Annotated in this window: 47 protein-coding genes and 1 pseudogene (2 of these 48 cut by a window edge); 11 read left to right on the top strand and 37 right to left on the bottom strand. The window is 59.8% G+C overall.

Annotated features, from left to right (window positions below; translation table 11 throughout):
- A protein-coding gene (gene ppc / locus BLR16_RS11735) for a phosphoenolpyruvate carboxylase (RefSeq protein WP_074805517.1) crosses the window boundary here: on the bottom strand, window positions 1-427 show its beginning. 2,210 nt of this gene lie to the left of the window's left edge; the window shows 427 of its 2,637 coding nt (coding positions 1-427); the start codon lies at window positions 425-427; the stop codon falls past the left edge of the window.
- A 380-nt stretch (window positions 428-807) separates the two neighbouring features.
- Between ppc and BLR16_RS11730 the strand changes: the two genes are divergently transcribed.
- Window positions 808-1,221, top strand: coding sequence for a DUF4398 domain-containing protein (locus tag BLR16_RS11730; RefSeq protein ID WP_003409265.1), 414 nt, complete (start codon window positions 808-810; stop codon window positions 1,219-1,221).
- 59 nt (window positions 1,222-1,280) lie between these two features.
- On the top strand, window positions 1,281-2,063 hold the full coding sequence (locus BLR16_RS11725) for a lipotoxin F family OmpA-related lipoprotein LptF (protein WP_003364910.1): 783 nt from the start codon (window positions 1,281-1,283) through the stop codon (window positions 2,061-2,063).
- 80 nt (window positions 2,064-2,143) lie between these two features.
- Here the strand turns inward: BLR16_RS11725 and BLR16_RS11720 are convergent, their stop codons facing one another.
- From BLR16_RS11720 to BLR16_RS11655, 13 genes are all read right to left on the bottom strand, one after another.
- Entirely contained in the window at window positions 2,144-2,464 is a 321-nt protein-coding gene (locus BLR16_RS11720; RefSeq protein ID WP_003364912.1) for a PA3694 family proteiin, read from the bottom strand.
- Window positions 2,461-3,357, bottom strand: a complete 897-nt coding sequence (locus BLR16_RS11715) for an alpha/beta hydrolase (RefSeq protein WP_058416019.1) — start codon at window positions 3,355-3,357, stop codon at window positions 2,461-2,463. The genes BLR16_RS11720 and BLR16_RS11715 overlap by 4 nt, the downstream gene beginning before the upstream one ends.
- Window positions 3,358-3,577: 220 nt before the next feature.
- A complete protein-coding gene (locus tag BLR16_RS11705; RefSeq protein ID WP_003433414.1) occupies window positions 3,578-4,855 on the bottom strand; it encodes a flavohemoglobin expression-modulating QEGLA motif protein in 1,278 nt (425 codons plus the stop codon).
- Window positions 4,856-4,989: 134 nt separating this feature from the next.
- On the bottom strand, window positions 4,990-5,715 hold the full coding sequence (locus BLR16_RS11700; RefSeq protein ID WP_003364919.1) for a TetR/AcrR family transcriptional regulator: 726 nt from the start codon (window positions 5,713-5,715) through the stop codon (window positions 4,990-4,992).
- 92 nt (window positions 5,716-5,807) lie between these two features.
- Window positions 5,808-7,310 carry a lysine--tRNA ligase gene (lysS, locus tag BLR16_RS11695; RefSeq protein ID WP_003364921.1) on the bottom strand — a complete coding sequence of 501 codons (1,503 nt, stop codon included), beginning with the start codon at window positions 7,308-7,310 and terminating at the stop codon, window positions 5,808-5,810.
- A gap of 69 nt (window positions 7,311-7,379) precedes the next feature.
- Window positions 7,380-8,475 (bottom strand): peptide chain release factor 2 gene (gene prfB / locus BLR16_RS11690; protein ID WP_096102164.1). Its coding sequence is split into 2 segments (ribosomal slippage): window positions 7,380-8,402 and window positions 8,404-8,475, totalling 1,095 coding nucleotides; the frame shifts between segments, so codons are not numbered across the junction.
- A gap of 116 nt (window positions 8,476-8,591) precedes the next feature.
- Window positions 8,592-9,596 carry a response regulator gene (locus tag BLR16_RS11685; protein WP_003364923.1) on the bottom strand — a complete coding sequence of 335 codons (1,005 nt, stop codon included), beginning with the start codon at window positions 9,594-9,596 and terminating at the stop codon, window positions 8,592-8,594.
- A 45-nt stretch (window positions 9,597-9,641) separates the two neighbouring features.
- A complete protein-coding gene (locus BLR16_RS11680) occupies window positions 9,642-10,652 on the bottom strand; it encodes a chemotaxis response regulator protein-glutamate methylesterase (RefSeq protein ID WP_003433416.1) in 1,011 nt (336 codons plus the stop codon).
- Window positions 10,649-13,024, bottom strand: a complete 2,376-nt coding sequence (locus tag BLR16_RS11675; protein WP_046719801.1) for a hybrid sensor histidine kinase/response regulator — start codon at window positions 13,022-13,024, stop codon at window positions 10,649-10,651. The genes BLR16_RS11680 and BLR16_RS11675 overlap by 4 nt, the downstream gene beginning before the upstream one ends.
- Window positions 13,021-13,710: a chemotaxis protein CheW gene (locus BLR16_RS11670; protein ID WP_003433418.1), complete on the bottom strand. Its 690-nt coding sequence runs from the start codon at window positions 13,708-13,710 to the stop codon at window positions 13,021-13,023. The genes BLR16_RS11675 and BLR16_RS11670 overlap by 4 nt, the downstream gene beginning before the upstream one ends.
- Entirely contained in the window at window positions 13,710-14,978 is a 1,269-nt protein-coding gene (locus BLR16_RS11665; RefSeq protein ID WP_003364932.1) for a CheR family methyltransferase, read from the bottom strand. Before BLR16_RS11665 ends, BLR16_RS11670 begins: the two co-directional genes overlap by 1 nt.
- Window positions 14,975-15,511 (bottom strand): chemotaxis protein CheW, encoded by a 537-nt coding sequence (locus tag BLR16_RS11660; RefSeq protein WP_003364934.1) that lies wholly within the window; start codon window positions 15,509-15,511, stop codon window positions 14,975-14,977. The genes BLR16_RS11665 and BLR16_RS11660 overlap by 4 nt, the downstream gene beginning before the upstream one ends.
- 7 nt (window positions 15,512-15,518) lie before the next feature.
- Window positions 15,519-17,141, bottom strand: a complete 1,623-nt coding sequence (locus BLR16_RS11655; RefSeq protein WP_074805519.1) for a methyl-accepting chemotaxis protein — start codon at window positions 17,139-17,141, stop codon at window positions 15,519-15,521.
- A gap of 295 nt (window positions 17,142-17,436) precedes the next feature.
- Between BLR16_RS11655 and BLR16_RS11650 the strand changes: the two genes are divergently transcribed.
- Window positions 17,437-23,409 (top strand): NEL domain-containing protein, encoded by a 5,973-nt coding sequence (locus BLR16_RS11650; RefSeq protein ID WP_092194283.1) that lies wholly within the window; start codon window positions 17,437-17,439, stop codon window positions 23,407-23,409.
- 59 nt (window positions 23,410-23,468) lie between these two features.
- Here the strand turns inward: BLR16_RS11650 and BLR16_RS11645 are convergent, their stop codons facing one another.
- A complete protein-coding gene (locus tag BLR16_RS11645) occupies window positions 23,469-24,215 on the bottom strand; it encodes a tellurite resistance TerB family protein (RefSeq protein ID WP_054080746.1) in 747 nt (248 codons plus the stop codon).
- 299 nt (window positions 24,216-24,514) lie between these two features.
- On the opposite strand from BLR16_RS11645, the gene BLR16_RS11640 reads away from it, so the two are divergent.
- Entirely contained in the window at window positions 24,515-26,602 is a 2,088-nt protein-coding gene (locus BLR16_RS11640) for a response regulator (protein ID WP_074805912.1), read from the top strand.
- A gap of 61 nt (window positions 26,603-26,663) precedes the next feature.
- Here BLR16_RS11640 and BLR16_RS11635 read toward each other — a convergent pair whose 3' ends face one another.
- The 3 genes from BLR16_RS11635 to BLR16_RS11625 all read right to left on the bottom strand — a co-directional run bounded on the left by BLR16_RS11635 (window position 26,664) and on the right by BLR16_RS11625 (window position 30,203).
- The gene (locus BLR16_RS11635; protein ID WP_003391177.1) at window positions 26,664-27,770 is read right to left on the bottom strand and encodes an NADH:flavin oxidoreductase/NADH oxidase; all 1,107 of its coding nucleotides are present in this window, start codon (window positions 27,768-27,770) and stop codon (window positions 26,664-26,666) included.
- Between the two features lie 112 nt (window positions 27,771-27,882).
- On the bottom strand, window positions 27,883-29,598 hold the full coding sequence (recJ, locus tag BLR16_RS11630; RefSeq protein ID WP_074805915.1) for a single-stranded-DNA-specific exonuclease RecJ: 1,716 nt from the start codon (window positions 29,596-29,598) through the stop codon (window positions 27,883-27,885).
- Window positions 29,599-29,660: 62 nt separating this feature from the next.
- Window positions 29,661-30,203 carry a YaeQ family protein gene (locus BLR16_RS11625; protein ID WP_003314240.1) on the bottom strand — a complete coding sequence of 181 codons (543 nt, stop codon included), beginning with the start codon at window positions 30,201-30,203 and terminating at the stop codon, window positions 29,661-29,663.
- A gap of 325 nt (window positions 30,204-30,528) precedes the next feature.
- Here BLR16_RS11625 and BLR16_RS11620 point away from each other — a divergent pair, with 325 nt between their 5' ends.
- Window positions 30,529-31,368, top strand: coding sequence for a TIGR02285 family protein (locus tag BLR16_RS11620; RefSeq protein ID WP_003364958.1), 840 nt, complete (start codon window positions 30,529-30,531; stop codon window positions 31,366-31,368).
- A gap of 171 nt (window positions 31,369-31,539) precedes the next feature.
- Here the strand turns inward: BLR16_RS11620 and BLR16_RS11615 are convergent, their stop codons facing one another.
- Window positions 31,540-31,836 carry a DUF3509 domain-containing protein gene (locus BLR16_RS11615; RefSeq protein WP_003433423.1) on the bottom strand — a complete coding sequence of 99 codons (297 nt, stop codon included), beginning with the start codon at window positions 31,834-31,836 and terminating at the stop codon, window positions 31,540-31,542.
- A 289-nt stretch (window positions 31,837-32,125) separates the two neighbouring features.
- On the opposite strand from BLR16_RS11615, the gene BLR16_RS11610 reads away from it, so the two are divergent.
- Window positions 32,126-32,788: a response regulator gene (locus tag BLR16_RS11610; RefSeq protein WP_003364962.1), complete on the top strand. Its 663-nt coding sequence runs from the start codon at window positions 32,126-32,128 to the stop codon at window positions 32,786-32,788.
- Here BLR16_RS11610 and BLR16_RS11605 read toward each other — a convergent pair.
- The 11 genes from BLR16_RS11605 to ffh form a co-directional block, all read right to left on the bottom strand.
- On the bottom strand, window positions 32,761-34,047 hold the full coding sequence (locus tag BLR16_RS11605; protein ID WP_058398139.1) for an EAL domain-containing response regulator: 1,287 nt from the start codon (window positions 34,045-34,047) through the stop codon (window positions 32,761-32,763). The two genes, BLR16_RS11610 and BLR16_RS11605, sit on opposite strands and share 28 nt — an antisense overlap.
- Before the next feature lie 107 nt (window positions 34,048-34,154).
- Entirely contained in the window at window positions 34,155-37,784 is a 3,630-nt protein-coding gene (locus tag BLR16_RS11600) for an ATP-binding protein (protein ID WP_074805529.1), read from the bottom strand.
- A 120-nt stretch (window positions 37,785-37,904) separates the two neighbouring features.
- Window positions 37,905-39,314 carry a threonine synthase gene (gene thrC / locus BLR16_RS11595; RefSeq protein WP_003433427.1) on the bottom strand — a complete coding sequence of 470 codons (1,410 nt, stop codon included), beginning with the start codon at window positions 39,312-39,314 and terminating at the stop codon, window positions 37,905-37,907.
- 98 nt (window positions 39,315-39,412) lie between these two features.
- Window positions 39,413-40,717: a homoserine dehydrogenase gene (locus tag BLR16_RS11590; protein ID WP_054080742.1), complete on the bottom strand. Its 1,305-nt coding sequence runs from the start codon at window positions 40,715-40,717 to the stop codon at window positions 39,413-39,415.
- Between the two features lie 136 nt (window positions 40,718-40,853).
- On the bottom strand, window positions 40,854-41,594 hold the full coding sequence (dsbC, locus tag BLR16_RS11585) for a bifunctional protein-disulfide isomerase/oxidoreductase DsbC (RefSeq protein ID WP_003364987.1): 741 nt from the start codon (window positions 41,592-41,594) through the stop codon (window positions 40,854-40,856).
- 145 nt (window positions 41,595-41,739) lie between these two features.
- Window positions 41,740-42,636, bottom strand: coding sequence for a site-specific tyrosine recombinase XerD (gene xerD, locus BLR16_RS11580; protein WP_074805532.1), 897 nt, complete (start codon window positions 42,634-42,636; stop codon window positions 41,740-41,742).
- Between the two features lie 103 nt (window positions 42,637-42,739).
- Window positions 42,740-43,090, bottom strand: a complete 351-nt coding sequence (rplS, locus tag BLR16_RS11575; protein ID WP_002552524.1) for a 50S ribosomal protein L19 — start codon at window positions 43,088-43,090, stop codon at window positions 42,740-42,742.
- A 44-nt stretch (window positions 43,091-43,134) separates the two neighbouring features.
- Window positions 43,135-43,887 (bottom strand): tRNA (guanosine(37)-N1)-methyltransferase TrmD, encoded by a 753-nt coding sequence (gene trmD, locus BLR16_RS11570; RefSeq protein ID WP_074805535.1) that lies wholly within the window; start codon window positions 43,885-43,887, stop codon window positions 43,135-43,137.
- A gap of 5 nt (window positions 43,888-43,892) precedes the next feature.
- Window positions 43,893-44,432 carry a ribosome maturation factor RimM gene (rimM, locus tag BLR16_RS11565; protein ID WP_003433429.1) on the bottom strand — a complete coding sequence of 180 codons (540 nt, stop codon included), beginning with the start codon at window positions 44,430-44,432 and terminating at the stop codon, window positions 43,893-43,895.
- A gap of 5 nt (window positions 44,433-44,437) precedes the next feature.
- On the bottom strand, window positions 44,438-44,695 hold the full coding sequence (gene rpsP, locus BLR16_RS11560; protein WP_002552521.1) for a 30S ribosomal protein S16: 258 nt from the start codon (window positions 44,693-44,695) through the stop codon (window positions 44,438-44,440).
- Window positions 44,696-44,942: 247 nt separating this feature from the next.
- Window positions 44,943-46,319 carry a signal recognition particle protein gene (ffh, locus tag BLR16_RS11555; protein WP_004406399.1) on the bottom strand — a complete coding sequence of 459 codons (1,377 nt, stop codon included), beginning with the start codon at window positions 46,317-46,319 and terminating at the stop codon, window positions 44,943-44,945.
- A 213-nt stretch (window positions 46,320-46,532) separates the two neighbouring features.
- Between ffh and BLR16_RS11550 the strand changes: the two genes are divergently transcribed.
- The 3 genes from BLR16_RS11550 (at window position 46,533) to BLR16_RS11540 (ending at window position 50,062) form a co-directional block, all read left to right on the top strand.
- Window positions 46,533-47,345: a cytochrome C assembly family protein gene (locus tag BLR16_RS11550; RefSeq protein ID WP_003314223.1), complete on the top strand. Its 813-nt coding sequence runs from the start codon at window positions 46,533-46,535 to the stop codon at window positions 47,343-47,345.
- Between the two features lie 12 nt (window positions 47,346-47,357).
- Complete coding sequence (locus BLR16_RS11545; protein WP_044309230.1) at window positions 47,358-48,605, top strand: transporter associated domain-containing protein; 1,248 nt, start codon at window positions 47,358-47,360, stop codon at window positions 48,603-48,605.
- A gap of 146 nt (window positions 48,606-48,751) precedes the next feature.
- Window positions 48,752-50,062 (top strand): MFS transporter, encoded by a 1,311-nt coding sequence (locus tag BLR16_RS11540; RefSeq protein WP_074805538.1) that lies wholly within the window; start codon window positions 48,752-48,754, stop codon window positions 50,060-50,062.
- A 70-nt stretch (window positions 50,063-50,132) separates the two neighbouring features.
- Here the strand turns inward: BLR16_RS11540 and purT are convergent, their stop codons facing one another.
- From purT to BLR16_RS11515, 5 genes are all read right to left on the bottom strand, one after another.
- A complete protein-coding gene (purT, locus tag BLR16_RS11535; protein ID WP_072365650.1) occupies window positions 50,133-51,314 on the bottom strand; it encodes a formate-dependent phosphoribosylglycinamide formyltransferase in 1,182 nt (393 codons plus the stop codon).
- A 103-nt stretch (window positions 51,315-51,417) separates the two neighbouring features.
- Window positions 51,418-51,885, bottom strand: coding sequence for a hypothetical protein (locus BLR16_RS11530; protein ID WP_003365000.1), 468 nt, complete (start codon window positions 51,883-51,885; stop codon window positions 51,418-51,420).
- A 202-nt stretch (window positions 51,886-52,087) separates the two neighbouring features.
- Window positions 52,088-52,306: a DUF1289 domain-containing protein gene (locus BLR16_RS11525; RefSeq protein WP_003365002.1), complete on the bottom strand. Its 219-nt coding sequence runs from the start codon at window positions 52,304-52,306 to the stop codon at window positions 52,088-52,090.
- Window positions 52,306-52,830: a gamma carbonic anhydrase family protein gene (locus tag BLR16_RS11520; RefSeq protein ID WP_003433434.1), complete on the bottom strand. Its 525-nt coding sequence runs from the start codon at window positions 52,828-52,830 to the stop codon at window positions 52,306-52,308. The genes BLR16_RS11525 and BLR16_RS11520 overlap by 1 nt, the downstream gene beginning before the upstream one ends.
- Window positions 52,831-52,899: 69 nt before the next feature.
- A complete protein-coding gene (locus BLR16_RS11515; protein ID WP_003365012.1) occupies window positions 52,900-53,496 on the bottom strand; it encodes a CoA pyrophosphatase in 597 nt (198 codons plus the stop codon).
- Between the two features lie 150 nt (window positions 53,497-53,646).
- Here BLR16_RS11515 and BLR16_RS11510 point away from each other — a divergent pair, with 150 nt between their 5' ends.
- Entirely contained in the window at window positions 53,647-54,198 is a 552-nt protein-coding gene (locus tag BLR16_RS11510; protein ID WP_010428262.1) for an NUDIX hydrolase, read from the top strand.
- 202 nt (window positions 54,199-54,400) lie between these two features.
- Window positions 54,401-54,823 (top strand): annotated as a pseudogene (locus BLR16_RS11505) (murein L,D-transpeptidase family protein); the annotation flags it as partial.
- Window positions 54,824-54,938: 115 nt separating this feature from the next.
- Here the strand turns inward: BLR16_RS11505 and BLR16_RS11500 are convergent.
- Complete coding sequence (locus BLR16_RS11500; RefSeq protein WP_058398145.1) at window positions 54,939-55,250, bottom strand: YqfO family protein; 312 nt, start codon at window positions 55,248-55,250, stop codon at window positions 54,939-54,941.
- Window positions 55,251-55,255: 5 nt separating this feature from the next.
- On the bottom strand, window positions 55,256-57,671 hold the 3' portion of the coding sequence (gene purL, locus BLR16_RS11495; protein ID WP_072365644.1) for a phosphoribosylformylglycinamidine synthase. 1,481 nt of this gene lie beyond the right edge of the window; 2,416 of the gene's 3,897 nt are visible here — the last part of the coding sequence; its start codon lies beyond the right edge, outside the window — the gene reads right to left on this strand; it ends in the stop codon at window positions 55,256-55,258.

Raw genomic sequence — 57,671 nt, 5'->3', positions numbered from 1 at the left:
CGGTGGGGTGCGCAGTCAGCACCAGCTCGATTTCCAGTTTGCTCAGCTGACGTGCCAGGGCAGCAGGTGAATGGCCTTCGGCCTTCAGGCGATCAAGCAGCTCGGGCAGTACTCGCGACTCGAACGGCAGCGGCTGTTTATCGTCGCGGCGGTGCATGAGCTGATATTGCTCGGCAATATTGGCCAGGTTGAGAAACTGGTTGAACGCACGTGCAACCGGCAGAAGCTCGTCATCACCCAGCCCGTCGACGCTGGAACTGAGTTGCTCGGCCCCTTCTGCGGAACCGCGCCTGCCCGCTTTGGCACCTTTGCGAATACGCTCGATCTTGTCGAGAAATTCAGCGCCTCGCTGCTCACGAATCGTATTCCCCAACAGCTCACCCAACAGGTGAACGTCTTCGCGCAGACGCGCATCGATATCGGCCATCGTTCCTCTCCCGTTTTTTATCTGGGCTCAGTTGCGTACCCGCTCGGCAGCACGGGCATACGTGAATTCAAATCCGCTGTGCCAACAGTGCACCAAAAGCCTGCAATTGGACAAATGCTTCAGCAAAAACCTGAACGCCATCAGGGTTATTGATCGTGGCTTCACGCCTCTTCATATGATGGACAACATATTGGCAATCGTCTGAAGGCCTCTGAAAAATCCTGACCGCTCAGTAGATATTTATCTGAACTATTCAAAAACCGCGCAGGTCGGAACGATTAACCATTACAGGAAAGCCCGAAAGGCAGTAGGCGGTTGTACAACCTGATGCCCGGACTTGATGCAACGACTGTCATGGATAACCACGTTGGAGTCAGACATTGGAGTTGATCAACATGAACACCCTAACTGCCAAAACCAAGTTCAAAGGCCTGCGCGGTCTCAAGCTGGCTGCGCTGGCACTCGGTAGCACCTTTATCCTGGCCGGTTGTGCCGGTAACCCGCCCTCCGAGCAGTACGCGGTTTCGCAATCGGCCGTCAACAGCGCTGTCAGCGCTGGCGGTACCGAGTTCGCGGCGGTAGAAATGAAGTCGGCTCAGGACAAGCTCAAAGCTGCTGATCTGGCCATGCAGGATCACAAATACGATGAAGCACGCCGTCTGGCTGAACAAGCCGAGTGGGACGCTCGCGTAGCAGAACGTAAATCTCAGGCCGCCAAAGCTGCCAAGGCCGTGCAGGACGCTCGTCAAGGCGTCAACGAACTCCGTGAAGAAGGCCTGCGCCAGGTGCAGTGATTGCCCTGCGCCCCCTTCTGTTTTCATGAATTCGTAACTGATTAAAGGACGACCCTATTATGCGTAAACAATTGATGATCCCTGCTCTGCTGGCCATGAGCGTTGCCTTGGCAGCCTGTGCAACCAAGCCGAACCCTAACCTGGAACAGGCTCGCAGCAACTTCACCGCGCTGCAGACCAACCCTCAGGCCACTCAAGTCGCAGCCCTGGAAACCAAGGACGCCAGCGAATGGCTGACCAAGGCAGAACAGGCCTTCCGTAACGATGAAGACGTACAGAAAGTCGATCAACTGTCGTACTTGACCAACCAGCGTATCGAGCTGGCCAAGCAGACCATCGCTCTGCGTACCTCTGAAGCAGCTCTGCAAAACGCTTCTGCCGACCGCGCCAAGGCCCGTCTGGAAGCGCGTGACGCGCAGATCGCTGCACTGAAAAACAGCCTGAACGCCAAGCAGACCGAACGCGGTACGCTGGTGACTTTCGGTGACGTACTGTTCGACTACAACAAGGCCGAACTGAAGCCAACCGCCCAGGGCGACATTGGCAAGCTGGCTGGCTTCCTGCAGGAAAACCCGGACCGTAAAGTGATTGTCGAAGGCTATACCGACAGCACCGGTTCGGCTTCCTACAACCAGTCGCTGTCCGAGCGTCGCGCCAACTCGGTGCGCATGGCTCTGGTACGCATGGGTGTAGACCCAGCGCGCGTTGTGACCATGGGTTATGGCAAGGAATACCCGGTTGCTGACAACTCCAGCAACTCGGGCCGCGCCATGAACCGTCGTGTGGAAGTCACCATCTCCAACGACAACCAGCCTGTTGCACCACGCTCTTCGATGAAATAAGCGACTGAGCTGCTGCACCGAAGCCCCGCCTGCGCATACAGGCGGGGCTTTTTCATGGGCGAGGGTTTTTACCGCTGTCTTTATTGCCGAGGCGTTTGCTGACCCAGGCAGCGTACTGCCTGCCTGCGATCATCGATCAATACGCCCGACAGACCTTTTCGTGATGTATCGAACAACACCAGTACGCCATCAACGCACTGCGCCACCTCGGCGGCGGGCGTGGCAGCGACTTTGTAATCCTCGCCGGGTACGGTTTTTAGCAGTGTGAATTCACCGAGCAGCAGCGCATCTTCTGGCTTTGCGAAGTGCAGGTAACCGTAAAACCACAGGCAGCCCACCGTGCCGATGACTGCACCGACAGCGCTGAGGATCATGCCATTGAGGTTACGGTCGCCACTCATGGCGCTGGAGGTGTGGCGGGGGTCGGGTAGTTGGGCACTTCCGCAAGGCGGCGCAGGCCGTTGAAATGCGTCGGATCGTCCAGATAGCGCAGCATCACCTGACGCCAGAGAGGGTCTGCGAATGTCTGTACGTGCTCGCCCCGGGTCAATTGCAATACGCGCGGTGGCGGCGCGGCCTTGTACAGCTCGATGCCGTTGGCGAGTGGCACCAGTGTGTCGTCCATGCTGTGAAAGATCAGCATCGGTGTGCCGGCCAATCGTGGCAGGCCGTTGACGGCACTGTCTGCCTCCGGGATCAGCCAGGACAAGGGCGTTTTCAATGGCCAGGTCAGCCACGATTTACTCAGCGAGTTTCGCGCGACGCTGCGGTAGCTGGCCGGCACGCTGTCCAGCACCAATGCCTTGAGCCGCGAGCGCTCCTGCGGGTGTTCGGACAGGTAATGCACTGCCAGTGCTCCACCAATACTTTGTCCCAGAACCACAAGGGGTTTGCCTTGCACTTGCGGTGCAGTGTTCAACCAGTCGAAAGCGGCTTGAACATCCTTATAGACCGCAGGCAGGCTCGGCTCGCCCTGCGACTCGCCATAGCCGCGGTAATCCAGCATCAGCACCTGATAACCCTGCTCGGGCAACCACCAGACGCCACCAAGGTGCCAGGACAGGTTGCCACCGTTGCCATGCAGATGCAGCACCGTACCCTTCACCGGCACGCCTTCCCTGGCGGGCAGCCACCAGCCATGCAGGCGTGTACCGTCGGCCGCAGTGAGGTTCACGTCCTGATACTGCAGGCGCGCCTTGTCGGGCGTGAACGGAACACCTGGTTCGGGGTAGAACAACATCGAACTGCAACCGGTGAGCGCAAGGATCAGGGTGAAGATGCCGAGCAGTTTCAAATGAGGTTTCCTTGTTGTTTTCATCGCCACATCACTGCCGTGCTGGCGCAGAGCAATGGCACGATAGTTACAAGATTATCGTTCCTCACGCTCCAGCGTGGGAATGCCGTTCTGGACGCTCTGCGTCCGATCCTGACTGTGCAGCGCGGCGCAGATTTGTGACGCCGAGCGTCACCCACTGCGTGCCAACGCGGAGCATTGGCACGATAGTCAGTTCGGCCTACAAAATATTCGAGTAGTCCGCTTCGATGCGGTCCAGGCTCAGGTGGTTGAGGAAGTTGGAGAAGCACATCCAGGCCGACAGGGCGTTCATGTCCCGGAACTGCTCGGGCAGGTACTTGGGTGCAACCACCAGCCCTTCGTCCACCAGTTGGCGCAGGGTACGCATGTCTTCCAGCGTGGTCTTGCCGCAGAACAGCAGCGGCACCTGTTCAAGCTTGCCCTTGCGCACGGCGAGCTGAATGTAGTTGTAGACCATGATGAAGCCTTTCAGATAGGACAGGTCCTTGGTGAACGGCAAGCCGTTGGGCACCGAGCCGCGGAAGACGCGACTGGCATTGCCGTAGCTCTCCGACATGCCAAAACCCTGCTCGCGATAGAACTCGAACACCTGCAGAAAATCAGCGCCCTGCTCGGCCATGTGAATGGCGCGCGTGCGGTTGGTCAGCTTGCGCAGGCGGCTGGGATAGGATGCAAAGGCGATGACTTCCATGAGAATCGCCAGGCCTTCCTGCGTCACCGTCGACGACGGCGGCCCCTTTGACAGGAACGTACAGATCGGCTGGTTTTGCCCGTTCAGCGTGGTACCCACGTGCACCAGCCCTTCGTGCACTTCCAGCGCACGGACGTCGCGCTCGTTGAACATGGCGTCGGTGCGGATCTTGATGTAGTCGGCACCGGCAGCCGCATCAGCGACGATCCCGTCGGATTCGAAAACCCGGATGGTCTCCTCGGCCTCACCGAACACGCGGTTCAAACGCGATTGCAGCAGCGAAACGGCGTCCTTGGCGGTGAGCGTTTTCGGCTCGTCCTTCAGGTCGCCGCGCCCGGCAATGTTGTTCAGGTAATCCGAAAGCATCAAGCCAAGATCGGCCAGCGTCGGGTCACCCGCATGAAAGGCGTCGGATGCCGCGCCGTACAGTTCCTGAGAAATCAGGCCGAAGTCGGACGTACCGCGGGCCTCGAGCATACGCACCACCATGCGGTACTCACGGCACATACGGCGCATGATCTGACCGACCGGATTGAACTGCCCCAGTTGGCGCGTGACGTCGCGCTCGATGTTCTGAAACTCCTGCTTCAAGGCGGAAGAGTCGAAACCCAGCGGACGGTTTTCATAGTAGGCGCGGTCCACGGCAGGAAGCGCCTTGCCCTTGGCGGCCAGAAACTCCTTGCGGACGTTCTCATCCCATTTAACTGCATCCAGAATGCGAATCGGCGTCTGTGCAACGACGATCCGATCCGATAAAGCACGAATAGTCTGTTGATACTCGTCCACCGGTACTCCTTGGCTGGCTGTCACGCTACTGCATGGCGGCGCCGAACAACACGCCACCTCTGGAAAATATCGAAACCGGCAGGATCGTCAAGCCATCTGAACAGCCGATCCCAGGCACTCGCGCAGCAGTATAGTCACCCTCGAAGCGGCTGCGGGGTCCCCAGGACCAGACGCATCTGCCGCGTCAGGATACAGAGCATTTCTTCGTCCGCCTGACGCTGTGGCCCATGCAGCAGACCTTGATACTCAATGCGACGAATAAGCCCCGTCAACACCTGAGCATCCTGATAGGGCTGCAGGGAACCGATCACCTGAAAGAACTGACAACTGCCTTGCAGAAGAATTTCCTGATGGGCCATGACCAGCGGCGTCAGGCGCGGGTTGATCAATGCTTCGTGGTAGAACGCCTGCTCGGCGATCAGATAGTCACGCCGGGTCAGCAATTGATGGCGAATATGCTCCGTCACCATACGCGCAATGTCGTCCGCCAGACGAAACCGGTCAGTCGGGCTCCCGGAACTGCGGCTCATCATCTCGCGCAGAATGCCTTCAGTGTTTTGCCACAGCCGCGCCAGATAGTCGGCACTGCGCTGTACATACTGGGCGAAGGCATCGGTCAGCAGATCATCGATGTCCTTGAAGTAATAGGTGGTTGCCGACAGCGGTACGCTGGCTTCGGCGGCCACTGCACGATGGCGTACGGCGCGTACGCCGTCACGCACCACGATACGCATGGCGGCATCGAGAATGACCTGCCTGCGTTGCTCACTGCCCTCACGCGCAGCCTTGCGCCCCTGATACTTGACACTTTTGGCCACCGCGCTCGCTACTCCGGCGGCCCCTTCTCTGGCAATCGTCACGACAGCTTCCTTATAAGTCGCTCTGAAATGAGTCGATCTGAAAAAACACTTAAAAAAAAGCCGCCCAATGAAGGCGGCTGTTTTTCCACTGATTACGCTTGCGGGCGCATGTGCGGGAAGAGGATCACATCACGGATCGATGGCGAGTCGGTGAGCAGCATCACCAACCGGTCGATACCGATCCCCTCGCCTGCCGTCGGCGGCATGCCGTACTCCAGCGCGCGGACGAAGTCGGCGTCGTAGTGCATGGCTTCGTCGTCACCGGCATCCTTGTCGGCCACCTGAGCCTGGAAGCGTTCGGCCTGATCTTCGGCGTCGTTGAGCTCGGAGTAGGCATTGGCGATTTCGCGACCGCCGATGAACAACTCGAAACGGTCGGTAACATTCGGGTTTTCGTCATTGCGGCGCGCCAGCGGCGACACTTCGAACGGGTACTGGGTAATGAAGTGAGGCTGTTCCAGCTTGTGCTCGACCAGCTCTTCGAAAATCATCACCTGCAATTTACCCAGACCTTCGAAGCCCAGCACCTTGGCACCGGCCTTTTTCGCGATGGCGCGGGCCTTGTCGATGTCCTGCAGGTCGGCAGCGGTCAGCTCGGGGTTGTACTTGAGGATCGAGTCGAACACCGACAGGCGCACGAACGGTTCGCCGAAGTGGAACACCTTGTCGCCGTAAGGCACGTCGGTGGTACCCAGAACCAGTTGCGCCAGTTCGCGGAACAGTTCCTCGGTGAGGTCCATGTTGTCTTCGTAATCGGCGTAGGCCTGGTAGAACTCGAGCATGGTGAACTCGGGGTTGTGCCGGGTCGAAACACCTTCGTTACGGAAGTTGCGATTGATCTCGAAGACCTTCTCGAAACCACCGACCACCAATCGCTTGAGGTACAGCTCCGGGGCGATACGCAGGAACATTTCCATGTCCAGCGCATTGTGATGGGTTTCGAACGGCTTGGCCGCCGCGCCACCGGGAATGGTCTGCAGCATCGGCGTTTCGACTTCGAGGAAGTCGCGCTTCATCAGGAAGCTGCGGATGTGAGCGATAACCTGCGAGCGCACGCGGAAGGTCTCGCGCACGTCTTCGTTGACGATCAGGTCGACGTAACGCTGACGGTAGCGCTGTTCGGTATCGGTCAGGCCATGGTGCTTGTCGGGCAGCGGACGCAAAGATTTGGTCAGCAGACGAACGCTGGTCATCTCGACGTACAGGTCGCCCTTGCCGGAGCGTGCCAGAGTACCTTCGGCAGCGATAATGTCGCCCAGGTCCCAGGTTTTCACCTCGGCCAGGGTTTCTTCAGGCAGGGTCTTGCGGTTGACATAGACCTGGATGCGCCCGGTCATGTCCTGGATCACCATGAACGAGCCACGGTTGAGCATGATGCGACCGGCAACCTTGACCGGAATCGCTGCCTCTGCCAGTTCTTCCTTGGTCTTGTCGACGTACTGTTTCTGCAGGTCATTGCAGTAGCTGTCGCGGCGGAAGTCGTTGGGGAAGGCCTGACCCTTGGCACGGCCTGCTGCAAGCTTTTCCTTGCGCAAGGCGATCAGGGTGTTTTCTTCCTGTTGCAGGGCTTGCGGGTCGAGTTGTTGGTCGCTCATGTCTTTAAAGATTCCATCACAGGTTCGCCCTCGACTTGCGACGAGGGACTTGAGGTGTCGGCTGACGGTTTACAGCCCTTGCTTGAGGCTCGCGATCAGGTATTCGTCGATATCGCCATCAAGCACCTTGTCGCAGTCGCTGCGTTCGATGTTGGTCCGCAGGTCCTTGATACGCGAGGCGTCCAGTACGTAGGAGCGAATCTGATGACCCCAGCCGATATCGGACTTGGTGTCTTCGAGTGCCTGGGACGCTGCATTGCGCTTCTGCACTTCCTGCTCATACAAACGGGCCCGCAGCATTTTCATGGCGGTGTCCTTGTTCGCATGCTGGGAACGCTCGTTCTGGCAGCTGACCACGGTATTGGTCGGAACGTGGGTGATCCGCACCGCCGAGTCAGTGGTGTTTACGTGCTGACCACCGGCCCCGGAAGAACGGTAGGTGTCGATGCGCAGATCCGCCGGATTGATGTCGATTTCGATGTTGTCATCGATTTCCGGCGAAACGAATACGGCCGAGAACGAGGTGTGGCGACGGTTGCCGGAGTCGAACGGGCTCTTGCGCACCAGACGGTGAACGCCGATCTCGGTACGCAACCAGCCGAAGGCGTATTCGCCCTTGATATGCACGGTAGCGCCCTTGATACCGGCGACCTCACCGGCAGACAGTTCCATGATGGTAGCGTCGAAACCGCGCTTGTCAGCCCAGCGCAGGTACATGCGCAGCAGGATGTTCGCCCAGTCCTGCGCTTCGGTGCCACCGGAGCCGGCCTGGATGTCCAGATAAGCGTTGTTGGGGTCCATGTCGCCGCTGAACATGCGGCGGAACTCGAGCTTTTCCAGCGATTCGCGCAGGCGCTCGACTTCGGCGGCGACGTCATCGACGGCAGCCTGGTCTTCTTCTTCGGCAGACATCAGCAACAGGTCTTTGGCATCGGCCAGACCCGAGGACATTTCGTCCAGGGTTTCTACGATCTGCGCCAGCAGGGAGCGCTCGCGCCCCAGTTCCTGGGCGTAGGCCGGGTTGTTCCAGACGTTTGGATCTTCGAGCTCGCGGTTGACTTCGGTCAGACGATCATGTTTGTGATCGTAGTCAAAGATACCCCCGAATGGTTTCGGAGCGCTCGGACAAATCCTTGATGCTGTTTAGGATCGGGTTGATTTCCATGGTAGGCAGCACTCGCAGGCGAAATTTTCAAAGCCGACGAGTATACCCCAGGCAAGGCCACGAAAGCAGCCCGTCGAGCGGGCGTTGTGAGGCCTATTTACCGGTCGCTGCCGGCGTCAGCCCGCCGCGACCTGATTGCGCCCGTTATTCTTGGCCTGATAAAGCCCCTTGTCGGCATCCAGAATCAGCTGACGGCTGTGCATTCCGAGCTGCGGCGTCACGGTTGCCACGCCGATACTCACCGTCAGGCTGGAGCCAGGCGCTGGCGCCATATGCGGGATATTCATGCCGGAGACACTCTGGCGCAGCTTTTCAGCCAGCAGACGCGCCCCTCCCGGCGAGGTGTTGGGCAGGACCATGGCGAACTCCTCGCCGCCGTAGCGAGCCGGCAAGTCCGACGGGCGACTGCAACTGTTGCGGATTGCCTTGGCGACCTGACGCAGGGCCTCGTCACCCTCAAGATGCCCGAAGTTGTCGTTGTAGGGTTTGAAGTAGTCCACATCGATCATCAGCAACGACAACTGGGTCTGCTCGCGAACTGCACGGCGCCACTCCAGTTCCAGATACTCGTCGAAATGGCGGCGGTTCGACAGCCCCGTGAGGCCATCGGAATTCATCAGGCGCTGCAGAACCAGATTGGTATCGAGCAGTTGTTGCTGGCTGACGCGCAGGGCCCGATAGGCCTCGTCGCGCTGCAACAGGGTCATGTACGAGCGCGAGTGATAGCGAATGCGCGCCACCAGCTCGATGTTGTCCGGCAGCTTGACCAGATAGTCGTTGGCCCCGGCCGTGAACGCCGCGCTCTTGATCAGCGGGTCTTCCTTGGTGGACAGCACGATGATCGGGATATCGCGGGTCAGCGGGTTGCTGCGGTACTCGCGAACCAGCGTCAGCCCGTCCAGGCCCGGCATCACCAGGTCCTGCAGAATCACCGTCGGCTTGATCTGCACGGCCTGTGCAATCGCCTGATGCGGGTCGGCACAAAAATGAAAGTCGATGGACTCATGGCCGGCCAGGCCGCGTCGTACGGCTTCACCAATCATGGCCTGATCATCCACCAAAAGCACCATTGCGCTGTTTTCATCCGGCGTCTTGAGCTCATCCGTTTGCAGGTCATTCATGATCTTTCTCCTGATCGCCGACTGCCACTGAGTTCAGCAGAGCAGTCATTGAGTAAATACCTCGATCAAGCGAGGTGCTATGGCGGGCAATGGGCAGATTTCCACGGCAGCATCAATGGCTGCGGCAGCCTTGGGCATGCCATAAACAGCAGAACTGGCCTGATCCTGAGCGATGGTCAGAAACCCCCGCTCACGCATGGCCTTGAGTCCCTGTGCACCGTCGCGCCCCATCCCGGTCAGCAGAACGCCGACCGCCTCGCCACTCCAATATCGGGTAACGCTCTCGAAAAACACATCAATCGAGGGCCTGTAAACTTCATTCACCGGCTCCGCTGTGTACGCCAGCGTGCCGTCCTTGAGCAAACGGATATGATGATTGGTGCCTGCCAGCAACACCACACCCGGCTGTGGCGTTTCGCCTTCCCTTGCCAGACGTACCGGCAGGCCGGAGGCCGAGCTCAACCACTCGGCCATACCGGCGGCGAAGACCTGGTCGACGTGCTGTACAAGGACAATCGCTGCCGGGAAACTCACCGGAAGCGCCTTGAGCAGAATCTCCAGCGCTGCAGGCCCGCCTGCCGAGGAACCGATCGCCACGAGCCGGTCACGTTTCGACGGCGCGGAAACCGGCGCAACCGCGACCCGTTCAACGCCGACACGCTGGCCGATCAGCCAGTCGATATTGAGGATCTTGCGCAGCAGGGGCGCCGCCGCCTCTTTTGGATTGGGGCCACCAATGGCCGGCGTGTCCACCACATCCAGCGCGCCGTGCCCCATCGCTTCGAACACGCGGCGCATGTTCTGCTCGCGGTCGACGGTCACGATAACGATAGCGCAGGGTGTTTCGGCCATGATCCGGCGGGTGGCTTCGACGCCATCCATCACCGGCATGATCAGATCCATCAGGATCAGGTCAGGGGTCTGCTCGACGCAACGCTGCACGGCGTCGGCACCATTGGACGCCACCCAGATGATCTGATGCGCGGGCTCGAAAGCCAGTGCACGGCGCAGGGCTTCGATGGCCATGGGCATATCGTTGACGATGGCAATCTTCATCCTTGCGCGTCTCCTATCAATTCGACGACAGCGTCGAGCAAGGCATCATCGTGGAAACTGGCCTTGGCCAGGTAATAATCGGCGCCAGCGTCCAGGCCGCGACGCCGGTCCTCTTCACGGTCCTTGTAGGACACGACCATGACCGGCAGGGACTGCAAGCGGGTATCGCGGCGCAACAGGGTCACCAGCTCGATACCGTCCATACGCGGCATGTCGATGTCGGTAATCAGCAGGTCGAAGTCCTCGGCGCGCAGCGCGTTCCAGCCGTCCATTCCGTCCACGGCCACCGACACCTGGTAGCCGCGACTGAGCAGCAGCTTGCGCTCCAGCTCGCGCACGGTCAAAGAATCATCGACGACCAGCACGCGTTTGCGTGACACTTGGTCTGCCTGACGAGTGCGTCGGTCGATGCGCTCCAGGCGGCCGGTATTCAGAAGTTTTTCCACCGAGCGCAACATGTCTTCGACATCGATGATCAGCACCACCGAACCGTCGTCGAGCAAGGCCCCCGCCGACACGTCCTGAACCTTGCCCAGGCGCGCATCGAGCGGCATCACCACCAGCGTGCGCTCACCGATGAAGCGTTCAACGGCCACGCCATAAACAGCATCACGCTCACGAATCACCACAACCTTGAGGGTTTCTCCGGCCTTCTGCGCAGCCGGTCGATTCAACAGCTGACTGGCCGAAACCAGACCGACATGACGCTCTTCATCCCAGAAATGCTGACGCCCTTCCAGTTGCAGAATGTCGTCAGGCTGCAGGTCGCGCATGCGCTCGATATGAGCCAGCGGGAAGGCATACGCTTCACCGCCCACTTCCACGACCAGGCTGCGTACCACTGAAAGCGTCAGCGGCATTTCTATCCTGAAGCGACTGCCCTCACCCGCCCATTGCTGCAGCTCAACGCTGCCGTGCATCTGGCGAACCATATGCTGCACGGCATCGAGGCCGACACCACGGCCGGAGATCTGCGTGACCTTGTCGCGCATGCTGAAGCCCGGCAGGAACAGAAAACTCAGCAGTTCCTCCTCGCTCAGCTGCGCAGCGGTCTCGGCCGGCGAAAGCTTGCGGTCGATGATGTTCTGGCGCAGACGTTCAAGGTCCACGCCGCCACCGTCATCGCTCAACTCAACGACCAGCAAGCCAGCCTGATGCGACGCCTGCAGACGAATCAGACCTTCAGGGTCCTTGCCGGACGCCACGCGCTTTTCGGGCGACTCGATGCCGTGGTCCACGGCGTTGCGCAGCAGGTGAGTCAAGGGTGCATCGAGCTTTTCCAGCACATCGCGATCGACCTGGGTCTTCTCGCCTTCGATCTGCAAGCGGACCTGTTTACCCAGCTCACGCCCCAGATCCCGGACCATGCGCGCCTGACCATTCAGTACGTCGGCGAAAGGTCGCATGCGGCACGCGAGTGCCGTGTCGTATAACAGTTGCGCACGTTGTGCCGACTGCCAGCCGAATTCATCCAGCTCGGCAGTCTGCCGGGCCAACACCTGCTGCGCCTGGGACAGGAGGTTGCGCGCGTCCTCCAGGGCTTTTTGCACATCGGCCGAAGGACCTTCTTCACCAAAGCTGGCCCCCAATACCTCCAGCGCACGGTCGCTGCTGCTTTGCAGGCGCTTGAGACGCTGCATACCGGCCAGCAAAGGCTTGAGGCGCTGAGTCTCGACCAGCGATTTGCTGGACATGTCCAGCAGCCCGTTGAGGCGCTCGGCGGTGACTCGTAACACGCGTTCGCCGCCCTCGGCCACACGCCGTTCACGCAAGGGCGTGAACGGTGCCTCTGGTTCCGAAGCCGGCATGGCGGCTGGACTGGCAGGCGCAGGCGACTCGGCGGCCAACGGCGCTGCGACAGACTCAGGCGCTGGCGCAACCGACCCGCTTGATGTCTCAAGCTGCAGCATCGCGCTGGCCAGCAAGGCCTCCGAGGCTGGATCCGGCAGTGGTGTACTGACCGTACGCGCCGTGCCAGCGCCGGAAGCCAGCAACGTATTGAGCCTTTCGACATAACTGTCGATATCAGGCTGACCAATACCGTCGCTGCCGGGCGTGGCGATACGCATCAACAGGTCGGTCCCCGACAGCAGCGCGTCGATATGCTCGGCCTGAAGCAGCAGGCGCCCTTCCTGAGCGCTGACCAGACAGTCTTCCATCACATGCGCGACACTCACGCCGAAATCGACGCCGACAATCCGCGCTGCGCCCTTGAGCGAGTGAGCAGCACGCATGCAGGCTTCCAGCTGATCCGCCTGGGTCGGGTTACGTTCGAGTGCCAGCAGGCCCGCACTCAATACCTGGGTCTGCGCGTCGGCTTCCAGCGTGAACAGTTCGAACAGCGAGGCGTCACGCATTTGATCTGGCGTCATGTGAGGCTCCGATACACCGCCGACAACAACTCTTCTTCGTCCAGCCAGCGCAGGCTGCGGCCCTTCCATTGCAGCACGCCACGGGTGAAACGGGCATTGGCATGCGTGCCGGATGCCGAAGCAGCTTCCAGCTCACGCTCGTCGATGGCGTGAATACCGTCCACCTCGTCGACCGGCACCACCACCGGGCCGCCTTCGACGCTGACGATCAACATGCGCGGTACCACCCGCGTCGACGGGGTACTCACCGCGGTGCTGTCCAGCCCGAGCAGCTCGACCAGCGAGATGCACGCTACCAGAGCGCCCCGTACATTGGCGACACCCAGCAATGCACGCGAACGCTGGTGTGGCAGTGAATGGATGGTCTGACTGGGGGCGACTTCCGAGAAGCAGCGCGACGCCAGCCCCAGCCATTCTTCACCAAGCCGGAATACCAGAATCGAGCGCGTCTCGATATCGCGCAGCAACACCGAACCCTGAAACTGTTCTGGCGACTCCTGGACCAGCGAGTAGCGGTCCAGCAGACGGGTGGCGGCAGCCGAATAAACCGCGCAATTGCGGCAGTGGATATGCTCTGCAAGCAACGGGCAGGAGCGATCGCCATGAATACCGATGCGGTTCCAGCAATCATCGATATCCAGGGCCTGATCATGGGTCAGACTGGAAAAACCGGACACGCCCGCCATCATTGGTTTCCTTGTTTATTCGTGCCACGTGCTGCGCGGTCCTGCAAGCGCCGGGCGCCGGCAGTGTCACCCTGGGCAGCCAGCAATGCTGCCAGTTGGGCCAGCGATTCGGAGTGCTGCGGTTGCAGATACAGCGCCTTGCGATAGAAGCCCTGCGCCTGTGGCACCTGGCCTTCCACTTCGCTGAGCAGACCCAGCCAGTAAAACACCTGCGCGACCGGCTCATGCTGCTGCAGGTAACGCTCGCACGCAGCCCGAGCCTCAGCACTTTTACCTTCGTTGGCCAGCCCCGCGATCCTGTCGAGCAAGGCCGAAACATCGCTGTTGCCTGCCGCAGCGACGGGTTTCGCGACGGGCGCAAAAGCTGCGGATGTTCGCGGCGCAGGTCGTGGCGCGACCGCTCTGGCAGGTGCCTCGACGACCGGACGCGATGCCATCGGTGCAGCGACAGGCACCGGCACCACCGCATCGACGGGCGCGTGCCGGAAGGCGAAGGACTGGGCGATACCCGTCGAGCGCATGCCGATACCCGCCAGCAGATTGCCCTCCGCCGGACCGATAAACAGCAGGCCGTCTTCACGGGTCAGTTGTTTGAGGACCTTGAATACATGTTGCTGGGTCTGCCGATCAAAATAGATCACCAGATTGCGGCAGAAGACGATGTCATAGGCCACTTGTGAAGCGAGTTTCGGGTCGAGCAGGTTACCCGGCTGAAAACTCACAGAGTCGCGAACACTGTCAGCGATTTCAAAGCCGTCAGCGACAGGACTGAAATAGCGCTCGCGATAACTGATGTCGCTGCCACGGAACGAGTTTTTGCCGTAGACACCGTGCTCGGCCTTGGCAATCGAAACAGGGCTGATATCGATGGCATCGACCTTGAATTGCCGGGCGTCGACCCCGGCGTCGAATAACGCCATGGCGATGGAATACGGCTCCTCACCGGTCGAGCACGGCAGGCTGAGAATGCGCAAGGGGCGTGCACCGGCAAGACCGGCGATACGCTCGCGGGCCAGCATACCCAGGGTGACAAACGATTCGGGATAACGAAAGAACCAGGTCTCGGGAACGATCACCGCTTCGATGAGCGCCTGCTGCTCCTGCGGCGACGAGACCAGAAGATGCCAGTACGCATCACTGTCAGGGCAATTGACAGCCGTCGCACGCTGACGCAAGGCGCGCTCGATGATCGCTTCGCCGACGGACGTCACATCCAGTCCGATACGCTCCTTGAGAAAGCTGAAGAAGCGCGAATCATCCACCTTCATCGCGCGTCCTCGAGCAGCTCAAGGTCAATCGGCGGCACCGGGTACAACAACTCGCGGACCGGCTCGCTCAACAGTTCGTGAACATGAATCCACTGCAGCAGGCCCTGCTCGTCCTCGCGGACCGGCCCCAGGTAAGGTGACAGGCGATTGTCCAGCCCGTACGCCTTGAACTGCGCAACCGGGCAGCGCAGCGTTTCGGTCGCCTGCTCCAGAATCAGCCCGAGCAACTGAGCCGGGTGCGCGTCGTCGTAGCGATAATGCACCAGCACCATGCGCGTACTGGTACGCGAGCGCGCTGGCTGACCGGAATTCAGCGCGCTGATGTCGATCACCGGGACAATCTCGCCGCGATGAGCAAAGATTCCCGCCACCCAGTGCGGTGCCTGGGCAATCGCCTTGAGTTTTACCCGCGGCAGGATTTCGGCGATCTCGGTCGCGTCCAGCGCATAGCGGTCTTCGCCGATGCAAAACAGCAGAAAAAGCTTGCTGGCGGTCAGTGGCGTGCCATTGCGCCTCGGCGATTGATCGCTCATTGATCCTTCAGACCTTGAAACGCGAAACGCCGCTGCGCAGCCCGACCGCGACCTGACTCAACTCGTCGATCGCGAAACTGGCTTGACGCAGTGATTCGACGGTCTGGCTGCTGGCATCCGCCAGTTGTACCAGCGCCTGATTGATCTGTTCGGCGCCGGTGGCCTGGGCCTGCATGCCTTCGTTGACCATCAGCACACGAGGTGCCAGCGCCTGAACCTGATGGATGATCTGCGACAGCTGCTCGCCGACCTGGGTGACCTCGAACATGCCACGACGCACCTCTTCGGAAAACTTGTCCATGCCCATCACACCCGCAGACACCGCAGACTGGATTTCCCGCACCATCTGCTCGATGTCATAAGTGGCGACGGCAGTCTGGTCGGCCAGGCGACGGACCTCGGTGGCAACCACTGCAAACCCGCGACCGTATTCACCGGCCTTCTCGGCCTCGATGGCGGCATTGAGCGACAGCAGGTTGGTCTGGTCGGCGACCTTGACGATGGTGACGACGACCTGATTGATGTTGCCGGCCTTCTCGTTGAGGATCGCCAGCTTGGCGTTGACCAGATTGGCAGCGCCCATCACCTGATGCATGGTGTCTTCCATGCGTGCCAGGCCCTGCTGGCCGGAACCGGCGAGAACCGACGCCTGATCCGCCGCCGAAGTGACTTCGGTCATGGTGCGCACCAGGTCCCGCGAGGTGGCGGCGATTTCCCGCGACGTGGCGCCAATCTCGGTGGTGGTTGCAGCGGTCTCGGTGGCGGTAGCCTGCTGCTGGCGTGACGTTGCAGCGATCTCGGTGACCGAGGTAGTGACCTGTACCGAGGAGCGCTGCGCCTGGGCAACCAGCGCGGTGAGCTCGGTGACCATGTCGTTGAAGCCAGTCTCGACCGCATTGAACTCGTCCTTGCGCGACAGGTTCAATCGAGTGCTCAGGTCGCCGGTACGCATGACGTCCAGGATCCGAACGATCAATTGCATCGGTGCCGTGATCGAACGCATCAACAGCAGACCGCAGGCCGCAGCCGCCATCACGGCGACCAGCAGCGACAGGATCATGCTGATCTTGGCAGCCAGCACGGCATTGACAATGTTGGCGGTGGCCTGATCAGCCAGCTGTTTATTGGCGACAATGAGATCATTGAGCTGCTTGCGTCCCGTGAGCCAGACCGGGTTCACTTCGCCATAGAATTCGGCGCGCGCGCCTGCGTAGTCGCCGCTATCGTACTTGGCGTGAACATCGGCGAGCATGCGCGAATAGGCTTCGCGGCGCTTTTCGAAGAGCGCGAAGCTGTCTCTGTCTGCATCATCGAAGATGGACTTCTTGTAGCCGTCCATCTGTGCCTGCAGGTTTTCGTCAAAGCCCTGAAACTGGTCCCTTTCCTGCTTGGTCAGCGGCCTCGCCTGCCCTTCGGCAATCAGCTCCAGCGTGCGGATGTAACTCTCGCCCCAGGCACTGCGCACCAGGGTGCTGTAATACACGCCGGGCAACGCATCCAGACGCACATCTTCCTCGCTGGACTCGATGGACAACAACCGTGAATAAGATACAACGACCATCAACAGCATGATTGCGATGATGACGGCGAAACTCGCCAGAATCCGTTGGCGCAAGGTCCAGTTCTTCACAGTCAGCCCTCAAGAGTTCAACGACGGCGTCGGGCCGTGTTCAAGAAGTGGACCGACGGACGGTCCAAACGGCGTGAGTATAGCCCAGCCGTAAAACGTTACATGGGTAATACAGAACGAAGTCACGGCCGCTATCGATCACCGCTCCTTCACCCATCCAATGTCTTGTCGGCCATCGCCACCACTACTTGAGCGATGGTCTTCAGAAACAGCGAAAGCACATAGATAGTTAGCACTTGTACGGCAAGTCACGACTGTAAGCTTTGTCGTTGTTCATTCACGACAAGGCACTTAAATGCTGGATCTATCTCTGTCGGGCAATGCTTCTGCACTCCCGCATCTGCAACTGATAAAAGACAAAGCCCCGGAGTGGCTGCTTCAGGCTGAGCCGGCAACCCATGCGGCCTTGCGCAAGGCCTCGCGGCGCCCCGTGCAATGGCTGAAAGGCGCACGCAAGTCCAGCCCTGATCAGGTCGCCGAACTGCAGCGCCTGTATGCCGAGCACCGAAAGCACGAGCACCAGGTTCGCCCGACGCTGGATCGCCTGTCGACGCTGGAGGACTTCGCAAGGCCCTTGCTGACAGCCGCCATCAAGGACCGCTTCGGGCTGGAGGTGGACGTCACCGACACCTGGCTGTTCCACGCCAGTCGGGCGCGGGTCGATCAATCGTTCAATACGGCATCCAGAGACCCTCTAACGCAGGCAAACATTGCACTGAGGGCCGCGACCCAGAGCCTGCTCAAGGCTGCGCTACAGAATTTCGAAGCCTGGGAAACCGCACCGGGCGCAATGGACGCCAGCACCGGTATCAAGGCCCAGGTGTTTTCTTCCTTTGAAATCCTCGGCCCACAGATCACCGGCAAGTCCCTGCCTATTTCCCCGGCCGGCTTTGCGGCGCTGTGCCGTGAGCTGGACCTGGGCGGCCAATATCAAGCGCATATCCAGACCGCCTTCAGCACGCCTTCGACCCCTGACGAAACGGAAGACGCTGCGGCATCGAGGCTGCGCCAGACCTTCATGCAGCTGGAAGCATCGTCGATCCGGCTGCAGTTGCAGATTGCATCCCTGCAACAACAGATCAGCTCGGATTTGCAAGGCGCATTACTGGAGCTTCTCGATGGCAAGCAACAAGTCCGCCTCGATAACCGGCCAGTCAACTGCAGCGTTGTGTGCCTGGGCGATATCGAACTGAGCGGTCTTCTGGTTATTGGCAAGGACCGGGATATTGCCACTCAGGCAGAGCGGATTGTGGTGTATATCCCGGATGATCCCGTTGCGCCGTTGAAGGAATACGACTCGGTCGAAGTCTTCATCAATGAATTACGCGACCGGATGTTCATCAACGACTACCTGAACTTCTTCATGCGCTTCATACCGGCGCGCCATCGAAGTGCCTTGTTTGAAAAGTTATCCGAGCGCCTATACCCCAAAGTCAAGAAAGGCGGCATTTTCGAGCGCCAGTGGCTGGAGCGTGAGGCGGACCGAAACGCCCGACTCCACCTGAGAGAAACCGTGCTGCAAGGTCCACTGCTGGACAACCTGCACGAGCGCAAACGCGAGGCCTTGCGCGACGACGCACTGTTTCATGGTGTGCCTACAGCAGAACAGGATCAGAAAACCTTCGATGAGCGCGTGCAGTACTTCATGGACACCGCCTTCAATGTCCTGAATATCGCAGGCTTCGTCGTTCCGGTATTGGGCGAAGTGATGATGGCCGTCACCGCCATTCAGCTGGTTCACGAAGTGTATGAGGGCGTGGAAAGCTGGGCCAAGGACGAGAAACAGCAGGCGTTCGCCTACCTGTTCGATGTAGTCGAGAACGTTGCCCTGATATCGGCTCTTGGCGCTGCGTCGACGGGCGCCGCAGGTATCCCGGCGGTACAGGCGCCCGAGTTCGTAAACAGCCTCAAGCCCGTGGATTTGCCGGGCGGCACGACCCGCCTGTGGAAGCCTGACCTGACGCCCTTTGCCCATGACATCGTACTGCCCAAGGGTCTGCAGCCCGACGCTACCGGGCTGTACACCTGGCAAGGCAAGCAGTGGTTGCCACTTGAAGGACGTACCTATTCAGTCAGCCCTGCCACGAGCGGCGACGGTTACCTGATCGAGCACCCGACCCGCGCGGACAGCTATCGGCCCGCCTTGCGGCACAACGGCGCAGGCGCATGGCTGCATGAGCTCGATCAGCCGCTGGAGATGGAAGGCCTGAACCTGTTTCGACGGTTGGGCTATTCCAGTGAAACGTTTTCGGACAGCACCGCCAGGCGCATCGTCAAAGTCAGCAACACGCCTGAATCCGTGATGCGCGAGGCACTGACCGATCAGCGTCGTCCTCCGGCATTGCTTGAGGACACGGCGCGCCGGTTCAGGCTGGACCAGGAGATCGAGCGTTTCATCGAACAGCTGGAAGCCAACGATACGAACGCCGCGGCGCCCCTTCAACTTGAACTGTTGAGCCAGGACCGTGGCTGGCCGAGCAATCGCGCCTTGGTACTGGTGGATGCCGAGGGCCGCACGCTGCAGACATTCGCTCCGGCCTATCAGCCGGTCGTGTCTGACACCCTCAACATCACTGTTCATGCCGACCAGCCGGATGCCCTGCGCCAGGTGCTGGAAAAGCTGAGCAACAACGAAATCCGCACCCTGCTCAACGAAGAGTTCGGTGCAGGCCAGCTTGGCATGTCACCGCGACTGATCACGCTACGGGCGCAATTGGCGGCACGCGCCCGTGCCACGCGGGGCTGGCTGTTCGAGTCTCATTACCGCGCATTGAATACCACCGAGGCGCAAGGTGCGCAAACCCTGCAGAAGGCATTTCCCGGTCTGCCGCCTTTGGTAACCGAGGAACTGGCCAGCCATGCCTCGCCTGCCGAAAGACTGCAACTCGTGACAGAACGACGTATACCGTTGACCATTGCCGAAGAGGCCAGCGCCTATTTACAACAGGTAAGGCTGGCGCGGGCCTATGAAGGGCTTTATCTGACCTCGGTCTACAGTGCCGACACTGACTGCCTTGCATTGCACAGCCTTGAAGCCCTGCCGCAATGGCCGCCCCAGGTCAGACTTGAGGTCCATGACCGGTATTTCGGTGGCCGCTTGATCGACAGCATCGGCCCCGAGGATGCCCCCGTACGCAAAGTACTGATCAAGGACGGCAATCGTTACCAGGCCCGTGACGCTGAGGACCAGCACCTGCACGGGCTGGACGATCTGTACTCGTCCGTGCTGCACGCCCTGCCCGATGCCCAACGCAAGCAATTGGGCTTTGCCCGGACCAGCGAGGGCCAGACGCTGGCAGCGCTGATTCAGGACAATCCCCTGCCCCGCCAGCACCTGGCACCATTGCTGAAAATGCAGGCGATCAAGCCAGGCTCGAAATCCCCCATGCGCCTGGCTGACGGTCGCCTTGGCTACCCTCTGAGCGGTAGCGGCAGAGTCGACTGGCACATGACCGACGAGAGTCTGCTGGACAAGATCCGCACACTTGAGCTGGAGGATGCGTTTCCCGAAGACATCCTCGACCGTCTGCGCCACGCCGGCTGGGACAACAGAACCATCGATACGCGACTCAACGACCTGCTGGGCGAGCAAATGCTGTTGCGCGCAAGTCTCGACGCCTGGACCTATGAATCCGTGGCAATGCCCCCCATGAGTCAGGCTCATATCGACAGTCGCACGCGCATCCACGAAGCGATCTGGAGCCACTGGCGCCTCAACAACCTCCCCGAGATAGGACGGACGCTTGAGCCGCTGCGCCTGCACCATGTCTCGCTGAGTGATTTTCCGCAACATCTGCCGGACTTCGTCTTCAACCGCGTTACCGCACTGCACCTGGAAAACATATCGGTCGAGTCCGGAGCGCGACTCGATGCAGCGGATATAACGCCAGCAGGCATGAACCTGCCCCGACAGTCGACCAACAGCGTCGAACTTGGCGCCTTCCTGCAGCGCTTCCCGCATACCCGCGCACTGAACCTGATCAGTGAGCCCGCCTCCCGTCTGGCCCCCGAGCCCTCGATCTTTCTCAACCTGCCTCAGCAAGTGTCCCGTGTGCTGCCCCAACTGACCGAACTGGGGCTGATCAACCAGGGCATTTTTCTGGACCAGGCGCAAATGGACCCCTTGCGCAGCATGCCTGGCCTGAGGATGCTGAACCTCAGTGGCAATCGCCTGATCAGCGTGCTGCCCATGGACCTGAGCTGGCTGCACCTCGACCGGTTGGTGCTGGAGCGGGTCAGCATGCACCGCTGGCCGTCCTGGCTGACCGACATAATCCCGAACAACATTCGCGAACTGTCGGTGGCGCACAATAACCTGACGGAACTGCCCGGGTGGATCCTCGACAATCCTCCCAGCCCTGAGCATCGGACAGTGATTGACTTGCGCGGCAACATCCTGTCCCGACACACTGCGATGCATGCACGTATCAATGAAGCGGTAGCCGGCAGTTCCTTCAGTTTTGTCATGGACACTCCGGTTGCCGTGCAGGCCGCTGTAAACAGGCAATTGAACGAAGGTGCAGAATTATTTGCCGCCGTTGATCGGTGGACGCATGCCTCCAGCTCGATGGCCTTACCGAGCGAGCAGACCCTCGAATCACGCCGTCGGATCGGCGGGCTTCTGACCGATCACTGGCGAACCTTCAGCCTGGGGCAAATCCACAGTCCACTGCGCCTCGCAGACATTGCGTTGGCCGACTTTCCCCGACACCTGCCGGATTTCTTTTATCGCCAGGTACGCTATCTGCATCTGAGCAGAATCATTGGCACAGCCGCTGATCTGGATCAACTGTTGCGCCGCATGACGGATCTGATCTCGCTGGAAATAAGCGGGCATGTCGCCCCCCTGCTGCAACTGCCACCGGCGCTGCTCGAGCTTCGATCTCTTCGTACACTATCGCTGATGGATCAGGGGATGCTGGTAGAGCAACAGCACATCGATTTCTTCGGCCGGATCGCGACGCTTGAAAGGCTGGAGCTGGATGGCAACAGAATCGGTGCCATCAGCGACCTGGCCAGCCTCAGTGGCACAGCACTTAACTGGCTGTCACTGAACAACATCGGATTGGTCGAATGGCCAACCTGGGTGGAGAGCATGGTCCCAGCCCAGATCAGGACACTGTTGCTGGAAGGCAATCTGATCAGCGAACTGCCAGAACACATACTCGCCAATCCCGGCAGCGAGTTTTCGCACACGGAAATAAGCCTGCTGAGCAATCCGCTTTCCGAAGACACCATGCGCCGGGCACATCTGTCAGAACGTTATGGACGCTCTTTCACCTTCGACATGGATCTGCCGCCCGAGCTCAGCGCGATGGACTGGACGGAACACCATGACTCGGACGCATCGATCTCTGATTATCTGTCATCAGATGACAGTCGGGCATCGACTCCGGAGCCCGTCACCGTCGAGCCCTGGCTGGACGACAGCAACCCGTTGAGCGCCGGGCGGCGTGAGATGTGGGAGCAACTGGAGGCCAGCGAGCACACCCGCAACCTGCTCGACCTGATCGACTCGCTGCGTCGCAGCGCCGATTATCGCAACATCACCAGCCGCACAGCACTGCGCGAGCGCGTCTGGCGGGTACTGACCGCAGTGAGTCAGGAGCCTCAACTTGGAGAGACCCTCAACGCCATCGCCGAAGAACCGCTCAGGCTGTTTCGTGATAACGACACTTGCCCGGACGGCATTCTTCTGGAATTCAACCAGATGGAGGTGCTGGTGTTCGTCCGGCAGTCGTTGCAGGACGTCGTAGCGGAGCAGCGCGGCGCCCTGTTGTATCGGCTGACCGTCCGGCTGTATCGCCTCTCCGAGCTGGATGCCGCAGCCCGCGAACAGACCGGGGGCCGTGATGAAGCCGAGGTGCGTCTGGCGTATCGCACGCACTGGGCCAGCGCGCTGGACTTGCCAGTACCACCGGAAGGCATGCTTTTCCAGGCTCACGCAGCCATCAGACCCGGGGAGTTCGACACTGCAATGCTTCGCGTGCAAAACGGAGAACGCGGCGAGCCCTTCCTGCGCTTCGCTCAGCAGCAGGATTACTGGATCAGCTACCTGCGTGAAACCCACACTGGACGCTTCGAAGCACTCGAACGTACCTACAGGACTGAACTGAACCAGCTCACCGACGAGTTCGAACAACGCAATATCAGTCTCGAAGACCCGGAGTACGAAGAACGGATTGTAGAGTTCGAAGCCACATTCAAGGAGCAGCAGACAGCGCTGATCAGGGAACTGACCAACGCCGAAGGAATGGAACACCCCTGATCGGGGCAGTTGCCTGGCACACAAGGCGTGCCAGGCAACTCACTGGCCGGAGAGCCGGTTTACTCAGCGTTCCGCACCTGGCCTTCAAGCTCGGTCTTGAGGCCGGGTTCCAGCTTTAACTCACGCGCCAACTCATCGAGGTAGGCGCGTTCCATGAAGTGCTCTTCATCCACCAGCATCACACTGGCGATGTACATTTCCGCCGCCATTTCCGGCGTGGTCGCGGCCCGGGCCACCTCTGCCGGGTCCAGCGGCTTGTTCAGCTCGGCGTGAAGCCATTGCTGAAGCGTCTGATCGTTGTTCAGTTTGGTGAACTCACCTTCGATCAGTTCGCGCTCACGCTCATCGACATGGCCATCGGCCTTTGCGGCGGCGACCAATGCGCGCAGGATTGCCTGGCTGTGCTGCTCGGCTTCAGCCTCGGGCAGCCGGTCGATGGTTTGCGGTTCACGTTGAGCGGCAAGCCCCTGGCTGGACTGCCAGTTGTTGTATGCCTTGTAAGCCAGTACTCCCAGCGCCGCCAGGCCTCCGTAGGTCAACACCTTGCCACCCATCCCGCGGGTACGCTTGCCGCGCAGAAGACTCATGGCACCTGCGGCCAGAGCGCCACCACCGGCGCCGGACAGCAGACCACCCAGCCCATTCTGGGAACCGCCCTGTCCTTTGCCACCGCCAAGCAGGCTGCCGAGGCCATTGATCAGTGAGTCGCTGCCCGACGATTGCTTGCCGGATTTGCCTTTGTTCTTGTCCTGCAACATGCTTTGTCCGGACTTGAGCAATTGATCGAGTAAACCACGCGTATTCACAGGAAGCCTCCTACAAGGTTTGTCAGATGAGTCATTGACCAACAAGTTGAAGAGAAGTCACTGTCTGGCTATTACCGGTGTGCTTCCGGATGTTACGGGTTTGAGCAGATACCCGTTCGTCAATCTGCCTCGCGTATTGGTGAACTGCGTGCAACCCGCACCTGTGGCGAAGAGTCAATAAAGTACAGGCTGCAGGTAAAAGCAGGTATGCAGCCCCTTTCCTGAACTGAGCAAACACACATCCCTATTCATATGAATACCCTTGCCTCTTCATGCAGATCTTCAGGAGCTTGTCCGAAGTGATATCGCCCACTGGTTTCCCGACCGCCAACGGCAAGGCCGCCGGGATTATCCGATCCAGGGACTGGAGTCAGACTTCACTCGGACCGATCGAGCATTGGCCGGTATCGCTGAAAAACACCCTGAATCTGATCCTGAATTCTCCGGAGTCCATGTACCTGCTCTGGGGACCGGATCTGGTGTTTTTCCACAATGACGCCTATACCCCGATCCTCGGCCCGCGCAAGCACGACGCTATCGGCGCACTCATTCCGGATCTGTGGGCAGACGTCTGGGACCAGGTCGCGCCGCTGGTGATCGACGCGCTCGCCGGCAAGCCCTGCCACTACCAGGACTTGCCGCTGTCCATGGCACGCTACGGCGAGGTCGAGCAGACATGGTGGTCATTCTCGTTTTCACCGGTCATCGACGAGCATGGCGTGGTAGTCGGCATGTTCTGCATCACCAACGAAACCACTGCGCATGTTCTCAATCAGCAAGCGCTGCAGGAAAGCGAGCGCAAACGCCTGAAACTGATTGATGATCTGGTCAGTCTGGAACGACAGCAGACCGCCAGACTTGAACAACGGACGCTGGAGCTGGACACGTTTTGGCAAATATCTCCTGACCCGCTGGCGATACTCGATTTCAACGGTATCTTTCTGCGGGTAAACCCGGCCTGGACAGCGCTGCTGGGCCACCCGGAACAAGAGCTGCTGGGCACCTCCATCATGACCCTGCTGCATCCGGATGATGTCAGCAACACCCAGAATGCTCTGAAACACACTGTCAACCATGTACTGCCGCTGTTTGAAAATCGTTATCAGCATGTCGACGGCAGCTACCACTGGTTCGGCTGGACTGCGGCACCCGGCAACGGAATCATTTTTGCGCTGGGCAAGCACCTGACCCACGAAAAGGACCGCATCAAAGCATTGCGTATTGCCGAAGAGGCCTTGATTCAATCGCAGAAAATGGAAGCGGTCGGGCAACTGACCGGCGGGCTGGCTCATGACTTCAACAACCTGCTGATGGGCGTCACCGGCAACATGGAGCTGCTGCTGTCGAGGATCAGACAGGAACGCTTCACGGAACTGGACCGCTACATCAACGCAGCGCTGGAAGGCTCGAGACGCGCGGCATCCCTGACACATCGGCTGCTGGCATTTTCGCGCCGTCAGACGCTGGCCCCCAAGGCCACGGATATCGATCTTCTGGTCGCGGGCATGGACGAGCTGATTCGGCGCACCGTAGGTCCGGCCATCGATATGCAGGTCAATGCCTCACGCGGGCTATGGGCGACCCTGGTTGATCCGCATCAACTGGAAAATTCGCTGCTCAACCTGTGCATCAACGCCAAGGACGCCATGCCCGATGGCGGAAAACTGCTGATCCAGACGGGCAATCGCCACCTGACGGCAGTCACGGCGACCAAGTATCAACTGCCCACAGGCCGTTATGTGGAACTGTCCGTCAGCGACACCGGCACCGGCATGAGCAACGACGTCATGGCGCGGGCCTTCGACCCGTTCTTCACCACCAAACCGATAGGCATGGGCACCGGGCTGGGGCTGTCGATGATTTACGGTTTTGCACGGCAGTCCGGTGGCGGCGTTTACATTACGTCAAAGGTTGGCGAGGGTTCGAAAGTCTGCATTCTGCTGCCGATGCACGAAGGCGAAGCTGAAACGGTGGTCTTCGATGACAGCCCGTTGCAAGTCCCCGCTTCCAGCACGAGTGACGAAACCATTCTGGTCGTCGATGACGAGCCCGCCGTGCGCTTGCTCATTGCCGAGTTGCTTGAAGACCTTGGCTATATCGTCTTGCAGGCTGAACGGGGTGCCGATGCCCTGACCATTCTGCAGTCCAAAGCGGCGATCGACCTGCTGATCACCGACGTCGGTCTGCCGGGAGGCATGAATGGTCGTCAGGTCGCAGACGCGGCGCGGGATGTCCGGCCCGACCTGAAAATCCTGTTCGTGACTGGTTATGCTGAAAACGCCGCGTTGGCGCATGACACGCTTGAGCCGGGCATGCATGTGCTGCCCAAGCCGTTCGCGATTGCCGAACTGATCGGCCGCGTCACCGAACTGCTGGAAGGCGAGTAAAAAAATTGAGCGCCGTGCGGCGCTCATTTATCGGGTATTGCCAGCAGAGACCAATTGGCGATCAGTCGCGCAGGTCAGACTCATGAATGGGCTGATCACGATGCGTGGCGCGTTGATACTGCGCAGGCCAGGTTGCCAGGCGGCCACCCAGGTCTTCATCGGCGCGCAGTGGCCAGTACGGATCACGCAGGAGCTCACGCGCCAGCAGGATGATATCGGCCTGCCCGGTGCGCAGAATATGTTCTGCCTGAGCCGGATCGGTAATCATGCCCACCGTGCCCGTCGCGATGTCGGACTCCTTGCGAACCCGCTCGGCAAAGCGCGTCTGGTAGCCTGGACCAACCGGAATTTCCGCATTGGCTGACGTACCGCCCGATGAGACATCGATCAGGTCCGTCCCGATTGCTTTCAAGCGACGCGCCAGCTCGACGGTTTCATCGGCGTTCCAGCCGTCTTCCACCCAGTCGGTGGCGGACACGCGAACGAACACTGGCAGCTCTGCAGGCCATACCGCACGCACGGCTTCGGTCACTTGCAGTGTGAAGCGAATGCGGTTCTCGAATGAACCACCGTACTCGTCGGTGCGCTGGTTGCTCAGAGGCGACAGGAACTGATGCAGCAAATAGCCATGGGCGGCGTGGATTTCCACTACCTTGAAGCCTGCCTCCAAGGCACGCCGCGCAGAATCGACAAACGCCTTGATCAACTCCTGAATCTGCGTTTCGCTCAATTGCACAGGGGTCGTGTGCTGCGGATCGAATGCAATCGCTGAAGGCCCGACTGGCGTCCAGCCGCCTTCATTGAGAGAAATACTGCCATGCTTGCCAAGCCACGGGCGCCAGGTGCTGGCCTTGCGGCCGGCGTGCGCCAGCTGGACGCCTGCAACTGCGCCCTGAGCGTTGATAAAGCGCGTGATGCGTTGCAGCGGTTCGATCTGTTCGTCGTTCCACAGCCCAAGGTCTTCGGGAGTGATGCGGCCGTCCGGCGTCACCGCCATCGCTTCGGTGATGACCAGTCCGGCACCGCCGACGGCACGGCTTCCAAGGTGAACCAGATGCCAGTCATTGGCCAGGCCGTCGACACTGGAATACTGGCACATCGGCGACACTGCGATGCGATTGCGAAGGGTCAATTGGCGCAGGGTATAGGGTTCAAGCAGCAGGCTCATGGCAACCTCTCGTAATGAAAATTCAGGTGTCCAGGTTCCGTTCATTCAAAGAACAGGTTTGGCAAACCGTGTAGTGTCGACAACCCGGTGGAGAGAGGGGTTCCTGCTATCGTCAACGCGGTGCGATATGCACCACCATCAGCTGCACGGTTTCGTTGCCGCGAAACTCGTTGAGGTCGAGTTTGTAGGCCAGCTCGACCCAGCGGATATTCGGATTGGGCCAGACATCCCGGTCGACGCCGAACGCAATGCCATCGAGCTTGACGCTGCCGCACTCGGTCTTGAGCACCATCTTCAAGTGACGCTCGCCCACCACCCGTTGCTCGACCAGCTGAAACACGCCGTGGAACAGGGGCTCGGGGAAGTGCTGCCCCCAGGGACCGGCATTGCGCAGCGCGCGGGCCAGTTCCAGGTGGAATTCCTCAACGGCCAGCGAGCCGTCGGACAGCAGACGTCCGGTCAGGTCCTGCTCATCGAGTTGACGACGCACCTCCAGATCGAACGCTTCGGCAAACGCCGGGAAGTTCTCTTCAGGCAGCGAAAGACCTGCCGCCATCGCGTGGCCGCCAAACTTGCTGATCAGATGCGGATGGCTGGCCGCCACAGCGTCCAGCGCATCGCGAATGTGAAACCCCGGCACCGAGCGGGCCGAACCTTTGAGCACACCCTCCCCGGCGCTGGCGAACGCGATGGTGGGTCGGTGGTAACGCTCCTTGAGACGCGAAGCGAGGATGCCGATGACCCCTTGATGCCATTCGGCATCGAACAGGCAGAGGCCGAACGGCATCGACTCTACCGGCAGGTCCTTGAGCTGGGCGAGCGCTTCACGCTGCATGCCCTGCTCGATGGATTTGCGATCCTGGTTCAACTCGTCCAGTTGCACGGCCATTTCCCGCGCCAGTGTCGGGTCGTCACAGAGCAGGCATTCGATGCCCAGGCTCATGTCATCCAGGCGCCCTGCCGCGTTCAGGCGTGGCCCGAGGATGAACCCCAGGTCGGTGGAGGTGATGCGCGAAGGTTCACGCCGGGCCACTTCCAGAATGGCGCGCAGCCCGGGTCGGGCACGTCCGGCACGGATACGCATCAGCCCCTGATGAACCAGAATGCGGTTGTTGGCATCCAGCGGCACCACATCGGCCACGCTGCCCAGCGCAACCAGGTCCAGCAGCTCGCCCAGATTGGGCTGGGCACGCTGACTGCTCTCGAACCAGCCGGTCTCGCGCAGACGCGCACGCAAGGCCATCAGTACATAGAAAATGACCCCGACACCGGCCAGCGACTTGCTGGGAAAGGTACAGCCTGGCTGGTTCGGGTTGACGATGGCGTCTGCGGCAGGAAGCTCATGACCAGGCAGATGGTGATCGGTCACCAGTACCTGCAAGCCGGCCGCCTTGGCCGCCGCCACGCCCTCGACGCTCGAAATACCGTTATCCACGGTGATCAACAGCTGAGGTTCGCGCTGCAACGCCACTTCGACGATTTCCGGCGTCAGGCCGTAGCCATATTCAAACCGGTTGGGCACCAGATAATCCACATACGCCGCGCCCAGCAGACGCAGGCCCAGAACACCCACGGTGCTGGCGGTCGCGCCATCGGCGTCGAAATCGCCGACGATCAGCATACGCTGGCCCTCGCGTAGCGCAGTCACCAGCAGGTCTACCGCAGCATCGATCCCCTTGAGTTGCTGATAAGGAATCAGCCGCGCCAGGCTTTTGTCCAGTTCGGCCTCGCAGGCCACACCTCGTGCTGCGTACAGTCGAGTGAGCAAGGGCGGCAGGTCGCCGAGGAACGGCAAGGTGTCGGGCAATAGACGAGGTTCGATGCGCATGCGGGTCAGCTGATTCTCTTTGCAGTGTCGATGAATGTGTTTTCGATCGGAACCGGCGGCTGTCAGCCGCGCTCGCCCGCAAGCCATTGCAACTGGACTTCATGCTGGCCGCGGTCGTCAGTGACGAACACCGTCCCTTCACTGATCATCACATCCCACTTGATGACCCGCGGCATGTCCTTGGCCAGCACTTCCAGCACTTCCTGCGGGACGGCGGCGATATTGACGTTTTTCAGGTTCTTGATCGCCGGGATGACCTTGCCTTCCCAGACGCGCAGGCTGCCATAGGCCAGCAGGCTGGTGCGTTCGGTACGGCGCGAGCACCAGGTCAGTCGGTCGGCGTCCGGCTGGCCGACTTCGATCCAGTGCAGAACGCGGTCATCGAGGCTTTTTTCCCACAGCGCGGGTTCGTCCACATCAGACAGGCCGCGACCGAACGACAACTGTTCGTTGTACCAGAAGGCATAGGCCAGCAGACGCACGGTCATGCGCTCTTCGGTTTCCGAAGGATGACGGGCAATGGTCTGCTTGACGCTCTCGTACACGCCGCGATCAAGGTCGGTGAGGTTGAGTTCGAATTTGTAGGTCGTGGACGGCTGGGCCATGAACGGGCTTCTAGAGTCTGGAGGGAAGACAGCAAGTCTACCCGATGCCGGGCCTGTGAACGAACTTGCTCGCGCAAGGATGTGCTTGCCCCCCATTTGCAGGACGAACAAAAATCGATAATTTGAAACAAATTTCTGATACATATCTGTGCTAAAGACGATCTGCAGCGAGCACCCGAACTCCCAACCGGGGCACCTGAATGTGACGCCACTGGCGCAGCACCATTCAAAGAGCTGCCAACCCTACCTCAGACTGTTGAACCCTTTTCGAGGATGACACCCGCGAATGCCCCTTCCTGCCTCGTGCTGTACAACGGCTCGATTGATGCTCGCCCTGTCGCTGGCTGCCATGTCGTGCGTCAGCCAGGCCAGGGAGACGCTGACCTGGCTGATGCGCGACATCCCCCCTTCCACGATTTTTTCCGGTGCCATGCGCGGCCAAGGTGCAATTGATCAGTTGATGCCCTTGCTGACAGCACGAATGCCCGAGTACAACCACGTGCTGATGCGGGTCAACCGCGCCAGGGCTCTGCAAATGCTGAGCGACGACACGTCTCTCAGTTGTGATCCCACCATGCTGTGGACGGCAGAAAGAGCCAGAACCCTGCTTTTTTCCATACCGATCGGCGCCATCCTCAGCAGCGGCCTGATTGTGCGCAAGGAGGAGATGTCGAAGTTCGAGCCCTACGTGGAGGACGGAAAGCTAGACTTCGCGGCCTTGATGGCCAGCCGGACGATCAAATTGGGCATCGTTGCCGAACGCAGCTATGGAGAAATGATCGACCACACGCTGCACGACGTCGATGAAGATATCCTCGTGCCGCACTACGGTAACGATGCGGTCGGCAGCCTGCTGCAAATGGAGCGTCTGGGGCGTCTGCAAGCCTTTATCAGCTTCTGGCCGGAAGCGCGCTATCAGGCCATGCAACAAGGCATAAGGCCGGAGGAACTGGCCTTCTTGCCGATCAAGGACAATCCTGCATACCAGTTCGTCTATGTCAGTTGCAGCAACTCGCCCAAGGGCAAGCAGGCCATTGAACTGATCAACCGCGAGATGCGCGTGCTGCGTGAAACCAGCCTGATGGGCTTTTATGCGCAGTGGCTGGAGCCCGCGCAACGGGCCAGCTACCTGGAAGACGTCAAGGCACTGCTGGACAAGGAATGACCGGACAAAAGAAACCCCGGGCAGAGGGGGACCTGCTCGGGGTAAACGTGACCTTATCGGTCATGACGTCAGCCGTTGATCACCGGAGCACAATGATCAAAACTGACGTAATGCATAGGAGTGCAGCGAACCCTTCAGGTTCCAGTTCCTTTAACGCCGGTTAAGCAACTGTTAAGCAAAAGATGGGGTGCCGACAAACGTACGGCTGATTGCAGCATTGCGCATGGCGGCAATGACGCAGGGTTCGATTCGCCCCTCGGCAACCATAAGATCGCGGCGCAGACCGTCTACCACGTCGGTGAGCTGACGTTTGTCGCTCAGTTGATCAGCGCTGAATGCGCGCTCGATCACACAGGTGCCCGCTTTATCTTTCAGAGTCACCAGACGTTCGCCCCGAGAACCGGCCGGGCCAATACTGGCCTGATAGGGAGCCAGCGCTTCGCTTAGCAGTAAGCTGATATTTTCCATCCGGATCACCACTCAACAGTTTGAATGCAAAGGTGCTAACCAATGACCATCGGCGACAGCAGAAAGTTCTTTCTATCGCCAGATCGCAGCACCTGTCTGTCATTTCGAGCATGCCTGCTGAATGTGACAAGGAAAAAACCGGACGCCGATGCCAGCCGAAAGTGAGCTTGTAGGAAGAATCCAACACAATTCCGCTACGCGTCCTACAAGGTGCCTATGCTCTTGATCACTGCGTTAAACAAGTCCATCGCGTGCAATACCCGTATAGCCCTTTTGACGGAGCCATCCCTTGAGCGATTCCGCTGATCGCCGGTTGCGGGTCATCGTGGCTGATGACCACCCGATTTTTCTCATCGGCCTGCGCGTTGTACTGGAGCAGGACAATCTGGCCAGCGTCGTCGCCGAGGCCTGCAATCCGGACGAACTGCTCCAGGTACTCGAACGCCACGCCTGCGATGTGCTGGTGACTGACTTCATGATGCCCGTCGAACGGCAGAACGACGGCCTGCGTCTGCTGCAACGTATTCGCCGGGATTTCCCGGCGCTGCCAGTGATCGTTGTCACCACCCTGAGCAATGCCGGACTGTTTCAGTCCATGCTGGACCTGGGTGTCCGGGGTTTGTTGAGCAAGGCCAGCCTTGCCGGAGAACTGCCTGCTGCCATCAAGGGGGTCAGGCGCGGTGGGCTTTTTGTCGCCGATTCGGTACGCAGGGTACTCAGAGAAGCACGCCAGCATGGGCCCGACGCGCTGCTGCAGGCAGATCGCTTGTCGCCAAGGGAGCTGGAAGTGTTACGCCTGCTCTCGGCTGGCCACACGGTGGGGCAGATCGCGGCGCAACTCAATCGCAGCAAACAGACCGTCAGCGCCCAGAAAGTCGCCGCCATGCGCAAGCTCGGACTGGCCAATGACGCTGCTCTGTTCATTTATTTGCAGGAAAGCGGTCTGTCCTGAGGCGGGTTGTCTCTGGAAACAGCTTGCAGATGGCCGCTGTCACGCTCCGCCACCCAGCGCATGAAGGCCGAGGCCGGCATCGGGCGGGCAATGAAATACCCCTGAATGGCGGGATCGCCCAGCGCCAGCAGACTGTCAACGTCTTCAATCGTCTCGACACCTTCAACCACCACCGACATCGACAGCCGCTGCGCCATGAACAAAGCACCGGCCACGACCGCCGATTTACGCGCGTCGTCGGCCATGCCGCGCACGAACTCGGTTGGTATTTTCAGCTCGCTGAAAGGTAATTGCAGAAGGCGGTCGATGTTCGAAGCGCCCATGCCAAAGTCATCGATAGACAACTTGCAACCCTGCATGCATAACCTCAGCAGGCCTTCGAGCTGCCAGGTTTCCGGGCGCGCGGCGTCCTGCTCGAGGATTTCCAGGGTCAGCGCGGTGGCCGGTACGCCATGCCGGGCAAGCGCTTGCATGATCTGCTCGGCGAAATCCAGCTGCTGCAGCACTTGCGGGTCAATGTTGACGGCAACCGACAGCGGCTCACCCCGCTCGCGCATGACCTGCGCAGAGAACTGCAGGGCCTGATCCAGGACCCGCCAGGTCAATGCAACGGTCAGCCCTTCAGCCTCGATGACGTCGATGAATCGCCCGGGTGCCAGCAGCCCGTACACGGGGTGCTGCCAGCGAACCAGCGCTTCGGCACCCAGCAACTCGCCCTGCAGACTGACCTTGGGTTGAAAATAGGTGATCCATTGTTCGGCAATGGACGCCACGTCTATCGGTCCGCTGCGTGTAGGGTCAAACAATTCGATAGCGGAAAGAGCTCTGAACGCGCTGCCCGTCGGTGCCTGCTCTACACAGTCTGTCCGACCGGGCCCATACGCCTCGAGCAACTCGTACAACGCCCCGGCGGACGCAGGTTTCTGCACATACCCCAGAACGTTCAGGCCTTGGGCGAGCGCCAGTTGCGCGGCCCCTTCCAGCACGCAGGCGGCGGAACAGCTGACGATAATCAGCGCACGCGCCAAACCGTTCTCTGCCATGAAGCGGATCAATTCCAGGCCGTCAGGCCCTTCCATCTGCAAATCGCAGATCGCGATGTCGACCGGACCACGGCTTTGCAGGGAAAGCCTGGCGACTTCCACGCTATCGGCCGTCAGCACATCGAACACCTGATTGGCGTTGAGCATCTGATGCAGCGCCATCAGCTGGAAGGGATGATCTTCGAGAATCAGAACCTTGAGTGAGTGCACGATCACGCCTGCGGAGTCAGAGCCAGCGGCCCGGGATAACACTTACTGTAGCGGGTCCCGGACACCCGCCCCATAGGACATGTCCTAAACCCGCCACACGTTGTTCGCAAGATTCAACCGCCTGGCACCGCAGTCTCGGGCACGCTCACCAGTTGCACTTCGATATCAGCGCGCAGTCTGGTCATGGCTACTTCCAGTGCCTGCCAGCGTTCCGCCAGACTGGCCGTGCTCTGCAGCCGGACACTGTCGTCCAGCGCGGCACACGCCTTGGCAAGCGGCACTGCGTCAACCAGGCTCGCCGCCCCCTTGAGGCGATGCAGACAGGCGCTCAGCATCTTCCAGTCATTGGCCGACACCGCAGGCTCCAGCAAAGCGTATTCGTGCCTCAGATTCTTCCATAACTCGCCCAGCAACCGTTGCATCTGTTGCGGATTGGCCTGAGTCATGGTTTGCAGCGTGCCGATGTCGAACGTCGGCTCACGCACCCGATCCGCCAGCTCCTGGGCCAGACGCGCCAGTGACAGCGGCTTGATCAGCAGGCCGTCCATGCCTGCCTGCTCGCAACGTGCCGCCTCGTCACTCATCGCGTTGGCGGTACAGCCTATGACCGGGCAGCGCTGACGTTGCTCTTTCTCTTCGATCTGGCGAATGGCCTGGGTCAATGCGTAGCCGCTGATACCCGGCATGTTGCAGTCGGTGATAACCGCATCAAACGCCCCTTCACACCAGCTCGACAACGCCGCCCTGCCGTCTTCGACCGCCGTTACCTGATGGCCAAGAAACTCCAGCTGCCGGGTCAATACCAGACGATTGGCCGACATGTCATCGACCACCAGCAGATGAAGGCTACGCGTGTCGACGGGCGCATCCGCAACATCGTCCGCGGGCAAAACCGGCTCGCTCACCCTGGTCAGCGGCAGGTCGATGGTGACCAGCGTCCCTTTGCCCGGCTCGCTGTGCAGGCTGATGTCGCCCTTCATCAGTTCAACCAGTTGCCGGGTGATACTCAACCCCAGCCCGCTGCCCCCGTAGTGTGCGGCCGTGTCGTCATTTGCCTGGGTGAAAGGCTGAAATACCTGCTGCTGACGCTGCGGATCAATCCCTTCGCCACTGTCCTGAATGCCAATGCGCAGACGCGTGGACTCAGGCGAGTCACTGGTCACATCAAGCGTCACGACCACCGCACCTTGCCGAGTGAACTTCAACGCGTTGCCCAGCACATTGTGCAGCACCTGACGCAACCTCAAGGGATCCAGCCAGTAGTCGCCCCGCGCCTGCCCGGAGAACTCCAGGCGCAGTTCCACCCCCTTTTCCCGCGCCTGCGCGGAAAAAAGCTCGATCACCCCGTCGAAAAGCCCTTCCAGGGAAGTGACAGCCAGTGACAACTGCATGCCGCCCGCTTCGATTCTGGCCAGATCAAGGCTTTCGCCAATCAGCGCTACCAGCTCCGTAGCTGAGCGGTGGGCCACTTGCAGGCCTTGCGAGGGAATCCTGCCCAGGCGCAAGGCCTGTTCGCATTCCAGTTCCAGCAAACCAATGATTGCCCCCATCGGCGTGCGGATTTCATGGCTCATGCTGGCCAGGAAAGCGCTTTTTGCCTCGTTGGCCTGAGCGGCCAGATGCATGGCCTCCTGAAGCTGCTGCTCCAGTTGCTTGCGCTCGGTGATATCGATCCAGCCGCCGAGCAGCCCCTGCAACTGTCCATCGGCGGCGAAGAACGGGACCGTCCATTGCCAGACGTCCATACGTTTGCCAGGCAGTTCGATGGTGCGATCGGAAAAGACCGGCTGATGATTTTCCAGCAGATTGAGGTAATCGGTGTGCATCTGCTCGGCCAGCGCGCGCGGGATCAGATTGACGTCCGTGAGGCGTCGGCCATTCATCTGTTCGAAGCTGATGCCCAGACTCTGCTCGTAGCTACGGTTGCAGGAAATCAGACGCCCTTTGAGATCGCGTACATAAATCGGATTGGGGATACCGTCGAGCAGAGCGTGTTTGAAGGCCAGTTGATCATTGAGCTGTCGTTGCGCCCTTTGGCGCTGGCGAATCTGCACCTTGAGGCGACTGCTCCAGATCAGCGACACCAGACCGGTCAGCAACGCCAGGGACACTACCCAGAATACCCATTGCGGTATGCGCGCCCAGAGCGACGGCTGAGGCAGCGCCGATCCCAGCCACTTCAGACGGACCGAACGCAATTCGGCTACCGGGAACTCTTCCAGCGCCTTGTTCAGAATCCCCAGCAATTCGGGTTGGGTCTTGATCACTGAAAATCTGTCGGGCGACCACTGGCCTTCGACACTTCTGGCAACCTTCAATTGTCCGGACGGAAACAGGTAGGCCCCCACTTCATTCTGAATGGTCGCATCGGCAGCACCACTTTCCACCAGCGCACGGGCCTGATCGTAGGTGTCCACCAGTCGCAGCTGGATCGAGGGGTGCTCGCGCCTGATTAGGTCCTCGAGCGCATGCCTGGCCGGAAGGGCCAGTACTTTCCCGGCCAGACCGTCGAGCGATATGCGCGACGAGCGGTCGGAGCGCACCACGAACATCCAGCTATTGCCGCCGAACGAATAGGTGAAGTCCAGAAACCGGCGGCGCTCGGCATTTTCCGCGAGCGTGGTATTCATGTCGGCCTGACCGGCGCGCAGCATGTCGATGGACTGCTGCGTGGAAGGCGATTCCTGATGGACGAACTGCAATCCGGTCATGCGCGAGATACGTGACAGCACATCTGCGTTCAATCCCACCCAGTGGCCGTTACTGTCTTTGTAGATATACGGTGGGTGCTGCACGGTCGCAATGGTCACACTCGGATGCTTGAGCAGCCAGCGTCGCTCGGCACTGGTGAGGCGAATGCGTTGCCCCTCCACGTCAGCGCCCAGACCCATGGTCCAGCGGCCGAGCACTTCACGACTGGTCGAAGGTGCAATGCTGTCCAGGGCCCGATTGATGAAGGTCAGCAGGCGCTGCTCGTCGTCACGCACCGCAAAGGAGAACCCCACCGGGGGCAAACGACTTTCGAATTTGATCTGCAAATCGAGGTAGGGCCGCAGGGCGGTATAGGTACGGACGATGACTTCGTTGCCGATGAACACGTCCACTTCACCCTGACTCAGCGCTTCCAGAGCACTGTAGAGGTTAGGCGCGATAATGATCTGGCTGTCAGGGTAAACGCGATGCACCACGTCCGAATCGGCATAGCCGTCAAGCAGTACGACCTTCTTGCCGGCCAGGCTCGACAACGGGCTCAAATCGTTGCCGCGGCCAACGACCACCGATCGATCAGGCATGTATTCGGTCGAGAAGGACAGTCCTTTCACACCGCGCTCGAAACCGTTGGCACTGGTCAGCAGGTCTATGTTGCCGTCGCGCAGCGCATCGATAGCCTCGTAACGCTTGGCAAACCCGGTGACCTGCACCGGGAGGTTCAACTGGTCGCTGACCAGCCCCAGGTAGTCGGCACTGATGCCCTGATAACGGTTGCGGTCACTGGTGATATCGATCGGCTCGTAGTCTGCGATCGCAATGCCGACCCGAAGAACCTTGCGCTGGTCGAGCCAGGCCCGGTCCTGATCTTCGAGGATCAGATCCGCCGAAGCCACAAAAGGGGCTGTCAGTGAAAACGGCAAGCTTTGCGCCGCATTGGCTGCCCCGGCAAAAACCAGCGCCAGCAACACCCATACCCTGCGCCATGCGCGGCATCTCGATGTGTTGCCTGCCTCCCTGACTACGCCTTGCATACTTGCCTGCTTCACTACGAATGACTCAACTCAGTGGTTCGAAAAACCAGCGAAGTTTGGCACGTAGAAACAGAAAGGCCCGCCAAGTGGCGGGCCTAAAGTTGTTACACGACGCTTCTGTCAGAGCGGTTTACCGCGATTGCCGTGCTGGCTGACAAACGCCTGTATGGCTTTCAGGTCATTTGGCAGAACAGTGCAGCGCTCGTCACGCTCGAACAAATCAGACAAATGTGCAGGTAGCTCAAGCGCTTTTCCTACACCGGCCTTCTCCACCGCTTCCGGAAACTTGACCGGATGCGCGGTGCCCAGAATCACCATCGGCGTGTCCAGACTGCGGCGGCATTCGCGCGCGGCCTTTACCCCGATAGCGGTATGCGGGTCGAGCAGCTCGCCGGTGCTGGCAAACACTTCGGCAATGGTCGTGCAGGTATCCTCATCACTGACTGCCAGCGAATCGAACAGTTTACGGGTCTCGGTCCAGCGCTCTTCTTCGACGCTGAAACCGCCACCCTGGCGGAACGTGCTCATCAGCCCGGCAATGGCAGCGCCGTTGCGACCGTGCATGTCGAACAGCAGGCGCTCGAAGTTGGACGACACCATGATGTCCATGGAGGGCGACAGCGTGGCGTGCAGGGTTTCCTTGACGTACTGATTGCCGCTCATGAAGCGGTGCAGGATGTCGTTGCGATTGGTGGCGACGATCAACTGGTTGATCGGCAGCCCCATGTTGCGCGCCAGATAACCGGCAAAGATATCGCCGAAGTTACCGGTCGGTACCGAGAACGATACCGAACGCGCAGGTCCGCCCAACTGCAGCGAGGCGTGGAAGTAGTAAACGATCTGAGCCATGATCCGCGCCCAGTTGATCGAGTTGACCGCGACCAGCGGTGTGCCCTTCAGGAAGCTCTGGTCAGCAAAGCTGGCCTTGACCATTTCCTGGCAGTCGTCGAAGTTGCCTTCGACCGCGATGTTATGGATGTTGTCGCCGAAGATCGTGGTCATCTGCCGACGCTGTACATCGGATACACGATTGTTCGGGTGGAGGATGAAGATGTCGACGTTGTCGCAGCGACGGCAGCCTTCGATGGCCGCAGAACCGGTGTCGCCCGAGGTCGCGCCGATGATCACGACACGCTGGCCACGCTTGGCCAGTACATAGTCCAACAGGCGGCCAAGCAGTTGCAGTGCGAAGTCCTTGAAGGCCAGCGTCGGGCCATGGAACAGCTCAAGCACCCACTCGTTGCCATGCAGCTGGCGCAGCGGCGCAACAGCGCTGTGGGCAAACACGCCGTAGGTCTCTTCGAGAATCTTTTTAAAGTCGGCATCCGGGATGCTGCCAGCCACGAAGGGGCGCATCACCCTGAAGGCGAGTTCGTGATAAGGCAGACCTGCCCAGGAAGCGATCTCTTCCTGCGTGAAGCGTGGCAGGTTTTCCGGCACATAGAGGCCACCATCGCTGGCCAGACCAGTCAACAGCACGTCTTCGAAATTCAGGGCCGGCGCCTGGCCGCGAGTACTGATATAGCGCATGGGATCAAACCTTTGGTCTGGGCTGAAAGCCAGGGCTCCAGGGCTGCAAGGTCGAAACGATCGGCTTGCGGCCTGGAACTGACAGCTTGCAGTTGATGTTAATTAAGGTGCTCGACGCGGATACGAACCACCGGGCCAACGACATCCTGCAGGGCTTCCAGGGCTTGAATGGCGTCATTGATACCCTGCTCCACTACCCGGTGAGTCAACAGGATCATCGGCACCAGGCCATCGTGTTCTTCGACATCCTTCTGCATGATCGATTCGATGTTGATGCCACGCTCGGACAGGATGCTCGCGACCTGGGCCAGCACGCCCGGGTGATCCTTGGCCTGAATGCGCAGGTAGTAGGCGCTTTCGCAGGCTTCGATCGGCAGGATCGGGTGGGCTGACAACGAATCGGGCTGGAAGGCCAGATGAGGGACCCGGTTTTCCGGATCCGAGGTCATCGCACGGACCACATCGACCAGATCGGCCACCACGGAAGAAGCCGTAGGCTCCATACCGGCACCCGCGCCGTAGAACAGCGTCGAGCCGGACGCATCGCCATTGACCATCACCGCGTTCATGACGCCGTTGACGTTGGCGATCAGGCGATCGGCCGGGATCAGCGTCGGGTGTACACGCAGTTCGATGCCTTGAGCCGTGCTGCGTGCAACGCCCAGGTGCTTGATGCGATAGCCCAGCGCTTCGGCATAGTTGACGTCTGCAGTCGTCAGTTTGGTGATGCCTTCGGTGTAGGCCTTGTCGAACTGCAGCGGAATGCCGAAGGCAATGGAGGCGAGGATGGTCAGCTTGTGCGCAGCGTCGATACCTTCCACGTCGAAGGTCGGATCGGCTTCGGCATAACCCAGGGCCTGAGCCTCGGCCAGAACATCGGCAAAGGTACGGCCCTTCTCGCGCATTTCAGTGAGGATGAAGTTGCCGGTGCCGTTGATGATGCCGGCCACCCAGTTGATACGGTTCGCCGACAGGCCTTCACGAATGGCCTTGATGACCGGAATACCGCCGGCAACAGCGGCTTCAAAAGCAACGATCACGCCCTTCTCACGCGCCTTGGCAAAGATCTCGTTGCCATGCACCGCGATCAGCGCCTTGTTGGCGGTCACCACGTGCTTGCCATTCTCGATGGCCTTGAGTACCAGTTCGCGGGCAACGGTGTAGCCGCCGATCAGTTCCACGACGATGTCGATTTCAGGGTTGGTCGCAATGGCAAACACATCGCTGGTGGTAGGCGTACCGGTAATCTGGCAATTGGGGTTTGGTGTACGAACCGCAATTTGCGCAACTTCGATTCCACGCCCGGCACGGCGGGCAATCTCCTCGGCGTTACGCTTAAGTACGTTGAAGGTACCGCCACCGACAGTACCCAGCCCACATATGCCTACTTTGACCGGTTTCACTGATGAACTCCCCGAAAAACAGCCGAACCTGAATCGGCTGTGGAAAAACTGCCGCATGGCGCCATGCGGCTGAAATTTTGACGACACTTCGGCCACTTGCGCCGTGTATGCACAAGGCGCGCCTGAAAACACCGGCTTATTTGGCGCCCATTGCCAGCTTGGCAACCTGAGCTGCAGGCTGATAACCCGGAATTACCTGACCGTCGGCCAGGACAATCGCAGGCGTCCCGTTCACGCCGATCGACTGGCCGAGCTCATATTGCTTGCTGACCGGATTGTCGCATTTGGCGGCCTTGATGTCCTTGCCATCGACCATGCGGTCCATCGCGCCTTTGCGATCCTTGGAACACCACACCGCCTGCAACTGCTCGTCACCCGGAGAGCCAAGGCCCTGACGCGGGAATGCCAGGTAACGGACTTCGACACCCATCTTGTTCAACTGGCCGACTTCTTCGTGCAGCTTGTGGCAATACGGGCAAGTCGTGTCGGTGAATACTGTGATGTGCGACTTGGTCTCGCCCACTGCCGGATAGATCACCATCTCGGAAGCAGGAATGGCGTTGATGGTCTTGGAAATGGCCAGACGTTCGGTTTTCTCGGTCAGGTTGACCGGCTTGCCGTTCTGCACCTGAAACAGATAGCCCTGAACCACGAACTGACCGTCGGCACTGGCGTACAGGACGCGGCCGCCCTTGAGCTTCACTTCATAAAGGCCATTGAGCGGGCTCGGCGAGATACTCTCGACCGGCAGCTGCAATTCCAGCGAGTCGAGCGTCTTGCGGATGGCCTGATCAGGGGCTGCATCAGCCAGGGCAGACATACTGAAGGTGCCGGCCAGCATCAAAGCCGCGGCAGCGAAAATCTGTGGCAAACGCATGAAAACTCCTATGACGGCGGACAGGCTGGCAACTGTCGAAAAAAGGAGTGCCAGCCTTGATAGGCGAAACCGGCAAAGCCTACCACATAAGGCTCGCGGGGCCGACTCGGAGCGACGTAAGAAGCTTCGCAAAATACGTCGTGAGTCAACCGCGTGGATGATGCCTGGCATGCAATTCCTGCAACCGCGCCCGCGCCACATGGGTGTAGATCTGCGTTGTCGAGAGATCGCTGTGCCCGAGCAACATCTGCACCACGCGCAAGTCAGCGCCGTGATTGAGCAGATGGGTGGCGAAGGCATGGCGCAGGGTGTGCGGTGACAGGGATTTGCCAATGCCTGCAACCGTTGCCTGGTGCTTGATACGGTGCCAGAAGGTCTGGCGGGTCATCTGATCGCCACGGCTGCTGGGGAACAGTACGTCGCTGGGCTTTCCGCCCAGCAACTCGTCGCGGGCGCCGCGCAGGTAACGCTCGACCCAGACGATGGACTCTTCGCCCATGGGCACCAGTCGCTCCTTGCTGCCTTTGCCCATCACGCGCAGCACGCCCTGACGCAGATTGACCTGCTCCAGGGTCAGGCTGATCAATTCGGTCACGCGCAGACCGCAGGCATACAACACCTCAAGCATGGCGCGGTCACGCTCGCCGATGGGCTCGCTCAGGTCGGGAGCGGCAAGTAATGCTTCGACGTCAGCTTCGGAAAGCGATTTGGGCAACGGCTTGCCCAACTGAGGCATGTCGATCTGCAGGGTGGGATCGACGGAAATCAGCTTTTCGCGCAGCAGGTAGCGATAGAAGCCACGTGCGCCAGACAGGAAACGCGCCGTGGAGCGCGGCTTGTAGGCATTTTCAACGCGCCAGGCAAGATGATCGAGGATGACTTCACGCCCGGCACTGATCAGATCAACGTTGCGCTCCTGCAGCCAGCCGTTGAACAGCGCCAGATCACTGCGGTAAGAATCCCGGGTGTTGTCGGACAGGCCCTTTTCGAGCCAGAGCGCGTCCAGAAACCGGTCAATCAGCGGATGGTCGATGGCAGCCATGTTCACTCAGTGCGTGTTTCGGTAGACAAGGGGTGAATCATCAAACAGCAGACAGCAAAAAGGCAGCCCTGGGGCTGCCTTTTTTATGCATCGAAAAACTGTATCAGGACAGTTTTTCCTTGATGCGCGCTGCTTTACCGGACAGGTCACGCAGGTAGTACAGTTTGGCCTTGCGAACGTCACCGCGACGTTTCACAGCCATGCTGTCGATTTGCGGGCTGTAAGTCTGGAAAGTACGCTCAACGCCAACACCGTTGGAGATTTTACGAACAGTGAAAGCACTGTTCACGCCACGGTTACGCTTGGCAATTACAACGCCTTCGAATGCTTGCAGACGAGCGCGGTCGCCTTCCTTCACTTTAACCTGGACGACAATGGTGTCGCCTGGTGCAAAGGTAGGGATCTCTTTGGTCATCTGCTCTGCTTCGAGGGCAAGAATGATTTTGTTAGTCATGCTGGTGCTCCTAAGGTAATCCGTCTGGATCGACCATCGATACGTTAACTATCGTCCCGCTCGCGGATGTATTCCGCCAGCAGCTTCTTCTCTTCTCCAGAAAGCGAGCGGCTTTCCAGAAGATCAGCGCGTCGTTCATAGGTCCGCCCAAGGGAATGCTGTAAACGCCAACGCCGGATGTGCGCGTGATTGCCACTTAGCAACACGTCGGGAACACGCTGATCCGCATACACCTCAGGTCGGGTGTAATGCGGGCAATCCAGCAGACCGTCCGTGAAGGAATCTTCCTCCGCGGAGTCCACATGCCCTAAAGCTCCAGGCAGCAGCCGCGTAACCGCGTCAATCAGGACCATCGCCGGCAGCTCGCCACCGGAAAGAACATAGTCACCAATCGACCACTCTTCATCGACATGAGCATCAATAAAACGCTCGTCAATGCCTTCATAACGACCGGCGATGAGGATAATCGCTTCCTCCTGCGCCAGTTCGCGTACCGCAGACTGATTCAGCTGGCGGCCTTGTGGCGACAGGTAAATCACCTTCGCCGCATCCCCTGCCGCTTGCCTGGCCTGAACCAGAGCATCTTCAAGGGGCTTGATCTTCATCACCATGCCCGGACCACCGCCAAATGGGCGATCATCCACAGTGTGATGGCGATCAGTGGTGTAATCCCGCGGATTCCAACAAGTAAGCTGCAACAGCCCTTGTTTCACCGCACGGCTGGTAATGCCGTATTCGCTGATGGCGGAAAACATCTCGGGAAACAGACTGATGACTTCTATGCGCAGGCTGGCCATGGCATTCAGAAGTCCGCGTCCCAATCCACCTTCATCTCGCCAGCAGCCATATCGATTACCAACACGCATTGCTCTGTATAGGGCAACAGGCGTTCGCGATCATCCAGGCTACCCGCGCAGGGCTTTACAACCATTACATCGTTCGAACCGGTTTCGAGCAGGTGATCGATTTTCCCGAGCAATTGCCCGAGTTGGTCGATGACCTTGAGGCCTTCAAGCTGGTACCAGTAGTACTCGCCATCGTCCAGATCAGGGAACAGGTTACGCGGCACGCAGATTTCGTAACCGGACAGAAGACGTGCTTCTTCACGATCATCGAGACCCTTGAGCTTTGTGACCAGAAACTTGCTTTGCAAGCGTCCGCTGACCAGCTCCACCTGTTTATCAACGCTGCCTTCGCGCCGAAGCGTCCAGGTTTTGTAGTCCAACAGGTTTCCAATCGGATCAGTAAAGGAATAAACCTTCACTTCGCCGCGAACGCCATGAACCGAGTAAATCTTGCCAATGACGATCAGATCGTCGGCAGATGCAGGCGTCGCGCTCATAAGACTCAGGCCGCGGCCTTGGTCTTGTTGTGCTCTTTGAGCAGCTGGGCAACGCGCTCGGAAGTTTGTGCACCCACGCTCAACCAGTAGTTGACGCGTTCTTCGTTAACGGACAGACGGATTTCCTGACCACGGGCAACAGGGTTGAAGAAACCAACCTGTTCCTTGTGGGAACCGTCACGAGCGTTGCGGCTGTCGGTTACGGTCAGGTGGTAAAACGGGCGCTTTTTGGAGCCGCCAAGGGCAAGACGGATGGTTAGCATTGAACATCGTTCCTGTAGTCGGTGCTGCAAATCTAAGATGCACAGCGGGCATAGGTGCCCGAAAGGCCGCATATTCTAAGGAATATCCCGACTTTTGCAAATGTCTTTTTCCGGCGCCTATCGGCATGCCTTCCAGATTTGCGAGGGAGCTGTCGGTATGACAGCCGGCAAAAGCCCGCATGACGCGGGCTGACTGGGGGTCACCCCCCAGATGGGACGCGTGCAAAGCCTCTTGCACGCGACGCAATTACATTTTTGGCATGCCGCCGCCGGGGAACATTCCACCCATGCCGCGCATCATTTTGGCCATCCCGCCCTTGGCGGAGAATTTCTTCATCATCTTCTGCATCTGCTTGTGCTGCTTGATCAGACGCCCGATGTCCTGAACCTGAGTGCCCGAACCCATCGCAATGCGGCGCTTGCGCGAGCCACTGACCAGATCCGGATCACGACGCTCGGCAGGGGTCATCGAGTTGATGATGGCTTCCATCTGCTTGAACTGTTTTTCAGCTGCGCCCTGGGCGTTGCCCATCTGCGACAGGTTGACGCCGCCGATGCTCGGCAATTTGTCCATCAGGCCGCCAAGGCCACCCATGTTCTTCATCTGCTGCAGCTGGTCGCGGAAGTCTTCGAGATCGAAGCCCTTGCCCTTCTTGAGCTTTTTCGCCAGCTTGTCGGCCTTGTCCTTATCGAGGGTCTGTTCGGCCTGCTCGATAAGGCTGAGCACATCGCCCATGCCGAGGATGCGTGACGCGATGCGGTCCGGGTGAAACGGCTCCAGCGCCTCGCTCTTCTCGCCCATACCGATGAACTTGATCGGCTTGCCGGTAATGGCACGCACCGACAGGGCGGCACCACCGCGGGCATCACCGTCGACCTTGGTGAGGATCACGCCGGTCAGCGGCAATGCGTCACCGAAGGCCTTGGCGGTATTGGCAGCATCCTGGCCGGTCATGGCATCGACCACGAACAGCGTCTCGGCCGGCTTGACCGCCGCATGCAGCGCCTGGATCTCGCCCATCATCTCGACATCGACGTGCAAACGACCGGCGGTGTCGACGATGACCACGTCAATGAACTTGAGCCTGGCTTCTTTAATGGCCGCCTGGGCGATGTCCACCGGCTTCTGGCTGATGTCGGAGGCGAAGAACGTCACGCCGATGTCGTTGGCCAGCGTTTCGAGCTGCTTGATGGCTGCGGGACGATAAACGTCGACCGACACCACCATCACGGTTTTCTTCTTGCGCTCTTTAAGGAAGCGCGCCAGCTTGCCGGCAGTGGTGGTCTTGCCCGCACCCTGCAAACCCGCCATCAGGATGACGGCAGGCGGCGTGACATTGAGCACCAGGTCTTCGTTGGCCGCGCCCATCAGGCTTTCGAGTTCGGCCTGGACGATCTTCACGAACGCCTGACCCGGGGTCAGGCTGCGCGACACCTCGGTGCCGACGGCGCGTTCCTTGACGTTATTGACGAAGTCTTTGACCACCGGCAAGGCGACGTCGGCTTCGAGCAACGCCATACGCACTTCGCGCAAGGTATCTTTGATGTTGTCCTCGTTCAGCTTGGCCTTGCCAGTAACATGGCGCAGCGTCTGCGAGAGGCGGTCAGTCAGATTTTCAAACATGCGCGATCCTTTCGGGCTCTCGTCGAACCCCGGTTGATGCGGCCCGGCCCGTAATGCAGAAATGGCGCTCGGCGAGCCTGCGGCTTGAGCAGGTCGCGGATTATAGCGAAGACTCCGTCGCACGGACACCACGCAGACTGCTTCTGTGGTCTTTCGTGATTTGCCGGTTCTATGCCAAACTCAGCGTCTTTTCAGGCCCGTCCATCAGGATCTATGTCCCCTTTGCCACCCAGCCTGCTTCCCAGCCTCGCCGCCGCCATCATTTATGCCGCTGCGACCGTCTATCAGAGCCTGCGCCTGAGCCAGGCCGTCAAGCCCGACAAGCGGCTGCTTTGCCTGCTCGGTACACTGGCGGTCATCGCACATGCCATTGGTCTGTTTTCCCAACTGACGCACTCGGTCGGCCTTGGCCTGGACTTTTTCAACTCGGCCAGCCTTATCGCGGCGTCGGTGATCGTCGTGACCCTGATCGCCACGTCGCGCATCCCGGTGGAAAACCTGCTGGTACTGTTGTTCCCGCTGGGCATGGTCACCGTACTGCTCGCCCAGTTCGCCCCTAGCGGCACCGTGCAGCCGATCATGGAAGAGCCCGGCATCCTCAGCCATATCCTGCTGTCGTTGCTGGCTTACGGGATGTTTACCATTGCTGCATTTCAGGCGCTGCTGCTGCTGTTGCAGGACTACCGCCTCAAGCACAAGCACCCTTCCGGGCTGATCAAGAACTTCCCGCCGCTGCAAACCATGGAAAGCCTGCTGTTCGGTTTCCTGTGGGCTGGCTGGTCATTGCTCTCGCTGTCGCTGATTTCCGGCTGGCTGTTCGTCGAAAACCTGTTTGCCCAGCATCTGGTGCACAAGACCCTGCTGGCCTGTCTGGCCTGGATCGTGTTCAGTGTGCTGCTGTGGGGGCGTAACCGCCTTGGATGGCGTGGTCACAAGGCCATTCGCTGGACCCTGGGCGGCTTCTGCCTGCTGATGCTCGCCTATTTCGGCAGCAAGCTGGTACGCGAATTCATCCTGCACATCTGACGGGCCCTGATCATGGATAATCTGCCCCTGGGCCCGCTGCTCGGTGTCCTCGCCCTCCTGCTGTTGTGGGCCGGTCTGCTGACCGCAGTCGAGGCTGCTCATCATCAAGTCAAGGCGATGCGCGCCGCCAGCCGCCCGGAAAAGTCGGCACCGCTCCCCGAGCTGGCGTTCAACCTGAACAGCCTGATTCTGGGCAATACCCTGATCAGGGTACTGATCACTGTCATCGCCACGCTTATCGCCGCCAGTTACTGGTTCTACAACGGTCCCACCGTGGCCTGGCTCGCTACCGTGAGCATCATGCTGGTCTTCGCCGAATACATGCCCCGCCGCCTGGCGAACCGCCACCCTGTCTCGACGCTGCTGCTGGGCAACAGTGTGCTGCGCATTCCGATGAAGATCGTCTGGCCGCTGGCCTACGTGTTCAATGTTCTGGCCAAGACACTGCTGCGTCCCTTCCTGTCTCGCGCCGTGCAACAGCAGGATCAGGCTTTCGAAGACGACACGCAAAATACCCCGCGCAACGATGCTGCCCAGGAATACTCTCCGCGCGCCAGCGTGCTGTCAGGCATTCGTGCGCTGGACAGCATTACGGTCAATGACATCCTGATCCCGCGCAACGAAGTGGATGGCGTTAACCTCGATGACCCCATGGAAATGATCATCGAACGCCTGATCATTTCACGGCACACGCGCCTGCCGGTCTATCACAACGACATCAACCAGGTGCAAGGCGTCATCAATACCCGTGACATCAGCCACCTGCTGCCCAAGGGCACGTTGACCAAAGAGCAGTTGCTGGCGGTCTGCTACGAGCCTTATTTCGTGCCGGAAAGCACACCATTGCAGCTGCAGTTGCTGAATTTCCACAAACAGCAACGGCGCCTCGGCGTGGTGGTCGATGAATACGGCGAAGTGCTGGGCATCGTCACCCTTGAGGATATTCTCGAAGAGATTGTCGGCGAGTTCGAAAGCGAGCAGCGACTGGATAATCCGCACGTCAAACAACAGGACGACGGGCGTCTTGAAGTCGAAGGCGCAGCGTCCATCCGCGACTTGAACAAGAGCCTTGGCTGGCACCTGCCTTCAGACGGTCCGAAAACCGTCAACGGGCTGGTTACCGAGGCACTGGAAACCATTCCGGACGCTCCAGTCTGCTTGAAAATAGGGCCTTACCGGCTGGAAATCCTCGAGACCGAGGACAACCGCGTCAAGCGTGTCGCCATGTGGCAGAACACGCTGGTCCGCACGTTCAAATAAATGTCTGCCTTCAAATAGATCGCCCCACCCTTGCCTCTCGACCCATTCGGGTTACTCTGCTCGACGCTGCACCCACAATCACAATAAATGCATGCTTGCCGGACACGGTCCTTGCCGACCGGCGAGTCGACTGTCAGGGAATCCGCATGACCAGCACCCCGCTCTCTCGTGAAGATCACGACGCGCCCGCAAAGCCGGTGAATTCGACGACCCGCGTCGCCACGGCCAGCTTCATCGGCACGGCCATCGAGTTCTACGACTTTTACGTTTATGCCACCGCCGCCGCTCTGGTGATCGGTCCGGTCTTTTTTCCGCAGACGTCGGGCACGGCACAGATGCTGTCCTCGTTTCTGACCTTCGGCATCGCCTTTCTCGCTCGCCCTCTGGGGTCGGCGCTGTTCGGTCACTTCGGCGACCGGATCGGGCGCAAGTCGACGCTGGTGGCCTCGCTGCTGTTGATGGGGATCTGCACCACACTGATCGGCGTATTGCCAGGCTACGCGACGATCGGGGCATGGGCGCCGATTCTGTTGTGCGTGCTGCGCTTCGGCCAGGGGCTTGGCCTGGGTGGCGAATGGGGTGGCGCGGCACTGCTGGCGACCGAGAATGCCCCGAAAGGCAAGCGCGCCTGGTTCGGCATGTTTCCGCAACTGGGCCCTTCAATCGGCTTTCTCGCCGCCAACGGCCTGTTTCTGACGCTGGCAATGACCCTCGATGACGAACAATTCCGCGCGTGGGGCTGGCGGATTCCCTTTCTGCTCAGTGCCGTACTGGTCATGGTCGGACTGTACGTGCGTCTGAAGCTTGAAGAGACACCCGTCTTCGCCAAGGCCATGGCTCGCCATCAAAGGGTCAGCCTGCCCATCGTGAAAACCTTCGGTCAGCACTGGAAACCCATGCTGCTCGGTGCGGCGTCGATGGTGGTCTGCTACGCACTGTTTTATATCTCGACGGTATTTTCGTTGAGCTACGGCGTGGCCACGCTGGGCTATACCCGGGAAACGTTCCTGGGGCTGTTGTGCTTTGCGGTGCTGTTCATGGCGACGGCCACACCGCTGGCTGCATTGGCGAGCGATCGCTTCGGGCGCAAGCCGGTGTTGATTGCGGGTGGCGTGCTGGCGATCCTGTCAGGTTTCACCATGGAGCCACTGCTGACCCACGGCAGCACCTGGGCTGTGGCGCTGTTTCTGTGCATCGAATTGTTTCTGATGGGCATCACGTTCGCCCCGATGGGCGCGCTATTACCGGAGCTGTTCCCGACACAGGTTCGCTATACCGGCGCATCGGCGGCCTACAACCTGGGCGGAATCGTCGGGGCGTCGGTCGCCCCCTTCTTCGCCCAGAAACTGGTGGCGATGGGTGGCCTGAGCTGGGTGGGCGGGTATGTGTCTGCAGCAGCGCTGATCAGCGTGCTGGCGGTGTTGAGCCTGAAGGAGACGCGGGACAGCGAGCTATAGCGTTGAGGTCATGGTGAATAGGCGGCAAGAACACGCGCTGCGTTGTTTCTTGCCGCCTGCGGCGTGAGCCTTACAACTTGACGTCGACTGCCTGCGAGGCACGAGTGGCCTTGGCACGAGCGGCTTCGATGGACTCGTCACGCGCCAGGGCAACACCCATGCGCCGCTGACCGTTGACTTCCGGCTTGCCGAACAGACGCAATGCGGTGTCGGGCTCGGCCAGCGCAGCACCGAGGTTGGCGAAAGCGGTTTGCGTGGATTGGCCTTCGACCAGAATCACTGCCGACGCCGAAGGGCCGAACTGGCGGATCAACGGAATCGGCAGGCCAAGAATCGCGCGTGCGTGCAGGGCAAACTGCGACAGGTCCTGAGAAATCAACGTCACCAGACCGGTGTCGTGCGGGCGCGGCGAGACTTCGCTGAACCACACCTGATCGCCCTTGATGAACAGTTCAACGCCAAACATCCCGCGCCCACCCAATGCCTCGGTCACCGCCTTGGCAACCCGCTCGGACTCTGCCAGCGCAACAGGGCTCATAGCCTGCGGCTGCCAGGACTCCTGATAGTCGCCCTTTTCCTGACGATGCCCAACCGGCGCGCAGAACGTGGTGCCACCGATGTGACGCACGGTCAGCAGGGTGATTTCGTAATCGAAGTCGATGAACCCTTCGACGATGACGCGACCCTTGCCGGCGCGACCGCCCTCTTGCGCATAGTCCCAGGCTTTCTGTACGTCATCGGTGCTCTTGAGCAGGCTCTGCCCCTTGCCCGAAGAACTCATGACCGGCTTGACCACGCACGGGAAACCAAGGTCTTCGACCGCCTTGCTGTACGCCTCGAAAGTGTCGGCAAAGTGGTAAGGCGAGGTCGGCAGCTTCAGCTCTTCAGCCGCCAGACGACGAATGCCTTCGCGGTTCATGGTCAGTTGCGCGGCGCGTGCGGTCGGGATCACAGTGAAGCCTTCGGCCTCAAGCTCAACCAGCGTCGCGGTGGCGATGGCTTCGATTTCCGGAACGATGAAATCCGGCTTCTCGGCCTCGATGACTGCGCGCAGTGCTGCGCCGTCGAGCATGTTGATCACATGGCTTCGATGCGCGACCTGCATGGCCGGCGCGTTCTCGTAACGGTCAACAGCGATCACTTCAACGCCAAGGCGCTGCAGCTCGATCACGACTTCCTTGCCCAGTTCGCCGCTGCCGCAGAACAGTACGCGCGTCGCGGTGGGCGACAGTGGAGTTCCGATTTGAGTCATCTCAGGTCCTCGTGAAGCAGATGTCGAGGGCTGCCCGCCGTATGCAAGCAACCGCTGTGGAGAAAGGCGCGCAATTTACCACGAAGCCCCGGCAAATGGGCGCTCAGCCCGGACACGCACTGTTGCGCGCCCGCCAGGCCATGATCATCCAGACAATGGTCACGCCAGCGAACTTCGATAGCAGCGCGGTGAGCACGACCGGCGCTGTCAGGGCGTCGATCATGCCGAAGAAGATAAAGGTATCCAGCGGAATGCTGAGTGCCGAACTGATCCACAACCGATCACGCAACGGGCGCCTGGTAATGCTGAACACCAGCCAGTCAATGCATTCGGAAACCGCAAACGCCGTGGCGCTGGCCAGGGCGATGGTGGGGTCGCTGGTGACATAGGACAGGACCAGCGCCACCAGCATGGCAATGATCGCGCCATGGCCAAAGCGAATCTGCACCATGTCCCGCAACACGAACACCAGCCCGCCCCAGGCAGACCAGATCATGTCCAGGTGCGGCGCACTGGAAAAGGCGAAGTTGATCAGCACGACACTGCTGATGTAAGCGATCAGGAAAAGCATGGAGGGTTTGGGCCTGTGCAAGCGAGCGGCAATGATAGCAAACGCGGGCAAGAGCCGCGCCCAAGCGAAAACGAAAGCGTTATTCCTGACGTAGCAAATGCATCGACTGCACCGCCCTCTTCGCGAACAAGTTCGCGCCTACAAAAGCTCGCGGATAACCTGTAGGAGCAAACTTGTTCGCGACTACAAGGCCATCAGAACATCAGCGTGCCCCGCCAACCGTCCACATCAGGCCGCTGGCTCTGGCGCGCTCGTCGCACAGGCCGAGCACGACACGCCGCTCGTCGTTGCTCATGCGGCTCCAGCGGGTGATCTCGGTGACGGTTCGCTGGCAACCGGTGCATATATCCTGCTCATCCAGTGCACAAATACTCACACAGGGGGAGCGGACCGGCTTTTCGATCGGGGTATCAGTGCTCATCAATCTTCCTGCACCGCCAGGTCACGGGCGTAACGCTGGGCATTGTGTACGTAATGGGCTGCGCTGGCTTCCAGCATCTGCTTCTGCACATCGGTAAGTTCGCGCACCACTTTACCCGGTGTCCCCATGACCAGCGAGCCATCAGGAATGACCTTGTTTTCTCCGATCAGAGAATTGGCGCCGATGATGCAGTATTTCCCGATCTTCGCCCCGTTGAGGATGACCGCGTTGATGCCGATCAGGCTGTAGTCGTCAACACTGCAGCCATGCAGCATGGCGTTGTGGCCGATGGTCACGCCTTTGCCGATACTCAGCGGCGAGCCCATGTCGGTGTGCATCACCGTGCCGTCCTGCACATTACTGTTTTCACCGATGTGAATCAGTTCGTTGTCGCCACGCAACACCGCGTTGAACCACACACTCGCGCCGGCCTCGAGCCTGACATTGCCGATCAGCGTCGCATTGGGAGCCACCCAGCTCTGCGGATCGGTCTGGACACGGGATTCTCCCAGGCGAAATTTCATGCAGCCTCCTCGGGCGGGTCGTACTCATGGGGACGAACTATAAACAGTGACGCTTCAGGTGCCAGCGACTCAGATCGTCGAGCGTTCGGGCGGATGATGCAGGCTGATTCTGGTGTCGTACAGCACATTGACCAGCTCGACGATCATGATCGCGGTAAGCCCCCAGATCTTGTACTCGCCATAACGGTAACTGGGCACGTACCAGCTGCGGCCTTCGTAATCGATACGGTGAGTGTGCTCGCGCGTGTCCTGACGAAAGAACTCCAGTGGCACGCTGAATACGGCAGCGATCTCGCCGTCATTGGGCTGGTATTCGACGAAGTCAGGTATCACCCCCACATAAGGCGTGACCTTGATACCGTGCTTGGAAATCAGCGGACTCAAAGGCCCGATCACCTCGACCAGCCCGGGAGGCAGGCCGATTTCCTCCTCGGCTTCGCGCAACGCAGTGAAAATCAGATCGGGGTCGCCCGGGTCGCGGCGGCCACCCGGAAACGCCACTTCACCGCCATGCGTCGACAGGCCACTGGCGCGCAGGGTCAGAATCAGCTCGGGTTGCTCGCTGCGGGTAATCGGCACCAGAACAGCCGCCTCGGGGAATTGTCGATCCGAGTCGAGGGTTTCTGGCGTATGACTGACTACACGGCGAAGTAGCTCATCCAGCATGGGAAATCTCGATCTGTTGCCTGTCTGGCATCATGCACCAAAGCAACGCTGCGCCCAAGCCCTTGTAGGACAACTCCGGTCACACTGAGGGTTGCCGAGCCGCCGCACGACAGGCCAAGATAGCGACTGCGTTCACTATCGACTGATCCCATGAAATTTTGCAGCCAGTGCGGCAACCCTGTTATCCAGCGCATTCCCGAAGGCGACAGCCGTTTGCGCTATGTCTGCGAGCATTGCCACACCGTTCATTACCAGAACCCGAACATCGTTGCGGGCTGCCTGGTGACGTTAGGCGGCAAGGTCCTGCTGTGCCGCAGGGCCATCGAGCCGCGCCTGGGTTTCTGGACGCTGCCGGCCGGTTTCATGGAAAACGGCGAAACCATCGAACAGGCTGCACGGCGCGAAACCATGGAAGAAGCCTGCGCCACCCTGAGCGAACTGCATCTGTACACCTTGATCGATGTGCCGCATATCAATCAGGTGCATGTGTTCTATCGCGGGGAGATGGCGAATGAGGCATTCGCCGCAGGCATCGAGAGCCTGGAAGTGCAGTTATTCGACGAAGCCGACATTCCGTGGTCGGACCTGGCTTTCATGACAGTCGGGCGTACCCTAGAATACTTCTTTGCGGATAGGCGTCGGCAGACCTACCCGGTTCATACCAGCGCCCTTCCCCCGTCACGTCCGTTGCTGGACACCTGAAAGCCAGGGTCGCACACAACATCGGCGCTTTTGTTAAAGAAGTATCTTCAGGGAAATCGTAATGCGCTGGTTGCTCGCACTCTTTTGCATGTCGTTCATGCCGCTTTCGCAGGCCGCGTTTACTCAAACTATCGTGCCCAAGGGCAGCGAACAGAAAATCATCAATAACAAGGTCATCAATACCGAGAGTATCGCCAGCAAGCCTATCGACAAGGTGCTGGTGCTAAAGTCGGTGCGCCAATTGCAGCTGATCAGCGGTGGCGAGGCATTGAAGACCTACCGAATCTCACTGGGCAAGAACCCCAAGGGCACCAAGCTGCAGGAAGGCGATCAACGCACGCCGGAAGGTTTCTACTGGCTCGACTGGCGCAAGCCCAGCAATAACTACAACCTGTCGATGCACATTTCCTACCCGAATGTCTCGGACTCGGCACGCGCACGTTCCGCAGGCGTGAAACCGGGGAGCATGATCATGATCCACGGCACACCGGTGGATGAAGAGTATCCGGAATGGTATTTCCACACGCTGGACTGGACCAACGGCTGCATCGCGCTGAAGAACAACGACATGCGGGAAATATGGGATCTGGTGAAAGACGGGACGATGATCGAAATTCGGCCCTGAATAGACGGCGTTGCGCATTCGCGAGCAAGCTCGCTCCCGCGAGACACTCTGAGCGATGGTTGTCGTCCCCACGCTCCAGCGTGGTGATGCATTTCCGGACGCTCTGCGCCCAGCTTCAGAACTCTGCCAGCCGCCATACTTCATAAGCAGGCGTTTCGTAGGGATGGCTCTGCCTGAGAGCCTCCACCACGTGCTGAATCAGTTCGTCAGCGACGACCAGCTCGACCTTCCACTCCTCTACCGACTCGACCACACCGCTCTGCCCGATAAATGGCTGACTGCCATCCAGCGGGCGGAACTGGCCCTGGCCGAGCACTTGCCACGAGCAGTGATCGTAAGCGCCGATTCGCCCTGCACCAGCAGCGAATACGGCGTTCTTGACGTCGTCCACATGGCTCGGCGGAACGAAGAAGGCGAGCTTGTACACGCGCCTTAGTTAACCCAGGCCCGCGCGTTGCGGAACATGCGCATCCAGGCACCGTCCTCGTTCCAGTCCTCAGGACGCCACGAGTTCTGCACTGCGCGGAATACACGCTCCGGGTGCGGCATCATGATGGTCACACGACCGTCGAGGGTGGTCATGCCGCCAATACCGCGTGGCGAGCCGTTCGGGTTGGCCGGGTAGGTTTCAGTCATCTTGCCGTGGTTGTCGACGAAGCGCAGTGCCACGGTGCCGGAAACGTCAGCTTCAAGCAGTGCATCGTCACTGCGGAACTCCGCGTGCCCTTCGCCATGCGCGATGGCGATTGGCATGCGCGAACCGGCCATGCCCTGCAGGAAGATCGACGCCGACTCCTGAACCTGGACCATAGCCACACGCGCTTCGAACTGTTCGGAGCGGTTACGCACGAAATGCGGCCAGAACTCGCTGCCCGGAATCAGCTCGTGCAGGTTGGACAGCATCTGGCAACCGTTGCACACGCCAAGCGTGAAGCTGTCGGAACGCTCGAAGAAGCCCTGGAACGCATCACGCGCGCGGCTGTTGAACAATGCCGACTTGGCCCAGCCTTCGCCGGCACCCAATACGTCGCCGTAAGAGAAGCCACCGCAGGCGACCATGCCCTTGAAGTCGTTCAGGTCGACACGACCGGCAAGGATATCGCTCATGTGCACGTCGATTGCGTTGAAGCCGGCACGATCAAAGGCTGCCGCCATTTCGACCTGACCGTTGACACCCTGCTCGCGCAGAACGGCAACCTGAGGACGAACACCCGTCTTGATGTACGGCGCGGCGATATCTTCATTGACGTCGAAGCCCAGCTTGACGGTCAGGCCCGGATTGTCTTCTTCCAGCAGCGCATCGAATTCCTGATCCGCGCATTCGGCGTTGTCACGCAGGCGCTGGATCTGATAGCTGGTCTCGGCCCACTGACGTTGCAACAGACGACGCTGGCCACTGAATACAGGCTCGCCATGGAAGCTGATCGATACTTCATCGTTGTTGATCGGCTGACCGATCACTGCCACGCAGTCTTCCAGACCGGCCGCGCTGAATTGCGCCAGCACCAGTGGAGTAGCGTCCTGACGCACCTGGATGACCGCACCCAGCTCTTCGTTGAAGAGGATCGCGCTCAGTTCGGAAACGTTGTCGGCCACACCGTCCAGATGCAGGTTCAGACCGCAGTGACCGGCGAAAGCCATTTCCAGCGTGCTGACCAGCAAACCACCGTCGGAACGGTCGTGATAGGACAGGATATGACCGTCGGAATTGAGACCCTGAATCACGGCGAAGAAGGCCTTGAGGTCTTCAGCGTCGTCGACGTCCGGAGCGACTCGGCCGAGCTTGCCGTGAGTCTGCGCAAGAATCGAGGCGCCCATGCGGTTCTGGCCACGACCCAGATCGATCAGGATCAGGTCGGTGATGCCCTTGTCCATGCGCAGCTCGGGCGTCAGGGTTTGACGGATGTCGACCACTGGCGCAAAGCCCGTCACGATCAATGACAGCGGCGAGGTCACGCTCTTTTCGGTGCCCTCGTCACTCCAGCGGGTCTTCATCGACATCGAGTCCTTGCCCACTGGAATGGTGATCCCCAGTTCCGGACACAGCTCCATGCCCACCGCTTTCACGGTGTCATAAAGACGCGCGTCTTCTCCAGGGTGGCCAGCCGCCGACATCCAGTTGGCCGACAGCTTGATGTCAGAAAGCTTTTCAATACGCGAGGCCGCGATGTTGGTCAGCGTTTCGCCGATCGCCATACGGCCCGACGCCGGAGCATTCAGCAGCGCCAGCGGAGTACGCTCGCCCATTGCCATGGCTTCGCCGGTGTTGACGTCGAAGCTGGTGGCGGTGACGGCGCAGTCAGCCACAGGCACCTGCCATGGACCGACCATCTGATCGCGAGCGACCAGACCGGTAATGCTGCGGTCACCGATGGTGATCAGGAAGCTTTTGCTGGCGACTGCCGGGTGGCGCAATACGCGCTGCACACTTTCTTCGATGTCCAGCGTGCTTGGATCGAAATCATCGCCGATCTCTTCTTCGCGGGCGACCGAGCGGTGCATGCGCGGCGCCTTGCCCAGCAGGACTTCCAGCGGCATGTCTACCGGACTGTTACCGAAATGGCTGTCAGTGACGGTCAGTTGCGGCTCTGCCGTGGCTTCGCCGACAACCGCAAACGGGCAGCGCTCGCGCTCGCAGATAGCCTTGAAGCGCTCGAAATCCTCGACGCCAACGGCCAGCACGTAACGTTCCTGGGACTCGTTGCTCCAGATTTCCAGCGGGGCCATGCCCGGCTCGTCATTCGGTACGTTACGCAGTTCGAAACGTCCGCCGCGATCGCCATCGTTGACCAGTTCAGGGAAGGCGTTGGACAGACCACCGGCACCGACGTCGTGAATGAAGCTGATC

It is taken from the genome of Pseudomonas sp. BS3767 (genome assembly GCF_900099665.1).
In the GTDB taxonomy this organism is placed as follows: domain Bacteria; phylum Pseudomonadota; class Gammaproteobacteria; order Pseudomonadales; family Pseudomonadaceae; genus Aquipseudomonas; species Aquipseudomonas cerasi.
Note: the sequence above shows the minus strand (reverse complement) of the source record. Positions and strands in the feature narration are given on the sequence as shown.

Coding starts and splice junctions, on each gene's coding strand:
- BLR16_RS11725 (WP_003364910.1), top strand. CDS start 1,281: ATGCGTAAACAATTGATGATCCCTGCTCTGCTGGCCATGAGCGTTGCC.
- BLR16_RS11720 (WP_003364912.1), bottom strand. CDS start 2,464: ATGAGTGGCGACCGTAACCTCAATGGCATGATCCTCAGCGCTGTCGGT.
- lysS (WP_003364921.1), bottom strand. CDS start 7,310: ATGAGCGACCAACAACTCGACCCGCAAGCCCTGCAACAGGAAGAAAAC.
- BLR16_RS11685 (WP_003364923.1), bottom strand. CDS start 9,596: ATGAATGACCTGCAAACGGATGAGCTCAAGACGCCGGATGAAAACAGC.
- BLR16_RS11680 (WP_003433416.1), bottom strand. CDS start 10,652: ATGAAGATTGCCATCGTCAACGATATGCCCATGGCCATCGAAGCCCTG.
- BLR16_RS11675 (WP_046719801.1), bottom strand. CDS start 13,024: ATGACGCCAGATCAAATGCGTGACGCCTCGCTGTTCGAACTGTTCACG.
- BLR16_RS11670 (WP_003433418.1), bottom strand. CDS start 13,710: ATGGCGGGCGTGTCCGGTTTTTCCAGTCTGACCCATGATCAGGCCCTG.
- BLR16_RS11665 (WP_003364932.1), bottom strand. CDS start 14,978: ATGAAGGTGGATGATTCGCGCTTCTTCAGCTTTCTCAAGGAGCGTATC.
- BLR16_RS11660 (WP_003364934.1), bottom strand. CDS start 15,511: ATGAGCGATCAATCGCCGAGGCGCAATGGCACGCCACTGACCGCCAGC.
- BLR16_RS11650 (WP_092194283.1), top strand. CDS start 17,437: ATGCTGGATCTATCTCTGTCGGGCAATGCTTCTGCACTCCCGCATCTG.
- BLR16_RS11635 (WP_003391177.1), bottom strand. CDS start 27,770: ATGAGCCTGCTGCTTGAACCCTATACCCTGCGCCAATTGACCCTTCGC.
- recJ (WP_074805915.1), bottom strand. CDS start 29,598: ATGCGCATCGAACCTCGTCTATTGCCCGACACCTTGCCGTTCCTCGGC.
- BLR16_RS11625 (WP_003314240.1), bottom strand. CDS start 30,203: ATGGCCCAGCCGTCCACGACCTACAAATTCGAACTCAACCTCACCGAC.
- BLR16_RS11620 (WP_003364958.1), top strand. CDS start 30,529: ATGCTCGCCCTGTCGCTGGCTGCCATGTCGTGCGTCAGCCAGGCCAGG.
- BLR16_RS11615 (WP_003433423.1), bottom strand. CDS start 31,836: ATGGAAAATATCAGCTTACTGCTAAGCGAAGCGCTGGCTCCCTATCAG.
- BLR16_RS11600 (WP_074805529.1), bottom strand. CDS start 37,784: ATGCAAGGCGTAGTCAGGGAGGCAGGCAACACATCGAGATGCCGCGCA.
- thrC (WP_003433427.1), bottom strand. CDS start 39,314: ATGCGCTATATCAGTACTCGCGGCCAGGCGCCGGCCCTGAATTTCGAA.
- dsbC (WP_003364987.1), bottom strand. CDS start 41,594: ATGCGTTTGCCACAGATTTTCGCTGCCGCGGCTTTGATGCTGGCCGGC.
- xerD (WP_074805532.1), bottom strand. CDS start 42,636: ATGGCTGCCATCGACCATCCGCTGATTGACCGGTTTCTGGACGCGCTC.
- rplS (WP_002552524.1), bottom strand. CDS start 43,090: ATGACTAACAAAATCATTCTTGCCCTCGAAGCAGAGCAGATGACCAAA.
- trmD (WP_074805535.1), bottom strand. CDS start 43,887: ATGGCCAGCCTGCGCATAGAAGTCATCAGTCTGTTTCCCGAGATGTTT.
- rimM (WP_003433429.1), bottom strand. CDS start 44,432: ATGAGCGCGACGCCTGCATCTGCCGACGATCTGATCGTCATTGGCAAG.
- rpsP (WP_002552521.1), bottom strand. CDS start 44,695: ATGCTAACCATCCGTCTTGCCCTTGGCGGCTCCAAAAAGCGCCCGTTT.
- ffh (WP_004406399.1), bottom strand. CDS start 46,319: ATGTTTGAAAATCTGACTGACCGCCTCTCGCAGACGCTGCGCCATGTT.
- BLR16_RS11550 (WP_003314223.1), top strand. CDS start 46,533: ATGTCCCCTTTGCCACCCAGCCTGCTTCCCAGCCTCGCCGCCGCCATC.
- BLR16_RS11545 (WP_044309230.1), top strand. CDS start 47,358: ATGGATAATCTGCCCCTGGGCCCGCTGCTCGGTGTCCTCGCCCTCCTG.
- BLR16_RS11540 (WP_074805538.1), top strand. CDS start 48,752: ATGACCAGCACCCCGCTCTCTCGTGAAGATCACGACGCGCCCGCAAAG.
- purT (WP_072365650.1), bottom strand. CDS start 51,314: ATGACTCAAATCGGAACTCCACTGTCGCCCACCGCGACGCGCGTACTG.
- BLR16_RS11530 (WP_003365000.1), bottom strand. CDS start 51,885: ATGCTTTTCCTGATCGCTTACATCAGCAGTGTCGTGCTGATCAACTTC.
- BLR16_RS11525 (WP_003365002.1), bottom strand. CDS start 52,306: ATGAGCACTGATACCCCGATCGAAAAGCCGGTCCGCTCCCCCTGTGTG.
- BLR16_RS11520 (WP_003433434.1), bottom strand. CDS start 52,830: ATGAAATTTCGCCTGGGAGAATCCCGTGTCCAGACCGATCCGCAGAGC.
- BLR16_RS11515 (WP_003365012.1), bottom strand. CDS start 53,496: ATGCTGGATGAGCTACTTCGCCGTGTAGTCAGTCATACGCCAGAAACC.
- BLR16_RS11510 (WP_010428262.1), top strand. CDS start 53,647: ATGAAATTTTGCAGCCAGTGCGGCAACCCTGTTATCCAGCGCATTCCC.